Origin of the sequence: Streptomyces sp. Je 1-79 (assembly GCF_025195125.1) — a bacterium.
GTDB lineage: Bacteria > Actinomycetota > Actinomycetes > Streptomycetales > Streptomycetaceae > Streptomyces.
In genome coordinates this window covers 113,304-170,707 of the sequence record NZ_JAMGSL010000016.1, presented here as the reverse complement: position 1 = coordinate 170,707, position 57,404 = coordinate 113,304, and the positions used below count along the sequence as shown (strand labels likewise).

Annotated in this window: 46 protein-coding genes and 2 pseudogenes (2 of these 48 cut by a window edge); 17 read left to right on the top strand and 31 right to left on the bottom strand. The window is 72.6% G+C overall.

Annotated features, from left to right (window positions below; all coding sequences use genetic code 11):
- A protein-coding gene (locus tag M5362_RS28950) for an N-acetylmuramoyl-L-alanine amidase (protein WP_260230777.1) crosses the window boundary here: on the top strand, nt 1–449 show its end. The gene continues 1,477 nt to the left of window position 1, outside the view; 449 of the gene's 1,926 nt are visible here — the last part of the coding sequence; its start codon lies beyond the left edge, outside the window; the stop codon is at nt 447–449.
- Between the two features lie 161 nt (nt 450–610).
- Entirely contained in the window at nt 611–2,800 is a 2,190-nt protein-coding gene (locus M5362_RS28945; RefSeq protein ID WP_260230758.1) for a germacradienol/geosmin synthase, read from the top strand.
- A 33-nt stretch (nt 2,801–2,833) separates the two neighbouring features.
- Here the strand turns inward: M5362_RS28945 and M5362_RS28940 are convergent, their stop codons facing one another.
- The 9 genes from M5362_RS28940 to M5362_RS28900 all read right to left on the bottom strand — a co-directional run bounded on the left by M5362_RS28940 (nt 2,834) and on the right by M5362_RS28900 (nt 12,168).
- Complete coding sequence (locus tag M5362_RS28940) at nt 2,834–3,199, bottom strand: RNA-binding S4 domain-containing protein (RefSeq protein ID WP_260230757.1); 366 nt, start codon at nt 3,197–3,199, stop codon at nt 2,834–2,836.
- A gap of 16 nt (nt 3,200–3,215) precedes the next feature.
- Nucleotides 3,216–3,716: a hypothetical protein gene (locus M5362_RS28935; protein WP_260230756.1), complete on the bottom strand. Its 501-nt coding sequence runs from the start codon at nt 3,714–3,716 to the stop codon at nt 3,216–3,218.
- A 309-nt stretch (nt 3,717–4,025) separates the two neighbouring features.
- Complete coding sequence (locus M5362_RS28930) at nt 4,026–7,094, bottom strand: AAA family ATPase (RefSeq protein WP_374214542.1); 3,069 nt, start codon at nt 7,092–7,094, stop codon at nt 4,026–4,028.
- Nucleotides 7,095–7,201: 107 nt separating this feature from the next.
- The gene (locus M5362_RS28925; protein ID WP_260230755.1) at nt 7,202–7,612 is read right to left on the bottom strand and encodes an ACT domain-containing protein; all 411 of its coding nucleotides are present in this window, start codon (nt 7,610–7,612) and stop codon (nt 7,202–7,204) included.
- A 47-nt stretch (nt 7,613–7,659) separates the two neighbouring features.
- Complete coding sequence (locus M5362_RS28920) at nt 7,660–7,902, bottom strand: DUF397 domain-containing protein (RefSeq protein ID WP_260230754.1); 243 nt, start codon at nt 7,900–7,902, stop codon at nt 7,660–7,662.
- A 99-nt stretch (nt 7,903–8,001) separates the two neighbouring features.
- Nucleotides 8,002–9,168, bottom strand: coding sequence for a thiolase domain-containing protein (locus M5362_RS28915; protein ID WP_260230753.1), 1,167 nt, complete (start codon nt 9,166–9,168; stop codon nt 8,002–8,004).
- Nucleotides 9,161–10,219: a thiolase domain-containing protein gene (locus M5362_RS28910; protein ID WP_260230752.1), complete on the bottom strand. Its 1,059-nt coding sequence runs from the start codon at nt 10,217–10,219 to the stop codon at nt 9,161–9,163. The genes M5362_RS28915 and M5362_RS28910 overlap by 8 nt, the downstream gene beginning before the upstream one ends.
- Nucleotides 10,216–11,175, bottom strand: a complete 960-nt coding sequence (locus M5362_RS28905; RefSeq protein ID WP_260230751.1) for a Zn-ribbon domain-containing OB-fold protein — start codon at nt 11,173–11,175, stop codon at nt 10,216–10,218. Before M5362_RS28905 ends, M5362_RS28910 begins: the two co-directional genes overlap by 4 nt.
- A gap of 192 nt (nt 11,176–11,367) precedes the next feature.
- Entirely contained in the window at nt 11,368–12,168 is an 801-nt protein-coding gene (locus tag M5362_RS28900; protein WP_260230750.1) for a crotonase/enoyl-CoA hydratase family protein, read from the bottom strand.
- Between the two features lie 177 nt (nt 12,169–12,345).
- On the opposite strand from M5362_RS28900, the gene M5362_RS28895 reads away from it, so the two are divergent.
- From M5362_RS28895 to M5362_RS28880, 4 genes and pseudogenes are all read left to right on the top strand, one after another.
- A complete protein-coding gene (locus M5362_RS28895; RefSeq protein ID WP_260230749.1) occupies nt 12,346–13,968 on the top strand; it encodes an acyl-CoA synthetase in 1,623 nt (540 codons plus the stop codon).
- An 18-nt stretch (nt 13,969–13,986) separates the two neighbouring features.
- Nucleotides 13,987–14,151, top strand: a pseudogene (locus M5362_RS28890) (transcriptional regulator); the annotation flags it as partial.
- On the top strand, nt 14,144–14,776 hold the full coding sequence (locus tag M5362_RS28885; RefSeq protein ID WP_260230748.1) for an SRPBCC family protein: 633 nt from the start codon (nt 14,144–14,146) through the stop codon (nt 14,774–14,776). The pseudogene M5362_RS28890 and the gene M5362_RS28885, both read left to right, overlap by 8 nt.
- A 250-nt stretch (nt 14,777–15,026) precedes the next feature.
- Nucleotides 15,027–15,836, top strand: coding sequence for a pentapeptide repeat-containing protein (locus M5362_RS28880; RefSeq protein ID WP_260230747.1), 810 nt, complete (start codon nt 15,027–15,029; stop codon nt 15,834–15,836).
- Nucleotides 15,837–15,922: 86 nt separating this feature from the next.
- Here M5362_RS28880 and M5362_RS28875 read toward each other — a convergent pair whose 3' ends face one another.
- Nucleotides 15,923–16,699, bottom strand: a complete 777-nt coding sequence (locus tag M5362_RS28875; protein WP_260230746.1) for a GNAT family N-acetyltransferase — start codon at nt 16,697–16,699, stop codon at nt 15,923–15,925.
- Nucleotides 16,700–16,962: 263 nt separating this feature from the next.
- Here M5362_RS28875 and paaK point away from each other — a divergent pair, with 263 nt between their 5' ends.
- Nucleotides 16,963–18,252, top strand: a complete 1,290-nt coding sequence (gene paaK, locus M5362_RS28870) for a phenylacetate--CoA ligase PaaK (protein WP_260230745.1) — start codon at nt 16,963–16,965, stop codon at nt 18,250–18,252.
- Between the two features lie 48 nt (nt 18,253–18,300).
- Here the strand turns inward: paaK and M5362_RS28865 are convergent, their stop codons facing one another.
- From M5362_RS28865 to M5362_RS28850, 4 genes are all read right to left on the bottom strand, one after another.
- Nucleotides 18,301–19,800 (bottom strand): fatty acyl-CoA synthetase, encoded by a 1,500-nt coding sequence (locus M5362_RS28865; protein WP_260230744.1) that lies wholly within the window; start codon nt 19,798–19,800, stop codon nt 18,301–18,303.
- Nucleotides 19,801–19,907: 107 nt separating this feature from the next.
- Complete coding sequence (locus tag M5362_RS28860) at nt 19,908–21,005, bottom strand: calcium:proton antiporter (protein ID WP_260230743.1); 1,098 nt, start codon at nt 21,003–21,005, stop codon at nt 19,908–19,910.
- A gap of 182 nt (nt 21,006–21,187) precedes the next feature.
- A complete protein-coding gene (locus tag M5362_RS28855; protein ID WP_260230742.1) occupies nt 21,188–22,738 on the bottom strand; it encodes an acyl-CoA synthetase in 1,551 nt (516 codons plus the stop codon).
- Entirely contained in the window at nt 22,735–23,841 is a 1,107-nt protein-coding gene (locus M5362_RS28850) for a nitronate monooxygenase family protein (protein ID WP_260230741.1), read from the bottom strand. Before M5362_RS28850 ends, M5362_RS28855 begins: the two co-directional genes overlap by 4 nt.
- 170 nt (nt 23,842–24,011) lie before the next feature.
- Between M5362_RS28850 and M5362_RS28845 the strand changes: the two genes are divergently transcribed.
- On the top strand, nt 24,012–25,841 hold the full coding sequence (locus M5362_RS28845) for a serine hydrolase (protein WP_260230740.1): 1,830 nt from the start codon (nt 24,012–24,014) through the stop codon (nt 25,839–25,841).
- 91 nt (nt 25,842–25,932) lie between these two features.
- Here M5362_RS28845 and M5362_RS28840 read toward each other — a convergent pair whose 3' ends face one another.
- From M5362_RS28840 to M5362_RS28800, 9 genes are all read right to left on the bottom strand, one after another.
- Nucleotides 25,933–26,841, bottom strand: coding sequence for a LysR family transcriptional regulator (locus M5362_RS28840; protein WP_260230739.1), 909 nt, complete (start codon nt 26,839–26,841; stop codon nt 25,933–25,935).
- 4 nt (nt 26,842–26,845) lie between these two features.
- Entirely contained in the window at nt 26,846–28,045 is a 1,200-nt protein-coding gene (locus M5362_RS28835; protein WP_260230738.1) for a glycine C-acetyltransferase, read from the bottom strand.
- Between the two features lie 78 nt (nt 28,046–28,123).
- On the bottom strand, nt 28,124–29,152 hold the full coding sequence (gene tdh / locus M5362_RS28830; protein WP_260230775.1) for an L-threonine 3-dehydrogenase: 1,029 nt from the start codon (nt 29,150–29,152) through the stop codon (nt 28,124–28,126).
- Nucleotides 29,153–29,343: 191 nt separating this feature from the next.
- The gene (locus M5362_RS28825; protein WP_260230737.1) at nt 29,344–30,882 is read right to left on the bottom strand and encodes an NAD(P)/FAD-dependent oxidoreductase; all 1,539 of its coding nucleotides are present in this window, start codon (nt 30,880–30,882) and stop codon (nt 29,344–29,346) included.
- A 95-nt stretch (nt 30,883–30,977) separates the two neighbouring features.
- Nucleotides 30,978–33,299: a serine/threonine-protein kinase gene (locus tag M5362_RS28820; RefSeq protein WP_260230735.1), complete on the bottom strand. Its 2,322-nt coding sequence runs from the start codon at nt 33,297–33,299 to the stop codon at nt 30,978–30,980.
- A complete protein-coding gene (locus M5362_RS28815) occupies nt 33,281–34,177 on the bottom strand; it encodes an oxygenase MpaB family protein (RefSeq protein WP_260230734.1) in 897 nt (298 codons plus the stop codon). The genes M5362_RS28820 and M5362_RS28815 overlap by 19 nt, the downstream gene beginning before the upstream one ends.
- A gap of 69 nt (nt 34,178–34,246) precedes the next feature.
- Nucleotides 34,247–35,338, bottom strand: coding sequence for a GNAT family N-acetyltransferase (locus M5362_RS28810; protein WP_260230733.1), 1,092 nt, complete (start codon nt 35,336–35,338; stop codon nt 34,247–34,249).
- Nucleotides 35,339–35,518: 180 nt separating this feature from the next.
- Nucleotides 35,519–36,268, bottom strand: coding sequence for a response regulator transcription factor (locus M5362_RS28805; RefSeq protein ID WP_260230732.1), 750 nt, complete (start codon nt 36,266–36,268; stop codon nt 35,519–35,521).
- Complete coding sequence (locus M5362_RS28800) at nt 36,265–37,359, bottom strand: sensor histidine kinase (protein WP_260230774.1); 1,095 nt, start codon at nt 37,357–37,359, stop codon at nt 36,265–36,267. The genes M5362_RS28805 and M5362_RS28800 overlap by 4 nt, the downstream gene beginning before the upstream one ends.
- A gap of 184 nt (nt 37,360–37,543) precedes the next feature.
- On the opposite strand from M5362_RS28800, the gene M5362_RS28795 reads away from it, so the two are divergent.
- Both M5362_RS28795 and M5362_RS28790 read left to right on the top strand, forming a co-directional pair.
- On the top strand, nt 37,544–38,110 hold the full coding sequence (locus tag M5362_RS28795) for a hypothetical protein (protein ID WP_260230731.1): 567 nt from the start codon (nt 37,544–37,546) through the stop codon (nt 38,108–38,110).
- 14 nt (nt 38,111–38,124) lie between these two features.
- A pseudogene (locus M5362_RS28790) lies at nt 38,125–38,328 on the top strand (cytochrome P450); the annotation flags it as partial.
- A gap of 10 nt (nt 38,329–38,338) precedes the next feature.
- Here the strand turns inward: M5362_RS28790 and M5362_RS28785 are convergent.
- On the bottom strand, nt 38,339–39,226 hold the full coding sequence (locus tag M5362_RS28785; RefSeq protein ID WP_260230730.1) for an aminoglycoside phosphotransferase family protein: 888 nt from the start codon (nt 39,224–39,226) through the stop codon (nt 38,339–38,341).
- A gap of 284 nt (nt 39,227–39,510) precedes the next feature.
- On the opposite strand from M5362_RS28785, the gene M5362_RS28780 reads away from it, so the two are divergent.
- Entirely contained in the window at nt 39,511–40,401 is an 891-nt protein-coding gene (locus tag M5362_RS28780) for an MBL fold metallo-hydrolase (RefSeq protein WP_260230729.1), read from the top strand.
- Between the two features lie 108 nt (nt 40,402–40,509).
- Here M5362_RS28780 and M5362_RS28775 read toward each other — a convergent pair whose 3' ends face one another.
- The 4 genes from M5362_RS28775 to M5362_RS28760 form a co-directional block, all read right to left on the bottom strand.
- Nucleotides 40,510–41,109: a GNAT family N-acetyltransferase gene (locus tag M5362_RS28775; protein WP_261366573.1), complete on the bottom strand. Its 600-nt coding sequence runs from the start codon at nt 41,107–41,109 to the stop codon at nt 40,510–40,512.
- A 205-nt stretch (nt 41,110–41,314) separates the two neighbouring features.
- The gene (locus tag M5362_RS28770; RefSeq protein WP_260230727.1) at nt 41,315–42,493 is read right to left on the bottom strand and encodes an acyl-CoA dehydrogenase family protein; all 1,179 of its coding nucleotides are present in this window, start codon (nt 42,491–42,493) and stop codon (nt 41,315–41,317) included.
- A 208-nt stretch (nt 42,494–42,701) separates the two neighbouring features.
- Complete coding sequence (locus M5362_RS28765) at nt 42,702–42,902, bottom strand: hypothetical protein (RefSeq protein WP_260230726.1); 201 nt, start codon at nt 42,900–42,902, stop codon at nt 42,702–42,704.
- A 259-nt stretch (nt 42,903–43,161) separates the two neighbouring features.
- Entirely contained in the window at nt 43,162–46,482 is a 3,321-nt protein-coding gene (locus M5362_RS28760) for a BTAD domain-containing putative transcriptional regulator (RefSeq protein ID WP_260230725.1), read from the bottom strand.
- A 90-nt stretch (nt 46,483–46,572) separates the two neighbouring features.
- On the opposite strand from M5362_RS28760, the gene M5362_RS28755 reads away from it, so the two are divergent.
- Both M5362_RS28755 and M5362_RS28750 read left to right on the top strand, forming a co-directional pair.
- Nucleotides 46,573–48,660, top strand: coding sequence for a SpoIIE family protein phosphatase (locus M5362_RS28755; RefSeq protein WP_260230724.1), 2,088 nt, complete (start codon nt 46,573–46,575; stop codon nt 48,658–48,660).
- 13 nt (nt 48,661–48,673) lie between these two features.
- Entirely contained in the window at nt 48,674–49,693 is a 1,020-nt protein-coding gene (locus M5362_RS28750) for a PHP domain-containing protein (protein WP_260230723.1), read from the top strand.
- 54 nt (nt 49,694–49,747) lie between these two features.
- Here M5362_RS28750 and M5362_RS28745 read toward each other — a convergent pair whose 3' ends face one another.
- Nucleotides 49,748–51,139 carry an NADP-dependent succinic semialdehyde dehydrogenase gene (locus M5362_RS28745; RefSeq protein WP_260230722.1) on the bottom strand — a complete coding sequence of 464 codons (1,392 nt, stop codon included), beginning with the start codon at nt 51,137–51,139 and terminating at the stop codon, nt 49,748–49,750.
- A 93-nt stretch (nt 51,140–51,232) separates the two neighbouring features.
- Nucleotides 51,233–51,916 carry a ThuA domain-containing protein gene (locus tag M5362_RS28740; RefSeq protein WP_260230721.1) on the bottom strand — a complete coding sequence of 228 codons (684 nt, stop codon included), beginning with the start codon at nt 51,914–51,916 and terminating at the stop codon, nt 51,233–51,235.
- Between the two features lie 146 nt (nt 51,917–52,062).
- Between M5362_RS28740 and M5362_RS28735 the strand changes: the two genes are divergently transcribed.
- On the top strand, nt 52,063–52,869 hold the full coding sequence (locus tag M5362_RS28735; protein ID WP_260230720.1) for a class II aldolase/adducin family protein: 807 nt from the start codon (nt 52,063–52,065) through the stop codon (nt 52,867–52,869).
- Nucleotides 52,870–52,976: 107 nt separating this feature from the next.
- Here M5362_RS28735 and M5362_RS28730 read toward each other — a convergent pair whose 3' ends face one another.
- Entirely contained in the window at nt 52,977–53,597 is a 621-nt protein-coding gene (locus M5362_RS28730; protein ID WP_260230719.1) for a TetR/AcrR family transcriptional regulator, read from the bottom strand.
- An 88-nt stretch (nt 53,598–53,685) separates the two neighbouring features.
- On the opposite strand from M5362_RS28730, the gene M5362_RS28725 reads away from it, so the two are divergent.
- The 3 genes in view from M5362_RS28725 to M5362_RS28715 are tightly spaced (at most 32 nt apart) and all read left to right on the top strand, a layout consistent with a single transcriptional unit that may run on beyond the window.
- Nucleotides 53,686–56,547 (top strand): FHA domain-containing protein, encoded by a 2,862-nt coding sequence (locus M5362_RS28725; RefSeq protein WP_260230718.1) that lies wholly within the window; start codon nt 53,686–53,688, stop codon nt 56,545–56,547.
- A gap of 32 nt (nt 56,548–56,579) precedes the next feature.
- Nucleotides 56,580–57,251: a hypothetical protein gene (locus M5362_RS28720; protein ID WP_260230717.1), complete on the top strand. Its 672-nt coding sequence runs from the start codon at nt 56,580–56,582 to the stop codon at nt 57,249–57,251.
- A protein-coding gene (locus M5362_RS28715; RefSeq protein WP_260230716.1) for a serine/threonine-protein kinase crosses the window boundary here: on the top strand, nt 57,251–57,404 show its beginning. The gene runs 851 nt beyond the window's last position; the window shows 154 of its 1,005 coding nt (coding positions 1–154); the start codon lies at nt 57,251–57,253; its stop codon lies beyond the right edge, outside the window. The genes M5362_RS28720 and M5362_RS28715 overlap by 1 nt, the downstream gene beginning before the upstream one ends.

The following is a 57,404-nucleotide window of genomic DNA, read 5'->3' as shown; positions in this document are numbered from 1 at the left end:
GGGTCAACGACACCGGGGCGCGGGCCTCGACGGGCCAGCAGTACGCGGTGGCCGAGCGGCGGGGCGACTGGACGGCGATCTGGTACCTGGGCCAGAAGGCGTGGTTCCACAACCCGAAGGAGCGGCGCACGGCGGTGAACTCCCGGGGCCTGGTGCTGACTCCGAAGGAGGGCCTGTCCGAGGTGCCGGTGTACGGGCGCGCCTACCCGGAGGCATCGGCGTACCCGGCCGGTGTGCCGGTCCAGCCGGTGTCGCCGCTTCCGTACAAGCTCCTCGCGGGCCAGTCGTACGTCGTGGGCGATCGCATCCCCGGCGAGTACTACTTCGCGCCGGTGTTCGACACGGCGGGGCATCGGGTCGTCCGGGGTCAGGAGGAGTACTACCAGATCCAGTTCGGCCATCGGGTCGCCTTTGTGAAGGCGTCTGACGTGCGGATTTCCCGGGCCTGAGCGGTTTCCGGCCAGAACGTGGAGGGGTGTCGCCGGGGGAGGGGGCCGGCGACACCCCTTCGCCGTTCATATGACTACTTCCGGTGTCGCGTGGGCCACACGGGTGGAGGGTAAGGCTTGGCCGGTCGGCACACCCACGCTCACCGAAAGGCCCCGCACGCATGGCTCAGCCCTTCGTCCTGCCGGATTTCTATGTTCCGTATCCGGCGCGGCTCAACCCCCATGTGGAGACCGCCCGCACGCACACCCGGGAGTGGGCGCGGGCGATGGGGATGCTGGAGGGCTCCGGGATCTGGGACGAGCACGACCTCGAGTCCCACGACTACGCGCTGCTCTGCTCGTACACCCATCCCGACTGCGACGCCGAGGCGCTGTCGCTGGTCACCGACTGGTACACCTGGGTCTTCTTCTTCGACGACCACTTCCTCGAGGTCTTCAAGCGCACTCCTGACCGGCCGGGCAGCAAGGCGTATCTGGACCGGCTGCCGCTCTTCATGCCGATGGACCCCTCAGCGCCGGTGCCCGAGCCGACCAACCCGGTGGAGGCCGGTCTCGCCGACCTGTGGCGGCGCACGGTGCCGTCCATGTCCGCCGCATGGCGGGAACGGTTCGCCGTGGCGACCGAGGCGCTGCTGTACGAGTCCCTGTGGGAGCTCGACAACATCGACGAGGGGCGGATCGCCAACCCGGTCGAGTACATCGAGATGCGCCGCAAGGTGGGCGGAGCCCCCTGGTCGGCGGGGCTCGTCGAGTACGCGGCGGGCGCCGAGGTCCCGGAGCGGGTGGCGCACTCCAGGCCGCTGCTCGTCCTGCGCGACACGTTCTCCGACGCGGTGCACCTGCGCAACGACCTCTTCTCGTACCAGCGGGAGGTCGAGGACGAGGGCGAGAACAGCAACGGGGTCCTCGTCCTGGAGAAGTTCCTCGGCTGTACGACCCAGGAGGCGGCCGACGCCGTCAACGACCTGCTGACCTCGCGCCTCCAGCAGTTCGAGAACACGGCGCTGACCGAAGTCCCGGGCGTCTGCCTGGAGAAGGGGCTGAGCCCCGTGGAGTGCGCGGCCGTCGCGGCGTACGCGAAGGGGCTTCAGGACTGGCAGTCGGGCGGCCACGAGTGGCACATGCGCTCCAGCCGGTACATGAACGAGGGCCTGGACGTCGGCCCTTCGCGGTCCGACGGGGTGATCGGCACCTCGGCCCTGGACGTCACGCCCCTCTTCGGCCGCCCCGCGGCCTCGCGTCTGCGCGCCCTGACGCACGTCCCGCACCAGAAGGTGGGACCGTCGCTGCTGCCCGACTTCGACCTGCCCCACCCGCTCTCGCTCTCTCCGCACCACCAGGAGGCGAAGCGCCGCTCGGGCGACTGGGCGGAGCGGATGGGGCTCCTGGACGACATCTGGGACCGTCCGATGCTGGACGGCTTCGACTTCGCGCTCTGCTCGGCGGGGCTGGACCCCGACGCCACGCCGGAGGAGCTGGAGCTCAGCGCCGAGTGGCTGACCTGGGGCACCTACGGCGACGACTACTACCCGCTCGTCTTCGGGCGGCCGCGGAATCTGATCGGTGCGAAGGAGTGCACGGAGCGCCTCAAGTCCCTGATGTCGGTCGACGATCCGGACGCGGGACGGGCATCGGCCGTGAGTCCGATGGAGCGTGCGCTCGCGGATCTGTGGGGGCGGACCGCGGGACCGATGAGCGCCGACGCCAGGGCGAAGCTGCGCAGCGCCATGGACGGCATGCTCGACAGCTGGATGTGGGAGCTGCACAACCAGGCGCAGCACCGGGTTCCCGACCCCGTCGACTACATCGAGATGCGGCGCCTCACCTTCGGCTCCGATCTGACCATGCTGCTGTGCAAGCTGCGGCGCACGGACGAGCTGCCGCCGGAGATCTTCGACAGCGGCACGGTCCGGGCCCTGGAGAACTCGGCCGCGGACTACGGGGCACTCCTCAACGATCTCTTCTCGTACCAGAAGGAGATCGAGGTGGAGGGCGAGGTGCACAACGGAGTCCTCGTCCTGCAGAAGTTCTTCGACTGCGACTATCCGACGGCCGTGGCGATGATCGACGACCTGATGCGCGGGCGGCTGCGCCAGTTCGAGCATGTGAAGAGGCACGAACTGCCGCTGCTGTACGAGGACTTCGCCCTGGACGCGGCGGGCCGGGCCGCCTTCGAGGCGTATGTGCGCGAGCTCGAGGACTGGCTCGCCGGAATCCTCAACTGGCACCGGGGCGTGCGACGTTACCGTGCCGAGGACGTGCACTCCGGCAGTGGTACGGCGCTGGCCAGGATGGGCCCGACGGGCATCGGCACCTCGGCGGCGCGGCTGGCGTCGGTGTTCTCGGCCTAGCCGCGCAAGGGTTCCGCGGCCGCTCCCGGCGTCTCAGACGGAGCGGCCGCGCAGCTGGTCGAGCTCGCGGCGCTCGCGCTTGGTGGGGCGGCCGGCGCCGCGCTCGCGCACGGCCGCCAGGGCCACATGCTCGCGCGGGGGCGGCGGCGGGCTGTTGTCGACGTACGCCTCGGCGGCGACGGGCGGGCCGACCCGCTTGGTGAGGAGCTGCTTGACCTCGACGATCCGCTCCCTTCCGCCGTGGAAGAGGCGTACCTCGTCGCCGGGCTTCACCGGCTGGGCGGGCTTGGCGCGTTCGCCGTTCACCTTGACGTGGCCGGCCCGGCAGGCGGTCGCCGCCTGGGAACGGGTCTTGGTGAGTCGGACCGCCCAGATCCAGCTGTCGACGCGTGCGCTCATCGGCCCCCGCCCCTCCTCAGCCCTGCTGGAACAGTTCGGCGGGCAGCGGCTTGAGCAGCGCGTACAGATCGTCGGTGATGGGCCGGTCCCAACTGGCGATCGTCACCAGGACGTTGTCGCTGCGGTCGAACTGCACGCAGGCGATCCGGCTCTCGGAGAGCTTGAGCCGTCGGACGATCAACAGGTTGTCGCCCTGCATGACCGGCATGTCCTCGGTGTCGAGGACCTCGACCGGCTCGTCGTTGTCCAGCGCGGCGAGGAGCTGGGCCACCTCGAAGGGGATCTGGCCGTCGGCGAGCTCGCGGGCCGGGGAGCCCTCCGGCAGGTTGCCGATGATCATCGCGGGGCCGCGACCGCCGAACAGGTCGTAGCGCAGGAAGACGCCCTGGCAGCTTCCGTCGGGTGCGGGCAGCAGGCCGGCGCCGAGATTGCCGGGCCAGTCCCCCGGGTCCATGGCCAGGACGTCGAAGTCCGGGCCCGCGGGTGTGGCGGCGCTGCGGCGGCGGAGGAAGGACATACGGCCATGGTACGTGCCCCGGCCCCCACCGCGACGCGCCGGGGCGGGTCCGGCGGGGGGCTCCGCCGACACGCCGTGGCACCCCCGCCCGCCATGCCGTGACGGGACCGCCGGGGAGGCCGTGACGGGGCCGTCGGAGGGGCAGTGACGGCGCCGCCCACGGAGTCATGGCCGCACCGCCCAGCGGGCCGGGCGAGGCGCGGGGATCCCCGGTGAACAGGCGTGACCACGCCTCCCGGCGGGCCCGGCGGGAGGCGTGGTCAGGCGGGACGGCCGCTCTCGCGTGGCGGGCCCGGCGGGGGCGGCGCGTCAGGCGGGGCGGCCGCTCTCGCGGTGTTCCCGGCCGGTTTTCCGTAGGGCCTGGGCGAGGCCCGCGCGGTCGGTGCCGAGCTTGCGGTACACGGAGGACAGGAGCTGGGTCACGGCGGACTCGTCCGCGCCCAGGGCGGCCGCCGGGTCCTCGCCACGGACAGTGAACTCGGCCGCGGTGCGCTCACGCGCGGTGAGCGCGTCCGTGCCGGCCGGGTGGAGGGTGCGCGGCCTGAGCCCGGCGGCGGCGAGCTCGGCCCTCGCCTCCTCTCCGAGGCCGTCCGCTCCGCACGTCTGCGCGGCCTCCAGACCGCGGTAGAGGTACTCGGCGGCGTCCCCGGTCCGGCCGGTGCGGCGCAGCGCGGCGCCCAGGGCCACGAGGGAGCGGGCCAGCTCGTACGCGGCCGGCGACCGCTCCAGCCAGTCGACGGACTCCTCCAGGAGCTTGACGCGCTCGTCGCCGCCGACCACCTCTGCGGTCACGCGCAGCGCCTGGCCGATCGCGGAGGGCGCGCCGTACTGGCGGGCGCGGGCCACGGCCTCGTGTGCGGTGGCGGTGGCCCGGTCGGGGGTCTCCACGGACTCGGCGAGGGCGAGGTGGAGCTGCCAGGGGCACCAGGCCGGGTTGCGCATGCCGCGCGGGTCGAGGCGGCGGCCGACGGCGGCCAGCTCGGCCGCGGCCTCCTCGACGTGTCCCCGGGCCAGGAGCAGTTCGGCGTGGACGGTCTGGGAGTCGGGGAAGGTGACGGCGGCGGGGAACGGCTCGCCGAAGTCGTGGGTACGGGCGATCCGGTCGGCCTCCTCGACCCGCCCGCGGGCGAGCAGCACCTCGATCATGACACCGACGGCGTACCACTGGGCGGGGGTGCGGGGGCCGACGCGCTCGGCGAGCCGCAGTCCCGCGCGGACGAAGTCCTCAGCCTCGACCAGCCGCCCGCGCCGGTAGCGGATGTAGCCGAGCAGCGTGTACGCGAAGGAGAGGTGCGCGCCGCGCCAGCCCTGGCGCTCGAACTCGGCGGTGCCGTCGGCGAAGAGCTCCTCGGCGCGGCCGGGCCGGTCGGCGTAGAGGAAGGTGAGGGCGACCAGGACCGGGACCTCGAAGCCCCGGCTCTCGTCGGCCCAGCTCAGGCCTCCCTCCAGGGCGCGTTCGGCGTGTCCGACGGCGACGGCCGAGGGTTCGGCGCGCAGGGTGGCGTCCCAGGCGCGCAGGCCGATGACGTAGCGCTCGGTGAGGTCGCGGCCGGTGAGCCGGTCGGCGAGTCGGGCCAGTCGGCGGGAGCGGGCGGGCGAGTCGGGTTCGTCGGCGCGGAAGGCGTCCCACATGAACTTCTCGGACTGCATGCGCAGCCGGCTGCGGGCGTCGGTGGTGAGCCGGGACTCGCGGCCGAGGAGTTCGGAGGCCTCGACGAGCCGGTCGCTGTGGGCGAGGACCTGGGAGAGGCGGTAGACGATGCCGTGGCGCAGCGCCGGGTCGGAGGTGGGCTCCTCCAGGGCCGCGCGGAGGTGGTTGACGGTGGTGGCGGGCTCGGTGAGCAGCGACGCGCTGCCGAGTTCGAAGAGGACCGCGGCGCGTTCGTCGTCGGCGGGAGGTTCGCGCAGGGCGCGGGCGAGGAAGCGGCGGGCCGCGTCGGGGGCGCCGGCGCGCAGGGTCTCGCGGGCGGCCTCGCGCAGATGGCCGACCACCCAGGGGTCGCCCTCGGGGTGGGTCTCCAGGAGGTGGCGGGCTGCGGCGGTCGCGCCGAGTCCGGCGTCGATGACGCACCAGGCGGCCTGGCCGTGCAGGGCGACGCGGGTGGCGGCGGGGATCGCCTTGTAGACGGCGGTGGCGATCAGCGGGTGGACGAATTCGAGGGTCTCGGTCCCGGCGAGGACACGGGCGTCGCGCAGGCGCTCGGCGCAGTCGGCGACCGCCTCGCCGCCCAGTCCCGCGACGGCGCCGGCGAGCTGGGGCGAGATCTCGGTGCCGAGGACGGCGCAGGCCCAGGCGAGGCGGACGGTGGCGGTGCCGAGGCGTTCGAGGGTCGCCACGAGACCGCTGCCCTTGACGGCGGCGGCGAGGTTGCGGAGCTGGTGGGCGGCCTCGGCCCGGGGTTCGAGGCCGCGGTCGCGGACCTTGGCGGCGAGTTCGACGGCCTCGAAGGGGTTGCCGGAGGTGACGGCCCAGCACTCCTGGCAGAAGGTGTCGTCGGCGTGCGCGCCGACCCGGTCGCGGACGAGGTTCGCGATGGCGGTGGAGGTGAGGGGTTCGAGCCCGAGGGGTCGCCGTCCGGACCTTCGCCCGGTGAACTCCTCTCCGCTGTCGGGGAGTTCGTCGGGGCGGTAGGCGACGACGAGCAGCATGGGCAGCTCTTCGGCGCGGGGTGCGAAGGCGGAGAGCCAGCCGAGGGACTCGGGATCGGCCCAGTGCGCGTCGTCGAGGACGACGACGAGCGGGGCGCGCCGGACGGCCAGGTGGGTCAGGACCCAGTCGAGCCCGTCACGGAGGCCCTGCGGGTCGGGCGGCCCGCCGTCGCCGGCGGCGCAGAGGCCGAGGGCGGGGCCCACGATGTCGTACCAACTGCCGAGCCGGGCGCGGAGTTCGGTGTCGGATGCGGCGGCGAGCCGGGGCTGCAGGAGCTGTCGGGCGACGTGGAAGGCGACCCGCTGCTCCTGGTCGCCGCCGCGCGCCGCGAGCACGGTGCAGCCCTTGTCGGCGGCGCGGCGCCGGATCTCGGCGAGCAGGGTGGTCTTCCCGAGCCCGGCGGGCGCGGCATAGGCGAGGACGCCGCCGCGCGGCGTACGGGGCGCCCGGATCGGGCGCCCCGCCTCGGGGACCCGGGCCTCTTCCTGGGGTTCGGGCGGCTCGGCGGCGCCCCGCAGGAGACGCAGGGACGGGCCCGGTGGCGCGTCGGGTCCGGTCGCGTCGCGCGGGAGCGGGACCCGGTCGGCCGGGCCGTCGGGTTCCGGCCAGGGGTCGTCGTCACCGAGGCCGGTCAACTGGTTCAACGCCTCTTCCGCCGCCGCGAGTTCCGCCTCGCGCTCGAAGAGACCGGATCCCCGGCGGCCGGCCTTGCTGTCGTGCACTGTCACAGTCCACCCCCACGCTGGGGGCGCACACCCGGCGCGCGGTTCAGTGCGACCGGGCCCTTGGCCCCGCGAAGACCCCAGCGTACGCCCGTATGCGCCCCTGGTGAGGGTCAGATGGAGGACCTGTGCGGGTGTTCCGCGAGATGTTTGAGCACGGCCAACGCCTCGTCCGCGCGGGCGTGTTCCACGAAGAGGTGGTCGTGGTGGTAGCCGGCCACGACGTTGCAGCTCAGCCCGGCCCCGGCGAGCGCGCCCGCGACGGCCGCGGTGAGTCCGACGGCGTCGAGCGCGGAGTGGACCTGGAGTGTGATCCGGGCGGCCACGTAGTCGTACGCCAGACCGGCCTCGTCGGCTTTTTCCTGGCGTACGACCAGCGTGAGCCCCTCGCTCTCGGCGACGGTGACGACCGGGGCGAGACCCGCCGGAGCGGGGCCGTCCACGGTGGTGAAGACATAGCGGCCGGGGTCGAGTTCCGGCCGCATCCCGGCGACGAGCCGGGTCAGATCACGTTCTGCGCTCATGATCGCCACCCTAGGGGGGTGGGGTCACGAGCCCTGCCCGCCTCGCATCAGGTCAGGTCGAACTCGCCGTCGCGCGCGTTGACCACGAACGCCCGCCACTCGGCCGGGGTGAAGATCAGCGAGGGCGCCTCGGGCCGACCGCCGTTCCGCATCGCGATGAAGCCCTCGACGAAGGCGATCTGGACGTCCCCCGCACCCTGGCTGCTGGACCGCCAGTCGGCCCCGCTGAGGTCGAGTTCCGGCTTGTCCCAGCCCGCGAAGGCGTGCTGGGTGGTGGTGCTCTCCGCCACGTCCGTGCTCCTCCCGCATAGCGCAACGTCGTCGTCCGGGGCTCAGGGTAGCGAGCGGCACCCGGTGCCGACAGACCGCGGGCGGGCGGCTCGGGCGGCTCAGCCGGCGGGTGGCCGGTCGCCCACGAGCCACATGGAGAAGAACTGCGCGCCCCCTCCGTACGCGTGGCCGAGCGCCCTGCGCGCGCCGTCCACCTGGTGCGCGCCGGCCTGCCCCCGTACCTGGAGCGCGGCCTCGGCGAAGCGGATCATGCCGGACGCGCCGATGGGATTGGTGGAGAGCACACCCCCGGAGGGGTTGACCGGAAGGTCGCCGTCGAGTTCGGTGACCCCGGCCTCGGTGAGCTTCCAGCCCTCGCCCTCCTCTGCGAAGCCCAGGTTCTCCAGCCACATCGGCTCGTACCAGGAGAACGGGACGTACATCTCGACGGCGTCGATCTCGCGGCGCGGGTCGGTGATCCCGGCCTGCCGGTAGACGTCGGCGGCGCAGTCCTTGCCGGCCTGCGGCGAGACGAAGTCCTTCCCCGCGAAGAGGGTGGGCTCACTGCGCATGGCGCCGCCGTGCACCCAGGCGGGCGGCCGGGGCGAACGCTCCGCGCCCGCCCGGTCGGTGAGGACCATCGCGCAGGCTCCGTCGGAGGACGGGCAGGTCTCGGAGTAGCGGATCGGGTCCCAGAGCATCGGCGAGGCCTGGACCTTCTCCAGGGTGATGTCGTGCTCGTGGAGGTGGGCGTACGGGTTCTTCAGCGCGTTGCGCCGGTCCTTGTACGCGACGAGGGAGCCGACGCCGTCGGGGGCGCCGGTGCGACGCATGTAGGCCCGTACGTGCGGGGCGAAGAAGCCACCCGCTCCGGCGAGCAGCGGCTGCTGGAACGGGACGGGCAGGGAGAGGCCCCACATGGCGTTGGATTCGGACTGCTTCTCGAAGGCGAGGGTCAGGACGGTGCGGTGGACGCGGGCGGCGACCAGGTTCGCGGCGACGAGCGCGGTGGACCCGCCGACGGAACCGGCCGTGTGGACACGGAGCATCGGCTTGCCGACCGCGCCGAGGGCGTCGGCGAGGTACAGCTCGGGCATCATCACGCCCTCGAAGAAGTCGGGCGCCTTGCCGATGACGACGGCGTCGACGTCCGCCCACGTCAGCTCGGCGTCCTCCAGGGCGCGCAGGGCTGCCTCGCGTACGAGTCCGGCGATCGACACGTCGTGCCGGGCGGCGACGTGCTTGGTCTGGCCGATGCCGACGACGGCGACGGGCTCCTTAGGCACGGGCTTCCCCTTCCAGGACGGCGACCAGGTTCTGCTGGAGGCAGGGGCCGGAGGTGGCGTGGGCGAGGGCGCGGTCGGAGACGCCCCGGTGGATGCGGGCAGCGGCCTCCCCGAGGCGGATGAGGCCGGCGGCCATCATCGGGTTGGCGGCGAGCGCTCCGCCGGACGGGTTGACCCTCACCCTGTCGTCGAGGTCGAGGGCTCGGCGGAGCACGACCTCCTGGGAGGTGAAGGGCGCGTGGAGTTCGGCGGTGTCGACGGGCCGGTCGAAGGCTCCCGCCCTTTCGGCGGCGAGCCGGGTGGAGGGCGAGTCGGTGAGGTCGCGCACGCCGAGCGAGTGGGCCTCGATCCGGTGGTCGATGCCGCGGATCCAGGCAGGGCGGTCGCACAGTTCACGGGCACGGTCGCCGACGGCGAGGACCACGGCGGCCGCGCCGTCGCCGACGGGCGGGCAGTCTCCGGTGCGCAGCGGACCGACGACGTACGCGCCCTGGTCGCGGGCGCCGGGCAGCTGGGCGTGCGGGTTGGCGGTGGCGTCCTCGCGGCTGCGGGCGGCGATGGCGGCGAGTCGCGGCTCGTCGGCGTGGCCGGCGTCGACGAGCGCCTGCGCCTGGAGGGCGGCGAGGGCGACGGAGTCGGGCCAGAGCGGTGCCACGTAGTAGGGGTCGAGCTGCCGGGTGAGCACGTCGCGTACGGAGCCGGGCGAGGTCTTCCCGTAGGAGTAGACGAGCGCGGTGTCGGCCTCGCCGGTCAGCAGCTTCACCCAGGCCTCGTAGAGCGCCCAGGCGCCGTCCATCTCGACATGGGACTCGGAGATCGGCGGCCAGGCCCCGACACCGTCGAGGGCCATGGTGAAGGAGAAGGCGCGCCCGGCGAGGTAGTCGGAGGAGCCGGAGCAGGTGAAGCCGATGTCGGAGGTCTTGCACCCGGTCTGCCGCAGCACCTCGTGGAGCACGGGCATGACCATCTCGACCTCGGAGAGGTCGTCCGTGCGCCGCAGGTGGTCGGTCTGGGCGAAGGCGACGATCGCCACCTCTCGGTCCGGCGTCACAGCAGCTCCTTGTACGTGTCGTAGTCGGCGTCGGGCTCGCCGGTGGGCCGGTAGTGGTCGGGGTAGCGGCCGTCCTCGCTCCACACCGGTTCGACGCGCAGCCCCATCCGGACCTGGTCGTACGGGATGCCGCCGATCCGGCCGTGGAGCGCGAGCCCGGCGCCGTCGAGGGCGATGTGGGCGTAGACGTACGGGACCTCGATGTCGAGGTTCTTGGCCTTGATGTTGACGATGCAGTAGGTGGTCACCGTGCCGCGCGGGCCGACCTCGACCTGTTCGGTGGTGGCCACGCCGCAGGTGGGGCAGGCGCCGCGGGGCGGGACGTACACCTTGGTGCAGGAGGGGCAGCGTTCGCCGACGGTCCGGTTCTCGGAGAGGGCGTGGAGGTAGGCGGTCTGGGCGCGGCCGGGACTGTACGTGTAGTCGAGACGGGCGGGGGCGACGATGCCGGTGACGGGGTCGTCGAAGGTGCCGTCGTGGTGGCGGGCGCCGGTCACGGGTTCGCCGTCGTACGGTTCGAAGCAGGCGATGTCGGTGATGGCGCCGGCCCGTTCGGCGGCCCAGCGGATCCTGACCCTCATGCCGGTGCGGACGGCTTCGGGGCCGGGCGCGTCCAGGGCGTGGAGGAGGGCGGTGTCGGCGCCGTCGAGCCGGACGAGGACCCAGGCGAAGGGGGTGGCCAGGGGCTGGCCGGTGCGGGGCTCGGGGTTCCAGGCCCAGGTGGTGACGGTGCCGGTGGCGCCGACCTCGACGAGATCGCGGAGTTCGGCCGCGGTCCCGGGGTCGTACTCGACGGGCGGGACGAGCACCGTGCCGCTCTCGGTCCTGACTCCGAGGACGGTCCGCTCGCGCAGCCCGGTCAGGAACGCGGACTGCACGGGCCCGAGGGACCGGGTGAAGGGGAACTCGACGACGAGGGGCGCACGAAGCGTTTCCGGCGCGGGGGCGGAGGTCATGGGGCTCCTTGGTCGGGCGGCGAGTGCGGGCGGGGGTGGGGTCCGTCCCCGAGACCCGGCGCCTTCGAATCCGGCGGGGCTGAATGTCAGCCCGTCCGGCGATCGAGGACACGGCCGAAGGCCGTAGGGGGTCTGGGGGCTTGCCCCCGTTGGGGAATGGGGGTCCCCAGTAGGGGGCGGGTGGGGAAAGCGTCACTCCCGGCGGTAGACGGGCGGCCGTTTCTCCGCGAACGCGCGCGCGCCCTCCTTGGCGTCCGCCGTCTCGAAGATCGGCCAGCCGCGCTGCAGCTCCGCCGCCAGCCCCTCCCCTTCGGTCATCTCGGCCGTCTCGTACACCGACGCCTTGACCGCCTCGACCGCGAGCGGCCCGCACGCGTTGATCCGTTCGGCGACGGCGAGGGCGGCCTCCAGCGCCGTCCCCTCGGGGACGACCCGGCCGACGAGCCCGATCGACGCGGCCTCCTCGGCGCTGTACGGGCGCCCGGTGAGGAGCATCTCCAGGGCGTGCGTGCGGGCGATCTGGCGGGGCAGCCGGACGGTCGAGCCGCCGATCGGGAACAGACCCCGCACCACCTCGAACAGCCCGAAGGTGGCGGTGGCGCCCGCGATCCGGATGTCGGTGCCCTGGAGGATCTCGGTGCCGCCGGCGACGCAGTAGCCCTCGACGGCGGCGATGACGGGCTTGCGGGGGCGGTGGTGGCGCAGCATCGCCTTCCAGTGCAGATCGGGGTCGGCCTTCATCCGGTCCCTGTACCGCTCGCCCTCCATCCCCTTGCCCGCCAGCGCCTTGAGGTCCATCCCGGCGCAGAAGGAGCCGCCGGCACCGGTGAGGACGACGGAGCGGATCGTGTCGTCGGCGTCGGCCTCCAGCCAGCCGTCGTACAGCCCTACCAGCATGGGCAGTGAGAGCGCGTTCTTGGCCTCCGGCCGGTCGAGTGTGAGCACGAGTGTGGCGCCTTCGCGCCGCACGGTGAGGTGTTCGGTCCCACCCATGGACGTCCTCCCGTCTCCAGACCTAGAACAGGTTGCAGGAGGTGCGGTTCCAGTTCAATAGTTTTCTGACACTCAGTCAGATTCTTCTGCGCGACCCCTTCCCACCTCCGCTGCCCGGCGCTCTAATGACCGCCGAGTCAGTTCGGGCCTGGACGACCAGCGGGGTCAGGAGGAACGGTGGAGTACAACCTTGCCGACCTGTTCGAGTCGGTCGTCGACGTGGTCCCGGAGCGCGAGGCGCTCGTCTACGTGGACCATCCGGGCACGGGAGCGGAGCACCGGCTCACGTACGCGGAGCTCGACGCGGCCGCCAACCGTCTCGCCCACCATCTGATCGATTCCGGCCTCCGGCCGGGCGAGCACCTGGGCCTTCACCTCTACAACGGGATCGAGTACCTGCAGACCGTCCTGGCCTGCCTGAAGGCGAGGATCGTCCCGGTCAATGTGAACTACCGATACGTGGAAGAGGAGTTGGTCTACCTCTACCGGGATGCCGACCTGGCCGCGCTCGTCTTCGACGCCGAGTTCACCGGACGGGTCGCGGCCGCGCTGCCGCAGACGGAGAAGCTGCGGCACCTCGTGCGGGTGGGGACCCCGCCCGAGGACGCGCCGCCACTGGACTGTGTGGCGTTCACGGCGGCCGAGGCGGCGGGTTCACCGGAGCGCGGCTTCGGACCGCGTTCGGCGGACGACCTCTTCATCATCTACACCGGCGGGACGACGGGGATGCCGAAGGGCGTCATGTGGCGGCAGGAGGACCTGTTCTTCGCCGGGCTCTTCGGCGGCGACCCGGCGGGCGAGCCGGTCAAGCGGCCCGAGGAGCTGGCCGAGCGGGTCGTGGCAGGCGGCGCGGGGATCACGTTCTTCCCCGCTCCCCCGCTGATGCACGGCACCTCGACCCTGACCTCGTTCATCGCCTTCGACTACGGCCAGCGGGTGGTCATCCACCGCAAGTACGTACCGGAGGAGGTGCTCCGGACGATCGAGAAGGAGAAGGTCTCCAGCGTTTCACTGGTGGGCGACGCGATGCTCAGGCCGCTGATCGACGCGCTCCACGGCCCGCTCAGGGGCACGGACCTCTCCTCGCTCTTCAGCGTCTCCTCGTCCGGGGCGATCATGTCGGAGACGGTACGGGCACAGTTCCAGGCGCTCGTACCGAACGTCCTGCTGCTCAACAACTTCGGCTCCTCGGAGTCCGGTTCCAACGGCAAGGCGACGGACGACTCGGGGCCGGAGAAGGGCTTCCGGCTGGAGGTCAACGAGCGGACGCGGGTCGTGGACCCGGCGACGTACGAGGAGGTCGCGGTCGGCGAGGTGGGGCGCCTCGCACAGCGGGGCCATGTGCCGCTCGGCTACTACAACGACCCGGCGAAGACGGCCGAGACCTTCTTCCAGAAGGGCGACGAGCGGTGGGTGCTGCTCGGCGACATGGCCACCGTCGACGAGGACGGCATCGTCACGGTCCTCGGCCGCGGCTCGCAGTGCATCAACACCGGCGGCGAGAAGGTCTATCCGGAGGAGGTCGAGCAGGCCCTGAAGTCCCATCCCGACGTGTACGACGCGCTGGTGGCCGGCGTTCCCGACGCGAAGTGGGGCAACCACGTGGCGGCCGTCGTCCAGCTGCGCTCCGGGGCTCCCGCGCTCGACCTGGAGATGGTCCAGACCCACTGCCGCACCCGCCTCGCGGGCTACAAGGTCCCCCGCCAGCTCGTGATCACCGACCGCATCCAGCGCTCTCCGAGCGGCAAGGCGGACTACCGCTGGGCCCGCTCCGTCGCCGCCGCCGAGGACTCTGTATAAGGCCTTGCCTATATAAGCAGCCGGTGGCTCTACGCCGTCGAGACGGGGCCCCTGCGGGAGGTGGACGCCTGGCTGGAGCGGTTCCGGGGCTTCTGGGAGCAGCGGCTCGACGCGCTGGGCACGGAGCTCGCGCGAGGCAGGCGCGAGCGCAGAGCGACAGAGGAACGGAGCGGTCATGAGTGAGATCGTCGACGCGATCAACGAGGTGCACCGAGAGGTCGGCACGCGGCAGGTGAAGGCCGGCGACGCGGCGACGGTGCTGCTGCGGCGTACGTACGACGCCGAGGTCGCCGACGTGTGGGACGCGGTGACCTCGCCCGAGCGGATCAGCCGATGGTTCCTGCCGGTCAGCGGTGAGCTCAAGCTCGGCGGGACGTACCAGCTGGAGGGGAACGCCGGCGGCGAGATCCTGGAGTGCGTCCCGCCGGAGCGGCTGCGCGTGTCCTGGCTCTTCGGTCCGGACCCCGGCTTCAGCGAGGTCGAGGTGCGGCTCACGCCCGAGGCCGACGGGCGGACCGTCTTCGACCTGGAACACGTGGCCGTCGTGCCGGAGGAGTTCGCGGGGCAGTTCGGGCCCGGCGCCGTCGGTGTGGGCTGGGACCTGGCACTCCTCGGACTCGGCCGGTACCTCACGGGTGGCGAGATCAGCCGGGAGGAGATGCTCGCCTGGAGCGAGTCGGCCGAGGCCAGGGAGGGCATGAGGCTGTCGGGCGAGCTCTGGGGCTCCGCCTATGCGGCCTCGGGCGCGGCGCCGGACGTCGTGGCGGCCACGACGGCGGCGACGATCGCGTTCTACACGGGTGCGTAGGCCGGCCCTACGACGTCCTCCGACGACGTCCGCCCCGCCGTGTATCCCGAACTCCCGGAGGGCGAGCAGGAATTCGCCCGACCGGGACACCCCGAGGGACCCATCGGCGACTCGTCGCACTTCCCCGTAAGGATCACGTCGTCGTCGGCACGACACCGATCGCCGACCGATCCCGATGATCTTCGCGACCGATCGTGCCGACAGCGCGATACGGTAGGTGTCCACCCCCCTACGAAGGAACCGCACACCCATGCCCGAGACCCTCCGTGGCGACTGCGCGAACTGCTTCGGGCTCTGCTGCGTCGCGCTCCCCTTCGCGAAGTCCGCGGACTTCGCGGTGAACAAGTCCTCGGGCGAACCGTGCCGGAACCTCCAGGAGGACTTCCGCTGCGGCATCCACACCCGGCTGCGGCCGAGCGGGTTCTCGGGCTGCACCGTGTACGACTGCTTCGGCGCGGGCCAGAAGGTCTCGCTGGTCACCTTCCGCGGAGTCTCCTGGCGCGAGGCCCCGGAGACCTCGCGCCAGATGTACGAGGTGTTCCCGGTGATGCGCCAGCTCCACGAGCTGCTGCGCTACCTCACCGAAGCCCTCGCCCTGCCGGCCGCCCGCCCCGTCCACGCCGAGCTGCGCCAGGCCCTGGAACGGGTGGAGGTGCTGACGGAGGGGTCGGCGGACGCGCTGGAGAAGCTGGACGTCTCCGCCGTGCGCGGCGAGGTCAACCCGCTCCTCCTGAAGACCAGCACGCTGGTGCGGGCGACCGCGGGCGGCAAGGCCAGGAGCCGGCGCGGCGCCGATCTGATCGGGGCCCGGCTGCGCGGAGCCAAGCTGCGGGGCGCGGATCTGCGCGGGGCGCTCCTGATCGCCGCCGACCTGACGGGCGCGGATCTGACGCTGGCCGATCTGATCGGGGCCGACCTGCGGGACGCCGATCTCTCCGGCGCGAACCTCACCGGCGCCCTGTTCCTCACCCAGCCCCAGCTGAACGCGGCCCGAGGCGACGACGCGACCCGCCTCCCGGAGGGCTTCGACCGCCCCGCCCACTGGACGCCACGCCCGTAGAGCCCGGCGCCGGGCACGTCCAGGCCGGGGGGCACCTCCCGGGACCCTGGGCCCTTTCTCCGTGGGGCGGCGGCTGGTCGCGCCGCCTAGGGGGCGTACACGTACGGCGTGGTCGTCGTCAGCGTGGCGAAGCCGAGGCGGTGAAGGATCGGGCGGCTCGTGTCTGCCGCGTCGACCTGGACGAAGCGGTGACCCCGCTCGACGGCGATGCGGGTGCGGAAAGCGACGAGGGCGCGGTAGAGGCCCCTGCCCCGCCAGGACTCGACCGTGCCGCCGCCCCACAGACCGGCGAAGTCGGTGCCGGGGTACAGCTCCAGACGCGCGGCGCTGACGGGTTCGTCGCCGGCCATGGCCAGTACGGCGGCGACGGTGTCGGGCGTGGCGGCCAGCTGGTCGAGGAGCTGACGGCCGATGTGGGACGAGTCTCCGCCGAAGGCCCGGTCGTGGACCTCGGTCACCCGCTTCACCCCGGCCTCGTCGGTGACCGGGACCAGCTCGACGCCCTCGGGAAGGTCCACACCGGTGGGCAGCGCGGCCGCCTCGGCGACCATCAGGGTCTCCTGATCCTCGGCGATGAACCCGGCGGTGAGCAGCCGGTCGGTGAGGTCGGCCGGGCCGTCGTGGCCGTACACCTTCCACTCGAAGGGCAGGCCGAGGGCCGCGAAGTGGCGGATCTGTCCGGCGATGACCTCGTCGGCGTCACGCTCGTGGAGGCCGGACCACAGAATGCCGTTCCAGCTATGCGCCGGGCCCGTCTGCCGTACGACGGTGCCGTCGCGCTCCACCCGGGTGCCGGGCCCCTCGGGGCGGGCTCCGAGGCGCAGCTGACGGTCGAACAGGGCGCGTACCGCTTCGTGGTCCATGGCCGCACTCCAGCACCGGCCGGCGCCGCGCGGCAAGCGGATTTCGGCCGCTCCGAGGCCCGACCCGGCGCACCCCCGCACGAGCACCGCGCCCCGGATCACGGTCACCCGGCGTAGGGGAAGGCTCACGGGATCAGAAAGTCCGCGCCACCCCCTTGCCACGGGCGGGGTGCTGCTGGATTTACTGACCTCGAAAGGATCTACCGAATGATCGGTAGTCCGATTTCAGACGTTCAGGACGGTCGGACGGGAGTGGGCGGCACATGACGGATCTGCTGGACAGCGGCGAACGACTCGAGCGCGCGGAGCTGGAGGCGCTCCAGCTGGAGCGCCTGCGGGCCACGCTGCGTCACGCGTACGAGAACGTGGGCTTCTACCGGCAGTCCTTCGACAAGGCGGGCCTCCACCCCGACGACTGCCGCTCGCTCGCCGACCTCGCCCGGTTCCCGTTCACCGTCAAGACCGATCTCCGGGACCACTACCCGTTCGGGATGTTCGCGGTCGACCAGTCCGAGATCCGGCGCATCCACGCCTCCAGCGGGACCACCGGCCGGCCGACCGTGGTCGGCTACACCGGCCGCGACCTGGACACCTGGGCCGACGTCGTCGCCCGCTCGATCCGCGCGGCGGGCGGCAGGCCCGGTCACAAGGTCCATGTGGCTTACGGATACGGCCTGTTCACCGGCGGGCTCGGGGCGCACTACGGCGCGGAGCGGCTCGGCTGTACGGTCATCCCGGCCTCGGGCGGCATGACGGCCCGCCAGGTCCAGCTGATCCAGGACTTCCGGCCCGAGATCATCATGGTGACGCCCTCGTACATGCTCACTCTGCTCGACGAGTTCGAGCGGCAGGGGGTCGACCCGCGGACGACCTCGCTCAAGGTGGGCATCTTCGGCGCCGAGCCGTGGACGGAGGCGATGCGGCGGGAGATCGAGGAGCGCTTCGCCATCGACGCGGTGGACATCTACGGGCTCTCGGAGGTGATGGGGCCGGGCGTCGCGCAGGAGTGCGTGGAGACCAAGGACGGCCTCCACATCTGGGAGGACCACTTCTACCCGGAGATCGTGGACCCGTTCACGGGCGAGGTTCTGCCGGACGGCGAGGAGGGCGAGCTGGTGTTCACCTCCCTGACGAAGGAGGCCATGCCCGTCATCCGCTACCGCACCCGGGACCTGACCCGGCTGCTGCCGGGCACGGCGCGGGTGTTCCGGAGGATGGAGAAGGTCACGGGCCGCAGTGACGACATGGTGATCCTGCGCGGGGTGAACCTCTTCCCGACCCAGATCGAGGAGATCGTGCTGCGCACGCCGGCGGTGGCCCCGCACTTCCAGCTGAGGCTGACGCGCGAGGGCCGCCTCGACGCACTGACGGTACGGGCGGAGGCTCGACCGGATGCCACGCCGGACCAGCGCGCGGAGGCGGCCCGGGCCATCGCGCAGTCGGTCAAGGACGGGATCGGGGTCTCGGTCACGGTCGAGGTGGTCGACCCCGAGACGCTGGAGCGGTCCGTGGGCAAGATCAAGCGGATCGTGGACCTGCGCGGCGAGCGCTGAGAGCCGCGGGGCCCCGGTGCGGGCGCGGCACACACGCCCGCACCGGCGTCATGAGGCGGCGAAGCGGTCACGCAGCTCCCGCTTCAGGATCTTCCCGCTCGCGTTGCGCGGCAGCTCGTCCACGAACAGGATCTTCTTCGGCGCCTTGAAGTGGGCGAGCTTCTCGCGGGCGTGGGCGAGGAGTTCGTCCTCGGTGACCTCGGCCCCGGGGACGACGACGGCCGTGACCGCCTCGATCCAGCGCTCGTCGGGCAGGCCGACGACGGCCACCTCGGCCACGCCCGGATGGGTGTAGAGGGCGTCCTCGACCTGGCGGGAGGCGACCAGCACTCCCCCGGAGTTGATGACGTCCTTCACCCGGTCCACGACCGTGTAGTAGCCCTCCGCGTCACGGACCGCGAGATCGCCGGAGCGGAACCAGCCGCCGCGGAACGCCTCCTTGGTCTCCTCGTGCTTGTCCCAGTAGCCGTCGCACAACTGCGGTGAACGGTAGACGATTTCGCCGGGCGTGCCGTCCGGGACCTCCTCGCCGTCCTCGTCGACGACCTTGGCCTCGACGAAGCGGACCGGCTTCCCGCAGGAGTCCATCCGGCCCTCGTGCTCGTCGGGCCCGAGGACGGTGGCGAGCGGACCGATCTCACTCTGCCCGAAGCAGTTGTAGAAGCGCAGCCCGGGCAGTCGGCCGCGGAGCCGCTCCAGGACGGGCACCGGCATGATCGAGGCGCCGTAGTACGCCTTGCGCAGGGCGGAGAGGTCGCGGCTCGCGAACTCGGGGTGGTGGGAGAGGCCGATCCAGACGGTCGGCGGCGCGAAGAGGCTGTCGGCGCGGCCCGACTCGACCAGGTCGAAGAGCACCGTCGGATCGGGTCCGTCGACGATGGTGTTCTCGGCGCCGACGGCCAGGTACGGCAGCAGGAAGACGTGCATCTGCGCCGAGTGGTAGAGCGGCAGCGAGTGGACCGGCTTGTCGTCCTCGTGCAGGTCGAGCGCCTCGATGGCGCTGGCGTACTCGTGCACCAGGGCCCGGTGCGTCATCCGGGCGCCCTTCGGCAGCGCGGTCGTCCCGGAGGTGTAGAGCAGCTGGACGTACTCGCGGGCGTCACGGTCGGTGTCGTACGTGTCCGGCTCGGCGAGCGCGGCGAGGAAGGAGTCCTCGGTGTCCCGCAGAGCCCGCACCGTCAGATCGGCGGGGACGCGGCCGGCCAGCGCGGGGTCGGCGAGCACGAGCGAACTGCCGGACTGGCGCAGGATGTAGTCGAGGTCCTCGCCGGTGAGGTGGTGGTTGACCGGGACGTGGATCAGGTCCGCTCGGGAGCAGGCGAGGAAGGCGATCAGATAGGCGTCGGAGTTGTGGGCGTAGGTCGCGACCCGGGCCCGCGCCTCCAGCCCGTACCGCTCCCGCAGTACGCAGGCCGCGGTGGTGACGGCCGCGTCCAGCTCCGCGTAGGTCCAGGTGCGGTCCGCGTACCGTACGGCGATCCGCTCGGGGGTGCGCTGGGCGCTCTCGCGCAGGACGCCGTCGACGGTCCGGGTGAGGAGTCGTTCCATGACGGGATCCTCGGCGGCGGCGGACGGCGGGTCAAGTACCGGAGCGCGCCCCGCGCCTTGGACCGAACGACGTCAGGGCCCGGACGACGTCACGGGCTGAAACGACGTCACGGGCTGAAGGACAGGAAGACGAAGGCGGCGAAGATCGAGAGGTGGACGCCGCCCTGGAGCAGCGTGGCCCGTCCCGGCACCACGGTCAGGGCGCTCACGACGGCGGTGAGCACCAGCAGCACCATGTGGACGGCCCCCAGGCCCAGGACGAGAGGCCCGGACAGCCAGATCGTGGCGAGTGCGATGGCCGGGATCGTCAGACCGATGCTGGCGATCGCGGAGCCGTAGGCGAGGTTGAGGCTGGTCTGCATACGGTCCCGGCGCGCCGCGCGCACGGCCGCGAGCGTCTCGGGCAGCAGCACCATCAGGGCGATGATCACGCCGACGACGGCCTTGGGCAGACCGGCCGACTCGACGCCGTCCTCGATGGTCGGCGAGATGATCTTGGCAAGGCCCACGACGGCGACGAGCGCCAGGACGAGCAGGCCGAGGCTGGCCAGGGTCTCCCGCTCGGTCGGCGGGTCCGCGTGGTCCTCCTCGGACTCGTGGCCCGGGCGCGCGACGGGAAGGAAGTAGTCCCGGTGCCGGAAGGTCTGGACGGCGACGAACACCCCGTACAGACAGAGGGAGGCGACGGCGGCGAAGGCCAGCTGGGCTCCGGAGAACTCGGGGCCGGCATGACTGGTCGTGAAGGTCGGCAGGACCAGGGTCATCGTCGCGAGGGTGCAGACGGTGGCGAGGGCGCCGCCCGAGCCCTCGGCGTTGAAGACGGCGACGCGGTTGCGCAGGGTGCCCACGAGGAGCGAGAGACCGACGATGCCGTTGCAGGTGATCATGACGGCGGCGAAGACCGTGTCCCGGGCGTAGGTGGAGGTCTTCTCGCCGCCGCCTGCCATCAGGGTGACGATCAGTCCGACCTCGATGACCGTGACGGCGACCGCGAGGACGAGCGAGCCGAAGGGCTCACCGACGCGGTGGGCGACGACCTCGGCGTGATGGACGGCGGCCAGGACCGCGGCGATCAGGCAGACGGCGATGAGCCCGACGACGAAGCCTGGGAGGCCGCGTCCCCACGTGAGCCCGAGGGCGACGGCCGCCAGGACCGGTCCCCACGTCGTCCACTGCCGCGCCAGCCCCGCCTCGCTCGAACTCATGCCCTGCATCCTGCCATATGGGAGACATATGCCGACTTGCGGCGTCTGCCCGCCATGAACCGTCCGGCCGAGCGGACGCCGACAGTCGGGGCGGACGGCTCTTCGACCCTACGTGATGTTCCTCCGCGCCCCTCGGCAAGCCCGTACACCTACAGCGACGGGGGCCACCGACGCCGGAGCGGCTACAGCGGGCGCTCGTGGCCCTCCCAGTAGGGCTCGCGGAGCCGCCGCTTGTAGAGCTTCCCGTTGGGGTCGCGGGGCATCGTGGTGATGAAGTCCACCGACTTGGGACGCTTGTACCCCGCGAGACGCTCCTCGCAGTGCGCCAGGATGTCCGCGGCGAGCGTCTCGCCCGGCTCGTGGCCCTCGGCCGCCTCGACGACGGCCTTGACCTCCTCGCCCCAGTCGGCGTGCGGGATGCCGAACGCGGCGGCGTCGGCGACCGCGGGGTGGGTGAGGAGCGCCGACTCGATCTCGGCGGGGTAGATGTTGACCCCGCCGGAGATGATCATGTCGATCTTGCGGTCACGGAGGAAGAGATAGCCGTCCTCGTCGAGGACGCCCAGGTCGCCGACGGTGAAGAAGTCACCGATGCGGTTCTTCGCGGTCTTCGCCTCGTCCTTGTGGTACGAGAAGCCGCCGGTGCTCATCTTCATGTAGACCGTGCCCAGTTCACCGGGCGGGAGACGGTTGCCGTCGTCGTCGAAGACGGCCAGCTCGCTGATGGGCCAGGCCTTGCCGACGGTGCCCGGCTTCTTCAGCCAGTCCTCGGCGGTGGCGAAGGCGCCGCCGCCCTCGCTCGCCGCGTAGTACTCCTCCACACAGCTCCCCCACCAGTCGATCATCGCCCGCTTGACGTGGTCGGGGCAGGGCGCGGCGCCATGGATGGCGTGCCGCATCGAGGAGACGTCGTACCGGCTCCGTACGTCCTCCGGGAGGGCGAGCAGCCGGTGGAACTGGGTGGGGACCATGTGGGTGTGCGAGCAGTCGTGGGCGTCGATGAGGCGCAGCATCTCCTCGGGGGTCCACTTGTCCATGAGGACGAGCGGGTGGCCGATGTGCAGGGCCGCGCCGGCGAACTGCAGCACGGCCGTGTGGTACAGCGGCGAGCAGACGAGGTGGACGTTGCCGTCGAAGGGCCGGATCCCGAAGATGCCGAGGAATCCGCCGAGGTACGTCTCCTCGGGGAGCTTGCCCGGCAGTGGGCGGCGGATGCCGCGGGGGCGGCCGGTGGTGCCGGAGGTGTAGTTCATGACCCAGCCGAGGGTGCGGTCCTCGGGGACGGACTCCGGGAAGCCGTCGAGGAGTTCGGCGTACGGGCGGAAGCCGGGGACCGTTCCGACGGCATGCCGGTGGTCGGCGGGCAGCCCGGCCTCGTCGGCCGCGGCCGTCGCGGCGGCGGCGAACCGCTCGTGCGCGACGAGGACCTTGGCGCCGGAGTCGGCGACGATCCACGCGATCTCGGGGCCGACGAGGTGGTGGTTGACGGGGACGAGGTAGAAGCCCGCCTGGGAGGCGGCGAGGTACGCGGTGAGGAACTCGACCCCGTTGGGCAGGACGACCGCGAAGGCGTCGCCCCGCTCCAGGCCGGCCGCGCGCAGTCCGTGGACCAGCCGGTTCACGTCGGCGTGGAGCCGGCCGGCCGTCCACTCCTCGCCGTCGGGCGCGATCAGCACCGTACGGGAGGGGTCGGCGGTGGCCTGCGACCAGAAGCCGTTGGGGTCGCCCATCATGCGCTCCTTCCCGCGATGCGGTTGATGCGGTCCACGGCCTTCTCGAAGCCCCGGGTGAGTTCGTCGAAGACCTGCTGCACACTGCGTTCGGCGTTCATCCGGCCGACGATCTGCCCGACGGGCGTGCCGAGCAGCGGATCCACCTCGTACTTCTGGATACGGGAGACGGCCTCGGCGACCAGCAGCCCCTGGAGGGGCATGGGAAGGGCGCCGGGGCCGTCCGGGTCGTCCCAGGCGTCGGTCCACTCGGTGCGCAGCTGGCGGGCGGGCTTGCCGGTCAGGGCGCGGGAGCGGACGGTGTCGCCGGAGCCGGCGGCGAGGAGCTTGGCGGTCAGGGCGCGTGAGTGGAGCTCGGCCTCGGTGGTGGTGAGCCAGAGGGAGCCGAGCCAGACGCCCTGGGCGCCGAGCGCGAGCCCGGCGGCGATCTGTTCGCCGCTGCCGATGCCTCCGGCGGCGAGGACGGGGAGCGGGGAGACGGCGTCGACGACCTCGGGCGTGAGGACCATGGAGGCGATCTCGCCGGTGTGGCCACCGGCCTCGTAGCCCTGCGCGACGACGATGTCGATGCCGGCTTCGGCATGGTGGCGGGCGTGCCGGGCGCTGCCCGCGAGGGCCGCGACGAGGACGTCGTGGTCGTGGGCGCGCCGGACGACGTCGGCGGGCGGGGAGCCGAGGGCGTTGGCGAGAAGCTTGATGGGATAGTCGAAGGCGACGTCGAGCTGGTTGCGGGCGACCTGTTCCATCCAGCCGGTGATGCGCCAGCCGGAGGCCTCCCCCGCGGCGAGTTCGGGGACGCCGTGCTTGGCGAGGGTGGTGCGGACGAACTCCCGGTGCCCCTCGGGGATCATCGCCTCGACATCGGCCTCGCTCACCCCCTCGACCTTCTTCGCGGGCATGACGACGTCGAGGCCGTAGGGCAGCCCGTCGGTGTGCTCCTGCATCCAGTCGAGATCGCGGGCGAGGTCGTCGGGGGCGGTGTAGCGCACCGCGCCGAGGACGCCGAACCCGCCGGCTCTGGTGATGGCGGCGGCCACCGCGGGGAAGGGCGTGAAGCCGAAGATGGCGTGCTCGATCCCCAGTTTTTGGCTCAGCTCCGTCTTCATGGGCGGCAGGATGCCGCAGGGCAGCGGTCGAGGGAAGAGGTTTTCTGATGCAGTGTCAGATTCTTTGTGCTGTCGCCCGCTTCCTTGACCCGCCATCACCCCGGTAAGAAAGTTTCAGTCGTTGCGCGTGTGGCCGAAGGATTCTTTCAGTGGCGTGGGAGAGGGTAGGGATGACGGAGGAATCGGCAGGGGTTGCGTCGGGCCGGGGCATCGGTCGCCGGGCGTTCGGCGGTCGGCTGCTCGCCCTGGGAGGTGCGCTGATGGTCGGCTCGATCCCGGGGGTCGCCGCGGCCTCCGGGCCCCGGGGCGGGCGGACGACGCTGCGGCACGGGACCGCCGAACGGGCCGGGCTGCTTGCCGAGCACCTGGACCGGCTCGTCGCCGACGCCGAGGCGTTCCTGACGCCCTCTCCGGCCCACCCGTGGTACGCGGGAGCGGTGCTGCTCGCCGGGCGGGGCGGGACCGTCGCCCTGCACCGGCCGATCGGCACGGCCGTGCGGTACGCGGCGTACGACGAGACGACCGACACCGGCGTCGAGCTGCCGGCGGACGAGCAGATCCCGATGGCCGAGGACACGGTCTTCGACCTCGCCTCCGTCTCCAAACTCTTCACCTCGATCCTGGCGGTGCAGCAGATCGAGCGCGGAGCGCTGGAGCTGGAGGCGAAGGTCACGACCTATCTGCCGGAGTTCGGGGGCGGCGGGAAGCAGGACATTACGGTCCGTCAGCTGCTCACGCACACCTCCGGGTTCCGCGCCTGGATCCCGCTCTTCAAGGAGCCGACGCGGGAGGGGAAGCTGCGGCTGCTCTGGGCCGAGGCACCGGCGAACCCGCCCGGGACGCGTTATCTGTACTCCGATCTGAACCTGATCTCGCTCCAGCTGATCCTGGAGGAGATCACCGGTCGCACACTGGACGCACTGCTCCGAAGCGAGATCACCGCTCCACTCCGGATGCACCGCACTCGGTTCAATCCCCCGCCCTCGTGGAAGCCGAAGATCGCGGCGACCGAGGACTCCCGGCTGCCGTGGTCCGGCCTCGACCGGGGCATGGTGTGGGGCGAGGTCCACGACGAGAACGCGTTCGGCCTGGGCGGGGTCGCCGGCCACGCGGGGGTCTTCTCCTGCGCCTGGGACCTCGCCGTGCTGGCCCGCACCCTCCTCAACGGCGGGGCGTACGGCGACGCCCGGATCCTGGCCCCGGAGTCCGTGGAGCTGATGTTCACCGACTTCAACACCGACTTCCCGGGCGACGAGCACGGCCTCGGCTTCGAGCTCTACCAGCACTGGTACATGGGCGCGATGGCCACCCCGCGCACGGCGGGGCACACCGGCTTCACCGGGACGAGTCTGGTCCTGGACCCGACGACGGACGCGTTCCTCGTCGTCCTCGGCAACTCGGTCCACCCGGTCCGTTCCTGGCGTTCCGGCTCGGCGCCCCGCGTCGCCGCCGCGAACAACCTGGCACGCGCCGTCCCCGTACCCCCGGTTCGCGGCCGGACCTCTGCCGAGTTCGCGGGTGCCTTCGAGCACGGGCGACGACCCCCATGGTTCTCGGGCATGGCGAGCGCGACGACCGCCACGCTGACGCTGCCGCCGCTCCAGGGCGCGGGGCGTCTGGAGTGCGCCTTGTGGTGGGACACCGAGCCGGGCGTGGACGCCGCCGTCCTGGAGGCGTCCGAGGACGGCGGGGCGACGTGGAGCCCGGTGCCGTTCACCACCGTACGGAGGGGACAGGAGCCCCAGGAGCGTCCGACGGGCTCGGTCAGCGGCTGGTCGGGGCGCGTCTGGCACGCGGCGGCGGCCGATCTGACCGCGTGGGGATCCACCTCCGTACGCGTGCGGTGGCGGTACACGACGGACCGGCTCTACGTCGGGCGGGGGGTGTACGTCGACGGCCTGCGGGTCCTCGGCACCACGGGCCGCCCCCTCTTCGACGACGCACGCCCGGCGGACGCGCCCCGGATCGAGGCCGTGGGCTGGGCCAGGTCGGCGGACTGAACCGCAGGCCGTGGGCTGGGCCAGGTCGGCGGACTGACCCTCAGGGGGCCGGGCCAGGTCGGCGGACTGAACCGGCCGGCGGCCGGGGCCCTCAGCGGGCCGGTTCCGCGGCCTCTCGGAGGGCCGCCAGGACCGGGCTGATCAGCGGGTGGTCCTCGGCACCCCTGCGTACGGCCGCGAAAACGCGGCGTGTGGGCGCCACGCCGTCCACCGGCCGGATCACCACCTCGTCGAGCGCCGTCCCGCGCAACGCCGAGCGCGGGACGAGCGCGACACCCGCGCCCGCGGCGGCGAGGGCGACCACGGCCCGGAAGTCGTCGGACGAGTGCTCCAGACGGGGAGCGAAGCCGGCGTACTCGCAGGCCAGGACGGTCACGTCGTGGCAGGGGTTGCCGGCGGACTGACCGATCCAGGCGTCCTTGGCGAGATCGGCCAGGGCCACCTGCTCGCCGAGGGCGAGCGGGTGCCCGAGCGGCAGCACGGCGTCGAAGGGCTCCGCGTACAGCGGGACGCGGGTGAGCCGGGCGTCGTCCTCGCCGGGCGCGCCGCGGTACTCGACGGCCACGGCGACGTCGACCTGCCGGTCCAGGACCATGAGCAGGCTCTCGTCGCCCTCCGCGTCCCGTACCCGCACGCGGATACCGGGCGCGGTGCGGGCGAGGCCGCTGATGGCGGGGGCGACGACCAGGCCGATACCGGTGGCGAAGGCCGCGACCGTGACCGTGCCGGCCTCGCCCGAACCGTAGGCCGCGAGCTCCGACTCGGCACGCTCCAGCTGGGCGAGGACCGCGTTGGCGTGGCTCAGCAGGATCTCGCCCGCCGGGGTGAGCCGCGCCCCGCGGGCATTGCGCTCGACGAGCCGGTGGCCGGTCTCCTGCTCCAGGGCGGCGAGCTGCTGGGAGACGGCGGAGGGGGTGAGGTAGAGCGCGGCGGCAGCCGCCGTGACCGTACGGTGGTCGGCCACCGCCCGGAGGATGTGCAGCCGCCGCGCTTCGATCATGCCCCTAGTCTCGCAGGGCGGCGCGCGCGTCGACGAACGCGTCCACAGCCCGGTTCACATCATCGGACGAATGCGCCGCCGAGAGCTGGACGCGGATCCGCGCCTGGCCCTGCGGGACGACGGGGTACGAGAAGCCGATCACGTACACGCCGCGCTCCAGGAGCAGCTCCGCCATGCGGCCGGCCTCGGACGCGTCGCCGATCATGACGGGCGCGATGGCGTGGTCGCCGGGGAGGATGTCGAAGCCCTCCGCGGTCATCCGGGTGCGGAAGAGCTCGGTGTTGGCGCGCAGCCGTTCGCGCAGGTCACCGGCCGACTCCAGCAGGTCGATGACCTTGAGGGAGGCGGCGGCGATGACCGGGGCGAGGGTGTTCGAGAAGAGGTACGGGCGGGAGCGCTGGCGCAGCAGGGCGACGATCTCGGCGCGGGCGGCGACGTAGCCGCCGGAGGCGCCGCCGAGTGCCTTGCCGAGGGTGCCGGTGATGATGTCGACGCGGTCCATGACGCCGTGCAGCTCGGGGGTGCCGCGGCCGCCGGGGCCGACGAAGCCGACGGCGTGGGAGTCGTCGACCATCACCATGGCGTCGTAGCGCTCGGCCAGGTCGCAGATCTCGCCGAGCGGGGCGACGTAGCCGTCCATGGAGAAGACGCCGTCGGTGACGACCAGCTTGCGCCGCGCGCCGCCCTCCGTGGCCTCCTTGAGCTGCTGCTCCAGGTCGGCCATGTCGCGGTTGGCGTAGCGGAAGCGCCGGGCCTTGGAGAGGCGGATGCCGTCGATGATGGAGGCGTGGTTGAGGGCGTCGGAGATGACCGCGTCCTCCGGGCCGAGCAGCGTCTCGAAGACGCCGCCGTTGGCGTCGAAGCAGGAGGAGTAGAGGATCGTGTCCTCCTGGCCGAGGAAGGAGGACAGGCGGGCCTCCAGCTCCTTGTGCACCTCCTGCGTACCGCAGATGAAGCGGACGGACGCCATGCCGTAGCCCCAGCGGTCGAGCGCCTCGTGGGCGGCGGCGATCACTTCGGGGTGGTCGGCGAGCCCGAGGTAGTTGTTGGCGCAGAAGTTGAGCACCTCGCCGGGCTGACCGCCGGCGGTGACCGCGACCGTCGCGGACTGGGGCGTGCCGATCACGCGCTCGGGCTTGTGCAGCCCGGCGGCGCGGATCTCGTCGAGGGTGGTACGGAGGTCGTCACGTACGGAATCGAACATGCTTCGGTCCTTTGAGGGGATCGGGCGAGAGGGGATCGGAGGGAGGAAGATCCGCCGAGAGGGGTCGACGAGGGAGCGTCAGACGGTCCAGTCGAGGATGATCTTGCCGCCCTTGCCGGACGCGGCGTCGTCGAAGGCGGCCTCGAAGTCGGTGTACGCGTAGCGGCCGGTGATCACCGGGGCGAGGTCCAGGCCGCCCTCCAGGAGGACGGACATCGCGTACCAGGTCTCGAACATCTCGCGCCCGTAGATGCCCTTGATCGTGATCATGGAGGTGACGATCTTCGCCCAGTCGACGGCGAAGTCCTCCGCGGGCAGACCGAGCATGGCGATCTTGCCGCCGTTGGTCATGTTCGCGATCATGTCGCGCATCGCGCGCGGGTTGCCGGACATCTCCAGGCCGACGTCGAAGCCCTCCTTGAGGCCGAGCGTGCGCTGGCCGTCGGCGATCGTCTGCTCGGCGACGTTCAGCGCGAGCGAGACGCCCGCCTTGCGGGCCAGGGCGAGGCGCTCCTCGCTGACGTCGGTGATGACGACGTTGCGCGCGCCGGCGTGCTTCGCCACCGCGGCCGCCATGATGCCGATCGGACCCGCGCCGGTGACGAGGACGTCCTCGCCGACCAGCGGGAAGGAGAGCGCCGTGTGCACGGCGTTGCCGAAGGGGTCGAAGATCGCGGCGACGTCGAGGTCGACGGGGACGCGGTGCACCCAGACGTTCGACGCGGGCAGGGCGACGTACTCGGCGAAGGCACCGTCGCGGCCGACACCGAGGCCGACGGTGGCGCGGCAGAGGTGGCGCCGGCCGGCCAGACAGTTGCGGCACTTCCCGCAGACGAGGTGGCCCTCGCCACTGACCAGGTCGCCGACGGCGATGTCCACGACGTCACGGCCCGTCTCGACGACCTCGCCGACGAACTCGTGGCCGAGGGTCAGCGGCGTGGCGATGGTCTTCTGCGCCCAGCCGTCCCAGGAGCGGATGTGCAGGTCGGTCCCGCAGATACCGGTCCGCTTGACCTTGATCAGTACGTCTCCGGTGCCGATCTCCGGCTCGGGTACGTCCATGAGCCAGAGTCCCGGCTCCGCGTTCTGCTTGACCAGTGCCTTCAATGCCATGGCTCCCGACGTGCGTGTCCTGTGACCTTCGGGGTCCGGGCGCGGGTTCGCGCCCAAGATCCCCGAAGGAAATCTTCCGTACGTCAGGCTCCCGGTCCATCGAGGTTTTCTTAAGCACCGCCACAGGTGAGCTTCACGCCGTCGGCCGGCGCGGTCGGGACAGCGGCGGTCGCGACCGGGCGGCGTCAGCGTCCGAGGGCCGCCATCGCCGCGTTGTGGCCGGGGATTCCGCTCACTCCGCCGCCCCTGACGGCGCCCGCGCCGCAGAGCAGGACGTTGGCGTGGCCGGTCTCGACGCCCCAGCGGCCGGTGCCCTCGTCCCCGTGGGGGAAGGAGAGGTCGCGGTGGAAGATGTGACCGCCGGGCAGCCGCAGGTCGCGTTCGAGGTCGAGCGGGGTCTTCGCCTCGATGCAGGGCCTGCCCTCGGCGTCGAGGGCGAGACAGTCGGCGAGCGGCTCGTCGAGGACGGCGTCGAGTTCCGCGAGGGTCGCCTTGAGGAGGGCGGCGCGGGCGGTGTCGTTGTCGGCGGCGAACAGCCGGGCGGGGGTGTGCAGTCCGAAGAGCGTGAGGGTCTGGTACCCGCTTCCGGCGAGCTCGGGGCCGAGGATGCTGGGGTCGGTCAGCGAGTGGCAGTAGATCTCGGACGGCGGCGCACTCGGCAGCCGGCCCGCGGCGGCCTCGGCGTACGCGGTGGCCAACTGGCCGTATCCCTCCGCGATGTGGAAGGTGCCGGCGAAGGCCTCGCGCGGGTCGACGGAACGGTCCCGGAGCCTCGGAAGCCGGGTGAGGAGCATGTTGACCTTGAGCTGGGCCCCTTCGGCCGGCGCGGGGGGCGTCTCACCGAGAAGAGCGGCGAGGGCCTGGGGCGAGGCGTTCACGAGTGCGTGCTCCGCCGCGACCACGCCCTCCCCCTCCGCCGTGCGGTAGGTGATCTCGGCGCGGGTGCCGTCGGTCTCGATCCGCACGGCCTCGTGGCCGGTGCGGATCTCCGCGCCCGCGGCGCGGGCGGCGTCCGCGAGGGCGTCGGTGAGGGCGCCCATGCCGCCGACGGGGACGTCCCAGTCGCCGGTGCCGCCGCCGATGACGTGGTAGAGGAAGCAGCGGTTCTGGAGCAGTGAGGGGTCGTGGGCGTCGGCGAAGGTGCCGATCAGGGCGTCGGTCAGCACCACGCCCCGGACGAGGTCGTCGGCGAAGTTCTCCTCGACGGCGGCGCCGATCGGCTCCTCGAACAGCATCCGCCAGGCCGTCTCGTCGGCCACGCGGGCGCGCAGTTCCTCGCGGGACGGGAGCGGCTCCGTCAGGGTGGGAAAGACACGCCCGGCCACCTCTCCCGTACGGCCGTAGAAGGCCTGCCACGCCTCGTACTCGCGGTCGGAGCCGGTGAGCGCCGCGAAGGAGGCGCGGGTGCGGTCGGCGCCGCCGCCGACCAGGAGGCCGGTGTCGCCCTTCGGGGTGTACGAGGAGATGGACCGTTTCCGCACGGCGAACCGCAGCCCCAGCTCGCGCACGATCTTCGGCGGCAGGAGCGAGACGAGGTAGGAGTACCGGGAGAGCCGGGCGTCGACCCCGTCGAAGGGCCGGGTGGACACGGCGGCGCCACCGGTGGAGCCGAGCCGTTCCAGGACGAGGACGTTGCGTCCGGCGCGGGCCAGGTAGGCGGCGGCGACCAGTCCGTTGTGGCCACCACCGACGATGACGGCGTCGTACGAGCGCTGTGCGGTCATGTCTCTTGCTAACACGCGAAGATCGCCCACGGAACCCCGCGACGTCGGCGCTTTTCGGCGCGGGGCCCCGTCCGGCGCGTGCCCGGGTGCTCTGTCTAGGCTCCGTCGTCGCCGCGCAGGGCGGCGACTCGGCGGTACAGCTCGACGGCCTCCGTGTGCCGCCCGAGGCGTTCGAGGCAGTGGGCCTCGTCGTGGCGGCTGGAGAGAGTGTCGGGGTGGTCGTCTCCGAGGGCACGCGCGCGTGCCTCGGCGACCTGGTGGTAGACCACGAGCGCGTCGGACCAGCGGGCGAGCCAGCCGAGGCCGACGGCGATCTCGCGTCGGCTGACCAGGGTGTCCGGGTGATCGTCGCCGAGGACGCGCTCGCGGATCGAGCACACGTCACGGGCCTCCTCCACGGCCTCCTCCCAGCGGGAGAGGCGCCCGAGGTTCACGCCGAGGCCGTGGCGCGCGCGCAGGGTCTCGGGATCGTCGGGGCCGAGAACCCGGGTACGGGCGTCGACCAGCTCGCGGTAGAGCTCCAGCGCCTCGGTGCTCCGGTCGAGCCTGCCCAGACAGATGCCCACCTCGTAGCGGGCGGCGAGGGTGTCGGGATGGTCGGGTCCGAGGACGGTGCCGCGCGCCGTGGCGACCTCGCGATAGGTGGCGAGCGCCTCCGTCCAGCGGCCCAACTGGCCCAGGGTGTACGCCACTTCGTACCGCGTCACCAGAGTGTCGGGATGCTCGTCGCCGAGCAGCCGGGCGCGCGCCCCGGCGACCTCGGTGGCCATCCGGTACGACTCGTCCAGGCGTCCCAGCCGGCCCAGGTTGAAGGCCAGGTTGTGGCGGCAGCGCAGGGTGTCGGGATGTTCGGGGCCCATGATGCGCTCCCGCGAGTCGAGCACCGCCGCGTACACCTGGTGCGCCTCCGCGTGTCGCCCGAGCCGGCCGAGGACGTACGCCGTCTCCTGGCGCGCGGCCAGGGTGTCGGGATGGTCCGCCCCGAGGACCCGCTCGCGCGCGTCGGCCACGCGGCCGAACTCGCGCAGGGCGTCGGCGGGGCGGGAGAGCCTGCTGAGCGTGAACCCGAGTTCGTACCGGCTGGCGAGCGTGTCGGGGTGCTCCGGGCCGAGGGCGACGCCCCGGCCCGCGACGACGGACCGGTGCACGTCCTCCGCCTCGTCCCAACGGCCGAGCCGGCCGAGGCTGAGACCCGCCCTGTGCCGGCTGGCGAGCACGGCGAGGAGCTCCTGTGCCGGAGCGGGACCTTCCGGGCGGTCCGCGGACGGCTGCGGAACGACGCGCGACGGGGTCGTCCACTCCCCCGTGAGCTCGGCGGCCGGGTCGTACGCCACGGTGCGCAGCGCGATGGAATCGGCGGTGACGCGGTGCCCGGTGGTCATCCCCCGTGCCCAGGAGGGCAGCCGGCGCGGGGTCGCCGCATCGGGCCCGGGGGCGGGGAGGGCCGCGGGCGCGCGTCCGGTGTGTCCGATATGTCCGTGCACGGAGGGGCCGTGGTTGGTATGTCCGACGTGTCCGTGTGCGGAGGGCCCGTGTCCATGCGCGGCGGGTCCATGTCCGGGGGCCGTGCGGGCCGAGACGATCCTGCGGCGCAGGTCGCCCGCGTCGGTGGGCCGCCCGTCGGGCGTCTTGGCGAGCAGGTCGAGGACGATCCGCTCCAGGTAGTCGGGCAGCTCGGCACGGTGCGTCCGCAGGGGTTCGGGCGGGGTGTCGCGGTGGCCGACCAGGACGGCCCAGGCGTCGTCCAGGTCGAAGGGAGGGGCTCCGGTGGCGATCTCGTACAGCACGCACCCCAGCGAGTACAGGTCGCTGCGGTGGTCGATGTCGCCGCCGCTGATCTGCTCCGGCGACATGTAGTGCGGGGTGCCCATGGCGATGCCCGTGCCGGTGAGCTTGGAGGTGAAACCGATGTCGGCGCCCAGGCGCGCTATCCCGAAGTCGCAGATCTTCACGGCGCCGTCGCCGAGCCGCATGATGTTGGCGGGCTTGAGGTCGCGGTGGACGATGCCCTGGCGGTGGGTGTAGGCGAGCGCGTCGGCGACCTGTTCGGCGATGTCCACGACGTCCTGCACCGGCAGCGGGTGCTGCTTGTTCTCCTCCAGGAGCTGGCTGAGGTTGTGCCCCTCCAGCAGCTCCATGACGAGGAAGAGCACCCCGTCGTACTCCCCGAAGTCGTGGACGACGGTGACCCCGCGGTGCTGGAGCGAGGCGGCGACCCGGGCCTCGCGCCGGAACCGTTCCCGCAGCACCGTCAGGGAGTGCGGGTCCCGCTGCTGCGGTCCCAGCGGCTTGAGGCACTTGACCGCCACCCTGCGGCCGAGCGACTCGTCAGTGGCGCGCCACACCTCGCCCATACCGCCGCGCCCGATCACGTCGTGCAGCCGGTACCGGCCCTGGATCAGCCTGGTCTCCGCCATCGCGTGCTGTCGCCCCCGTCGATTCGCTGCGCCCTCCCCGGCCCGTCCAGTATGGCCGCCTTGCTGCGGAGTTTGTACGGTGCGGGGCGTGCGTCGGGGCCCAGCCGGGCCATCGCGTTCAAGATGTGACCTGGCGGCAGCCGCCAACGGAGCCTGGCGGGGACGGAGCGCAGCAGGTTGGCGGCCGCGGTCAGCCGAAACGTGACGGTGTCGGGCGGCGGCGCGGGCCGGCCGTAGAGCTCGTGGGCGTAGAGGGGCAGGGAGTCGTACGCGAGTGATGCCACGCGCCGCCAGACGATCTCGCGCGCCGGGACGAGGGCGCGACTGACGGGCGGGCGGCGCAGGAAGGTGTCGACGGTGCGGGCGTCCTCGCCGGCGGCGAGGACGGGGCGTACGGCTTCGAAGTAGGAGGCGAGTTCGTCGGCGGTGGCGGGCACGGTGCGCGGGTCGAGTCCGACGAGCCGGGCGGAGACGCGGTGTTCGTCGATGTAGCGGTCGGCCTGGGCGTCGGTGAGGGGGATGCCGGAGCGGCGCGCGACCGAGAGGTACGAGTCGACCTCGGCGCAGTGCACCCAGAGGAGGAGCTCGGGGTCGTCGACGCCGAGCAGCCGGTGGATCTTCCGCACGCGGGCGCCGGCCGCCTCCGCGGCGTCGGTGGTGCCGTAGCTGATCGTGCCGACGAAGTTCGCGGTCCGCAGGAGCCGGCCCCAGGCGTCGTTCCTGAAGTCACTGTTGATCATCACCCCGCGTACCGCGACGGGGTGCAGGGCCTGTAGATACAGGGCGCGGACCCCGGCGATCCACATCACCGGGTCGCCGTGCAGCTGCCAGGTGACGGAGTCGGGGCCGAAGAGTCCGGGGTCGGCGTCCTGCCTCATACCGTTCAGGTTACGGGTGTTGGCGCCAGATCGTCTGCGGAGAGTCGAATCCGGACCGGCGCGCGTGGCTCAGCCGCGGACTTCGGGGTCGTCGGCCCAGGTGATGGAGTCGATGAGCCAGTCGCCGGTGGCCGTCCTCGTCAGCCGGGTGTGTTTGCGTCCCCAGGCCCGGAAGGGGGTGCCCTCGCGGATGCCGTGCTTGTAATAGAGCGAGCTCCGCAGGGCGCGGTCGGCGCCGACGACGGCCGAGAACTGGACCTCGAACTCCTCGAAGTCGGTCAACTCGGTTCCGTTCAGGTATTCCTGACGAGGGACCAGGAACTCGTCGACGTCCATCCGCGTGACCTGGCCGTCCGTCGCCACGTACTCGATCACGGCGTCGGGCGAGAGGACCGCCCGGGCCGCGTCCAGGGTGACCGCCCCTCCGGACCGGCGGGTGAACGCGGAGAGGAAGGCGCCGACCGCCGTGTCGACGGCCCGTTCGTCCGCGGAGCGCGGCGGAGTCCTGCGCCACTCGTGGGCGAGCACGGCGAACACCGAATCGCTGCACCAGGCGTTCTTGAGGAACGTGCCGTCGCGGAGGACGGACTCGTGGCGCATGCCGATACGGCGCATGAGCGCGGCGGACGCCAGGTTGCGGATGTCGCAGATCCCTGTCACGCGGCGCCAGCCGAAGGCCTCGAAGGCGATGTCGAGCGCGCCGGAGACGGCCTCGGTGGCGATGCCCGTGCCGTGCACGTCCGGGTGGAAGGCGAACCCCACCTGTCCGGTGGCCGGCTCGTCGGGCTCGCGGCGGAGCAGCACCTCGCCGACGACCCGGCCGGACTCGTCCTCCACGGCCAGGTCGAGCCAGTCACCGGGGTGGGCGAGCGCCTCCTGGTCGAGGGCGCGCTCGATGGTCCTGGCGGTCGCCTCCCGGGTGTGCGGCTCGTGCGGCAGATAGAGCGCGACCTCGGGCAACGAGCGGTGGGCGTGGATGGCTTCGAGATCGTCCCGGCGTACGGGACGCAGGCTCAGCCGCTTCGTTCGCACCGGGTACGACGGGTGTACGGGCGCACCCTCGGCGGCCGCGTCGGCCGCGTCCGTCCGGTCGGCGGGGTGGGCCGCGTCCGCCGGACCGCCGAGGTGGGCCGGCCGGGAGGGGTCGGGTACGTCCGTCATGGGGTCTCCATTCATACGGTGAACTGCACAGTGTGCCGTGAACGGTGAGAGCCGGCCGACGGCAGGGCGGGTGCGGTGGCGGGCGCGCGGGCGACGGCAGGGCGGGCGCGCGGGCAAGGGCAGGGCGGGTGCGATGGCGGGCGGCCGAAAGCGTCGGATCGACGGTCGCGGCCTCCGTCTTCAGCGGCCCGCCGTGCGGGCGCGGTCCCAGGCCCAGGCCGCTATGCCGACGCGGTTGCGGGCTCCGACCTTGCGCTGGATCGTGGCGAGGTGGTTCTTCACCGTCCCGGGCGTGATGAACAGGGCCGCGCCGATCTCGGCGTTGGTGGCGCCGTCGCCCACGAGTCCGGCGATCTCGCTCTCGCGGGCGGTCAGCGCCTCCAGCCCGCCAGGCGCGCGGGTTCCCGCCGGCGCAGGCCGATGCGGGACCGGGAGCTGCGACTGGGCAGGTGGCTCGGGTTGAGCCTGGGGCTGTGGCTGGGGCTGTGGCTGGGGCTGCGGCTGGGGCTGTGGCTGTGGCTGGGAGAGCTGTCGTAGCAGCCGTACGGTGATCTGCGGGCTGATCAGTGCGTCCCCGGCGACCGCAGCCCGTACCGCCTCCGCCAGCAGGGCCGGACCGGACCGTTTCAGCAGGAAGCCCGCGGCCCCGGCCCGCAGCGCCGTGTGCACGTACTCGTCCAGGTCGAACGTGGTCACCACGACCACCCGGAACTCCTCGCCCAGCCGCCTGGTCAGCTCAAGGCCGTCCAGCCGCGGCATCCGGATGTCCGCGAGGACGACGTCCGGCCGCAGGCGCGCGGCCAGTTCGAGTGCCTCCATGCCGTCGGCCGCGGCGCCGACGACCTCGATGTCCGGCTGGGCGCCCAGGATGATCGCGTACGCGCTGCGGATCGCCTCGTCGTCGTCGGCCAGCAGAACCTTGATGCTCATCGGCCCTCCAGGGGCATCGTGGCGGCGACCCGCCAGCCGCCGTCGGTCCGGGCGGCGGTGAGAGTGCCGCTCAGCGCCTCCACCCTGGCCGCGAGGCCGGCCAGCCCGCTGCCGCCGCCCCGGCGTGATCCGGTCGCCCGGTCGCCCGGCCCGTCGTCGTCCACCGTGACGTACAGCCGGCCGTCGGCGCTGCACACCCGTACCGTCACGGCGCGCGCGGCGGGCGCGTGGCGGCGCACGTTGGTCAGCGCCTCCACGACGATCCGGTACGCCGTCGCCGCCACCTCGCGCGGCACCTGCGCCCCCTCCGGAAGGGGCTCCAGACGCACGTCGGCCTCGCCCGACTCATCGAACCGCCGTATCAGGGTGGCGAGTTCGCCGAGGCCCGGCTGTGGCACCCGCTCCACGCCCTGGTTCTCCTCGGGAGTCCGGAGCAGATGGACGGTGCGGTCGAGCGAGCCGAGCGCCTGTTGCCCGGCCTGCTCGATCCGTTCGAAGAGCGCGGCCGCCCGCGACGGGTCGGAGGTCGCCAGGACGGTGCCCGCCTGCGCCAGCGCGACCATGCCGCTGACGTCGTGTGCCACGAAGTCGTGGAGGTCGTGGGCGAGTTCGAGCCGCTGGGCGCGACGGGCGGCAGCCACCGAGCGGCGCCGGGAGGTGTCGAGGCCGCGCAGGTACAGTCCGGCCAGCGCCGCCGGTACGACGAGGACCGCGCCGAACCCGGCGAAGGTCAGCAGGTCTCCCGGCTCGTCGAGCGCCTCGAAGCGGGCCGGCCAGAGCGCCACGCCGAGTCCGGCGGTGCCGGCCGCGACCGGCCCGGTCCACCCGCGGCCGCCGCGCAGCGCGACCGCCACCAGCGCCAGCAGCACGCCCAGTTCGACCAGCCCCAGCAGTGCGGGCCATCGGTCCGTCTCCGCCAGCCGGCCGAAGACCCAGGTACCGGCGGTGACCGTCAGCGACACCACCCCGGCCGCGCCCGCCGCGGTTGCCGTCCCGGCCGCCCCCGTCGTCCCGCGCCGTCGCCGCACCACCAGGCCGAGCACCGCGGCGCCCGGCACGACCGCGGCCACGACCATCCGCCCGATCACCATGTCCCCCACATGCGCCCCACCCTATGGTTCGCCGTGGGCGGCCGCCTGTGCCGATCGGCACATGGCGAACCCGGTCCGAGCGGCCCGAACAGCCCGATCGGCATCTGCCGTCGTCCCCTGTCCCAGCAGCAGAGTTGAGGCATCGCAGCGGCCGACCGAGCAGCTGGACAAGGGAGTCAGACCGATGATCGACACCAAGACGTCCGCCCGGACCTTCGTACCCTCCTCCGGCACGGCCGTCGTTCCGGCTCCCCGCTGGGCCGAACTCGCCGCCAAGGCCGCCCTCTGGAGCACCGTGCCCTCGGGGCTGTGGCGGATCCCCTTCGCCTTCGGGGCAACCATGGGCTTCACCGGCGAGGCACTCGCCTTCCTCCACCGGGACGTCCCCGGCTGGGGCAGCGTCTACATGGTCACGCTGAGCGTCCTCGCCGAGGTGCTGGCCTTCCTCACCCTCGGCCTGGTCCGCCCCTGGGGCCGGGTGGTTCCCCGATGGGTCCCCGTGATCGGCGGACGGACCGTCAGACCGCTCGCCGTGATCATCCCCGCGACCCTGGGCGCCCTGGTACTGACCGTAGGCGGCATCCTCGGCGTCCTCGGTTGGAACAGCCCCGACAACATGGGCTCCCCGGAGTCCCCGCAGGGCCTCGCAGGCGTGGTGATGACCCTCTGCTACCTCCCCCTGGTGGCCTGGGGCCCCCTGCTCATGATCGTCACCGCCGACTACGCCCGCCGCACCCTGCGCCGCCGCTGACCGCGTGCGGCGGCATCCAGCACCTCGGTCTGGGCAGCGGCATCCACTCCTCTTTCGGCGCACCGCTGGCCCGCCTGGAGGCACAGCTCGCGCTGTCCGCGCTGGCCCGCCGCCTCGACACGCCGCGGCTGCTGGAGGACCCGCCGCCGTACCGCCACAACGCGGTGCTGCGCGGCCCGCGCCATCTGCGCATCGGCATCGCCGGCGTGCGCCCCTGACGGGGGCCGGTCACCCGGCGGCGTGCACCATACGGGTGAGGATCGTCCGGCCGCGATCGACGAGGACCGGTTCCTGCTTGGCGATCCCCGCGTTGAGGTGGGCGACGCCCAGACGCGCGGCGAACAGCGGCAGCGCCCGCCGCTCGGTGTCGGACAGCTCACGTCCGTATCCGGCGAGGAAGGCCGGCTCGAGCTCCGGGCGCGTGGGCCAGGCGGCGCAGCACAGCCACACGAGGTCCTCGACGGCGATGCCGTGGCCGGACTTCTCGAAGTCGATCAGGCTGTGGGTGCCGTGGCCGGCGTCCCAGAGCCAGTTGCGGGTCGAGTAGTCGCCGTGCCGGAACACCAGCGGGAGGTCCTCGGCCAGCGCGGGCAGCTCTCGGCACACCTGCCGGACCAGGGCGCGCTGGGCGTCGTCCAGGTGCTCGCCGGTGCGCTCCAGACAGACCGCCGCCTCGTCCACCTGCGCGGCCACCGACGCCGTGACGCCGTCGCGTGCGCCGTCCGGGCACGGGACGGGGTGATCGTGCCACCGCCTGAGCAGCCGCCCGGCGAGTTCGTGCACGCGGGCTTCGGCGGCGGCCGTGAGAGGCAGACCCCTCACGATGTGGCCGGGCAGCGGCGTGGTCATGAGGGCCCGCAGTGCGGGATCGGCGGCCAGCAGGCGAGGGGCCTCGCCCTCGGCCAGGGAGCGGGCGGCGTGCTCGTAGCCGTGCAGTTCGCGCGCGAAGTCCTCCGGGGTCGGGCTCAGCTTCACGTACGCCGCCCCCGTACCGGAGGACACACGCCAGACCCTGGAGTCGCCCCGGGACCAGGAGACGTCCAGGACGCGCTCGAGTCCGGGCAGACGGTACGTGACCCATTGGCGCAGGTCGGCGGGCAGGGGAGAGTCGAGCACGTGAGGGCCCTTCTCGGTGGGGTGGTCCGCAAGCTCGGCCGTACTTCCGGCCTACCCGCACGACCACCCGCCCTACGCGACAATCCCCCACGTTCATCCGAAAAGGACCACCGACATGGAGCATCAGGCCTCACCGCGACTCACGGCGGCGGCCCACTCCCGCAGGGTGCTCGGCGGGGTGGGGGTGGCGTGGGCGACCACGGGCACAATCAGGACGGCGGCGAGGGCGGGCGACGCGTAGGCGAGGAACGCCTCAGCGGCTCACGGACGAAGGAGTGGCGACCATGCTCACCCCGGGATACACAGAAGTGGAGTACGGCGGAGTCACCGTGCTCGTCGGTGCCGGGCGAGGCGCCTACCCGCACGCCAACTCCGTGCTGGTACGCGGCCGTGCCGAAACGCTGGTCATCGACCCGTCGCTGTCGCTCGTCGGATCGGCTCCGCCCGCGGACACGGCGCTCGTGAGCCACGCGCACGAGGATCACATCGCAGGGCTCGGATGCTACGAGGTGCCCGTCCACACCCACCAGAAGGATCTCGCCGCTCTTCGATCTCGCGCGGTCATGGCCGCCGGCTACGGCCTCCCGCCGGACGCCACCGAGCACACGGAGGCGATGCTGCGCGACCGGTTCCACGTACGGGACCGCCCGGACGCGACAGCGTTCACCGACGGCACGGTCTTCGACCTGGGCGGCCGCACCGTGACCGTCGTACACCTCCCCGGCCACACCGCGGGCCACAGCGGCTTCCTGGTCGAACCGGACGGCTTCCTGTACGTGGCGGACATCGACCTGACATCGTTCGGTCCGTTCTACGGAGACGTCGGCAGCAGCCTCCCGGACTTCGAGGCGTCCATGCGCCGATGCCGGGAGATCGGTGCGCGCTGGTACGGCACGGCCCATCAGAAGGGCGTGATCGAGGGCGCCGAGGAGTTCTCCAGGCGGCTCGACGACTTCGCCGGGGTGGTGGAGAAGCGGGACGCGATCCTCCTGGAGTTCCTCGACGAGCCGCGCACGGTCGAGGAGATCGCCGGGCGCAGGCTGGTCTACCGGCCGCACGTCGAAGGCGCCCACGTGGAGCCGGTCGAGCGACGTACCGCGGCGCGGCACCTGGACCGCTTGATCGGCGCGGGGCTGGTCGCCGAGGCCGAGAAGGGCCGGTTTCGCGCCGTCTAGCCCCGCGCAGCACTCGGCCCGGCAGGCAGCGGCTCCCTCTCGTCACGGTCGCCGCAGGCAGGACGATCACCTCTGGACGAGCGATCAGCCGTCGATCTGGTCAGCCCCTCAGCCCTCGGGGTCGCGCAGGCCGACGCAGTCGAAGGCCCAGAAGACCTCCGAGTAGACGAAGGTGCCCGTCATCCACGGCTCGTGAGCGGACAGCCGGGCGACCTGAAACGCGGCTTCAGGGATACGCAGCGACGGCGAACGGAAGCCGACCGCGCCGGCACCCTCGAAGCCGCGCTTGCCGTAGTAGTACGGCGAACCCTCCAGGAACACCAACGGCACGCCCTGGCTGTCGGCCGCCTCAAGCGCGTGGGCGATGAGCCGCGTACCGATGCCCTGACCCTGGAACTCCGGGAGCACGCCCAGCGGTGACAGCGACAGGACGTCCACGATCCGGCGCGGAGCATCCAACCGCGTCGCGCTCAGCAGGACATGCCCGACGACCCGGTCATCAACGACGGCGACGAACGACATCGGCGCCAACGCGGCCTCCGCAACGCGAAGTGCCTCCACGAGCCCGGGAACCCGATCGCTGTCACCGAAGGCGCGCGTATGAACCTCGCGCACGTCCCGGTGGTCGTCAGCGGTCTCCTGCCGGATCACCAGGCCGGCACCACCAAGAGCGATCCGGGAGCCTGCAGGCGCTTCGTGTGACGTCATGGCAGCGAGGGTAGATCGCGGGACGGCTCACTCGCGAGGCAATTGCCCACCGGTCGGTCCTGGTGGCGGCCATGACGCCGGCGCACCTTCGTCCACCAGCGGACCGAGCCTACCGGCAGGTGCTCGAACAGGGCAGGAGAGCGGCGATTTCACGCTCGCCGGCGCCGCCCGTGCAATCGGCCGCTCCTTCGTGGCGGTCCGGCGGTCAGCGGCGGACGCGGGGCATGCCCAGGCCGATCCAGGAGATGATCTCGCGCTGGATCTCGTTGTTGCCGCCGCCGAAGGTGAAGATGACCGCCGAGCGGTAGCCGCGTTCGAGTTCGCCGTGGAGGACCGTTCCCGCCGAGCCCTCCTTGAGGGCGCCGGCCGAGCCGACGACCTCCATCAGCCAGGCATAGGCGTCGCGGCGGGCCTCGGAGCCGTAGACCTTGACGGCCGAGGCGTCCTGCGGGGTGAGGGTGGACTGCTGGACGGCGTTCACCATCTGCCAGTTGAGGAGTTTCATCGCGTCGAGCCTGGTGTGCGTGCGGGCGAGGCTCCGGCGTACCCAGCCGAGGTCGATGACGCGGCGGCCGTCGGCGAGCTTGGTGTCGGCGGCCCAGCGCTGGACATCGTGGAGGGCGCGGATCGCCATGGTGCCGTGCGCGGCGAGCGTCACGCGCTCGTGGTTCAGCTGGTTGGTGATGAGCCGCCAGCCCTTGTTCTCCTCGCCGACGCGGCGGGAGAGGGGGACACGGATGTTCTCGTAGTAGCTCGCGGTGGTGTCGTGCGAGGCGAGGGTGTTGATGAGGGTGCAGGAGTAGCCCGGGTCGTTCGTCGGTACGAGCAGCATGGTGATGCCCTTGTGGGCAGGGGCGTCGGGGTCCGTGCGCACGGCCAGCCAGACCCAGTCGGCGGTGTCGCCGTTCGTCGTCCAGATCTTCTGCCCGTTCACGACGTACTCGTCGCCGTCCCTGACGGCACGGGTCTTCAGGGCGGCGAGGTCGGTGCCGGCGTCCGGCTCGCTGTAGCCGATGGCGAAGTCGATCTCGCCGGAGAGGATCTTCGGCAGGAAGAACGCCTTCTGCTCGTCCGTGCCGAGCTGCATGATCGTCGGGCCGACGGTGTTCAGGGCCATCAGCGGCAGCGGGACGCCGGCCTGGGCGGCCTCGTCGAAGAAGATGAACTGCTCCATGGGGCTCAGCCCCCGGCCCCCGTACTCGACGGGCCATCCGACGCCGAGCCAGCCGTCGGTACCGAGCCTGCGGACCGTCTCGCGGTAGAACCGCTTCTGCGCGGCGGGGTCGGCGTAGCGCGCGTGGACGTCGTCCGGCACGAGCTCGGCGAAGTACGTACGCAGCTCCTCGCGCAGACGGTGCTGGGCGGGCGTGTACTCGAGGTGCATGGGGCCTCCCGTGGCGGCGTCCTGGGTACCGTGCGCGCGACGGCGGCCACGGTAGAACGTGTTCCACAAATGGGGAAGCCCCGCGACGGTCCCGAGCGGTCGCGGGCGAGCCAGTACCGTCCCGGCCCGGCGGGTGAGAACGCGAACCGTCCCGGCCCGGCGGGTCAGCGGCCGGGCCGGGACGGTATGGGGATCTTCCGGGCGTGGGTCAGGGCAGGAGCTCGTCCAGGGAGGCGCGTCCCTTCTCCGCCATCCGGCGCTCCGCCCACGCGATGCTCTTCGGATTCACGTCACGACCTGAGGCGAGGACCAGGTCCTCCGCCGTGTATTCGCCCTCCGACCCAGCGTGCAAGAGGCGGTCGGGCGTCGGGCTGTCCCCCCGGGATGTCTTGTCGGACTCAGCGTTCATGCCGCCTCCTAGGAGTTCTTCCGGTACCGGCCATTCTCGTGTCCGGGTCCCCGTACCGCATCCGGGCCGGGTCGCCGCGCCGCCCGGGCCGGGTCCCGGCACCGCGTCGCTGTGCCGGGACGGTGCCGGAGCGGTGCCGGGACGTGCCGGAACGGCGCGGCGGGGAACTCGGCGGACGCTTGCGGTCACCCCGCGGATGCTCCGCGTCACCTTCGGTCGCGCGTCGCTCGCCTGGATGTCCAGCCGAGGATTCAGAGGATCAGACAAGGGCGGCGGCCTCCTTCACGGAGAGGCCGCCACCCTCCGCGTACAGCAGCGCGTACGTCTCCGGGTCCAGTACCGCGCGCAGGGCGCGCTCCGCCCGCTGCCGCACCGACGACTCGGTCTGCTCGGTCAGGGGACGGAAGCCCCCGCCGCCCAGGCCGGCGCCGTGGGCGTCGTACGCGCCCAGCAGGCGGGCGCCGTCCTCGGCGGCGGTCGACACGCCGAGTCCGGCCTTGGCCCAGGCCGCCGTCGCGAACTGGCCGACCACGAGGTACGGGGCCACCAGGTACGCGAGGCTCTCCACCTCCCGTACGGAGCGGGTCAGCCGCGCCGCGGCCTCGGCGAACGCGCCGTCGAGACAGTCCAGCCAGCCGCGCAGTCCCCCGGTCAGGCCGATGAAGAGGTCGGGCGTTTCTCCGCTGAACTCCTCTTCGATCCGGTCCAGTTGTTCCCTCGCGAGGGAGGTTCGTCCGGTGTTTCCGTAGTGCTGGGCGAGGAGCAGCCGGGCCGTGCTGACGGGCTCCCCGCTCGACTCCGTGGAAGCCTCCTCCGCGGCTTCGACGAGAAGCCGCTCCGCCTCCGAACGTTCCGTGGCGTCGGCGGGGATCCTCAGCCGTACGGCGGCGAGCCGGGCCTTGGAGAGGGGGACCTGGGCACGGGCGCCCAGGCCGGCGGTCGCGTGCGCGGCCCGTTCGAAGTCGGCGGCGGCCTCGGCGAGTCTGCCCGACCGCTCGTACGCCTCGCCGCGCGCGGCGAGGGATTCGGCGATGCCCCAGGCGTCCTGGATCCGCCCGAAGCGGGCGAGGGCCGCTTCGGCGTCGTCGGGCCGGCCGCCGAGGAGTCTCGCCCGCAGGAGGTGGGCGAAGGCGAGTTCCCAGTCGAAGCCCTCGGTGCGGCACGCGGCGAGGAGCGCATCGAGGGTCTCGTCGAGGCTGTGGAACTCCCCGGTCATGAGACGGGCGAAGAACCACATGCTGCCGGGCTGACGGCAGTTCTGCGGCAGGCCGGGGCGGTAGGCGGCGACGATGGCGTCGAGGCGCGCGCGGATCCCGGGGCGCTGGAGGGCGGTGGCGCCCTCGCCGCCCTCGGACGCGAGGACGAGCAGCCGGCACCCTCGGCGCGCCTCCCACAGCTGCTCCTGCGACCAGGGCGGCGGCGTGTCGGTGCACCGGTCGGCGAGGGGTACGGCGCGGGGTACGTCGTGTCGTACGGGCGCGGCGAACGGGTCGGGGCCGAGGGCGGCCGCGGCGGCGGACCAGGAGCGGGCGTCGGCCTGCCGGGCACGGAGCTGCCAGAACCAGCTCATGGAGAGGACGAGGCAGAGCGCCTCCTGTTCCTCGCCGTGGTCGACGGCGGTCCGCAGGGCGGCCGTCACGTTGTCGTGCTCGCGTTCGAGCCGGCGCAGCCAGACGTCCTGTCCCGGGCCCCGGAGCGCGGGGTCTGCGGTGCGGGCGAGCTCCCGGTAGTGGACGAGGTGGCGCCGCTCGACCTCAGCCCGCTCCCCCGCCTCGTCGAGCCGCTCGCCGGCGTACTCGGCGACGGTCTCCAGGAGCCGGTAGCGCATGGTCCCGTCGTCGGTGGGCGCGGCGACGACCAGCGACTTGTCGACGAGCGAACCGAGCACATCCAGGGCGTCACCGGGCGACGCCGCCGCCCTTACGGAGGCAGCGCGCGCCCCCTGTTCCGCGCGTGCGGATCCCGCCGGGGCGTCGGCGGAGGGCGTGCAGACCGCTTCCGCCGCCCCGAGGCCGCAGCCGCCCGAGAAGACCGACAGACGGCGCAGGACGGCGCGTTCGGGATCGGTCAGGAGGTCCCAGGACCAGTCGACGACCGCCCGGAGCGTCTGCCGGCGGGGCGGGGCGGTCCGGGCGCCCGAGGTCAGCAGCCGGAAACGGTCGTCCAGGCGGTCGGCGATCTGGCGCGGCGCCAGCAGGCGAAGACGCGCCGCCGCGAGCTCGATCGCCAGCGGGAGGCCGTCCAGTCGCCGGCAGATCTCCGCACACGCCTCGGGGTCGTCGGCCGGGTCGAAGGACGGACGGGCGGCGGCGCCCCGGTCCGCCAGCAGCCGCAACGCCTTGTCCTGAGGCAGCGGCTCCACGGGACGTACGAACTCCCCTGGTACGCCCAACGGTTCGCGACTCGTCGCCAGTACCGTCACCCCGGGGCAGCGCGCGAGCAGCTGCTCCGCGAGCTCCGCCGCCGCGCCCACCACGTGCTCGCCGTTGTCCAGGAGGAGCAGCAGCCGACGCGGCGCGCAGTACTCCACGAGCCGGGTGAGTTCGTCACGGGCGTCGCCGCCCCACAACTGCGTCTCGCGCCCGCCCAGAGCGGTCAGAACAGCGGCAGGAACGTCGGACTGCGCGCGAACGGAGGCCAGTTCGGCGATCCGTACGCCGTCCGGCCACCGCCCCGCACCGCGTTCGGCGGCCTCCAGGGCCAGCCGGGTCTTGCCCACCCCGCCGGGTCCGAGCAGGGTGACCAGACGCCGCTCTTCCAGTTCGGCCACCAGGGAGTGGAGTTCGCTGTCGCGCCCCACGAAGGAGGTCAGCCGGGCAGGGACGCGGTGGGGCTCCGCCCTCGGCTCCTGGCCCGCGAGCAACTCCGCGTGCAGTGATCGGAGTTCGGCCCCCGGGTCCGCCCCCAGCCGGTCGGCGAGGACGCTCCGTACCTCGTCGTAGACCGACAGCGCCTCGGCGGCGCGGCCCGCCGCGCCGAGGGCGCGGATGCGGAGCGCCTGGAGGGGTTCGTCCAGGGGGTGCTCGGCCGCCAGGGCCTCCAGCGGGGCGATCGCCGTCTCGGCCCGGCCGAGGGCCACGGCGGCGGCGAGCCGGTCCCTGCGCACGCGCGCGTGGCGCTGTTCCACCCGTACGACCAGAGGGTCGCCGCCGCGGCCCGGCAGATCGGCGAGCGCGGGGCCGCGCCAGAGCCCGAGCGCCTCGTCGAGCAGCCGTGCCGCCCGGTCGGCCTCCCCGGCCGCAAGCGCCCCGGCCCCCTCTCCGGCCAGCCGCTCGAACACGTACAGGTCCACGTCCTCAGGCCCCGCCGCGAGCCCGTACCCGCCGGCGAGCGAGACCACCGCTTCCCTCCCGAGCGCCCGGCGCAGCCGTCCGACCAGGGCCTGGAGCGCCTCGGTGCCGTCCCCGGGCGGATCGTCCTGCCAGATCGCCTCGATCAGCTCACCCGTACGGACGCCACGCCCGCCGGCGGCGGCCAGCGCCGCGAGCAGGGCCCTGAGCCGGGCTCCGCCGAGCGCGGCCTCCCGGCCGTCGGCCAGAACGGCCTGGCAGGGGCCGAGAACGCGGTACGCGATGATCACCGGCCCATTCTCCCCCGACAGGTCACGACTCCGACACGCGGTGTGTCGCCGCCATGGCGTCCGAGGGGCGCGGGTTCGACAATGGTGAGGATGACCGATGACGACCGGGGCACGCACAGTGGCGAGATCGGGCCCACCGAGCGGCTCGCCATGAATCGGACCGGCAGCTTCGACTGGGACCTCGACACGGGCACCATCGACGTCGACGAGGCGGGGCTGCTGGTCTTCGGGCTGGACTCGGGCGCGTTCGACGGGCGCCCCGCCACCCTCGTCCAGCGCCTGGACACCGATGAGCGGGCCCGGCTCGACGCGGTGATCCACCGTGCCATCACCAGCGGCGAGACCTCGTACTCCGCGCACTTCGAGACCGCGGACGAGGACGGTACACCCCAGTGGACGCATGTGCAGGCACGGATTCTGCGCACGGCCGACGGGATGGCCCACCGGATCGTGGGGATCGTCCGGGACACGACGGCCGAGGTCACGCACTCCGAATTCGTCCTGGACCTCGAGAAGCGCCGCGAGGTCCAGACGAGCATCGTCGAGCGGACCACGCACGCGCTGTCGCGGGCGGTGACGGTCGACGACGTGACGGCGGCCATGACCGGCCCCAGTGGTCTCGCCCGGCTCGGCGCGGACGGGCTCGCGCTCGGTCTCGTGGAGAACGGCTCGCTCAACGTCATCGCGCTCAGCGGGGAGTCCCTGGACGCCCTGAACGACTTCCGCTCGCGCCGCCTCGACCGGGGCCTGCCCCTGGCCGAAGCGGTACTGAGCGGGCGGCCCCGGTTCGTGCCCACGTTCTCCACCCTCGGCCGGGACTTCCCGGAACTCGCCCCGTACGTCGAGCGGCTGAGGTTCCGGTCCGCCTGCTACCTGCCCCTGATCGCCCAGGCGCGCTCGCTCGGCGGGATGGCGCTGTTCTACCGGCGCCGCTCGACGTTCAACGCCGACGAGCGCAACCTGCTGCTCGGGCTCGCCGCGATCGTCGCGCAGTCCCTCCAGCGCGCCATCCTCTTCGACGAGGAGCGCGAGCTGGCGACCGGGCTGCAGGAGACGATGCTGCCGCGGCGCATCCCGGCGATCTCCGGCGGCGAGATCGCGGTCCGGTACCACGCGGCGTGGAGCGGGCGGCAGGTCGGCGGCGACTGGTACGACGTGATCTCGCTGCCCCGGGGCCGGGTCGGGGTCGTCGTCGGGGACGTCCAGGGGCACGACACGCACGCGGCCGCGATCATGGGCCAGCTGCGGATCGCGCTCCGGGCGTACGCGGGTGAGGGCCACGCGCCGTCGACCGTACTGGCCCGGGCCTCCCGCTTCCTCGCCGAACTCGACACCAACCGCTTCGCGACCTGCACCTACGCCCAGGTCGACCTGGGCACGGGGACCGTGCGCGCGGTGCGCGCCGGCCATCTGGGGCCGCTGATCCGGCACACGGACGGCAGGGTGGGGCAGCCAAAGCTCCGGGGCGGGCTGCCGCTCGGCCTGGCGACCGTGTTCGGGGACGAGGAGTTCCCGGAGACCCGGCTCGACCTCGTACCCGGCGAGACGCTGGTGCTCTGCACGGACGGCCTGGTCGAACAGCCCGGCTCGGACATCGAGTCCGGTCTCGACGCGCTGTCCGCGGCGATGAGCAGCGGCCCCCCGCAGGCGGAGGCGCTCGCGGACCATCTGTCGGAGCAGCTGTGGGAGCGGTGGGGCGCGGGCGACGACGTGGCGCTGCTCGTCCTGCGCCGCAGCCCGGACCCCGGTACGCCTCGGGCCCCGCGCATCCACCAGTACATCCACCAGGCGGATCCGCAGGGTCTCTCGGACGCGCGGGCTGCGGTGGGCCAGGCGCTCCGGGACTGGAGCATGGCCGAACTGGCCGACGACGCCGAGCTTTTGACGGGCGAGCTGCTCGTCAACGTGCTGCTGCACACCGAGGGCGGAGCGGTGCTCACGCTGGAGGTGCTGCCGGAGCCGGTGCGCCGGGTACGGCTCTCGGTGCAGGACCGGTCGAGCGCCTGGCCCCGCAGGCGTACGCCGGGCGAGGCGGCGACCTCGGGGCGAGGGCTGCTGCTGCTCGACGCGCTGGCGTCCCGGTGGGGTGTGGAGCCACGCGGCGAGGGCAAGGCGGTGTGGTGCGAGATCGGCCCGGTGCACGCGACGGTCGCGTCCGCGTCGACGGGCCCAGGCTGAGTGAGGAGCGGGCATGGACCCCGTGGCGGCGCTGGACCGGATCGCCTACCTGCTGGAGCGCTCGCAGGCGCCGACGTACCGCGTGCGGGCGTTCCGTACCGCCTCCGCGGCCGTCGCGGCCCTGGCGGACGGCGAGGCGCGGCAGCGTGTGGCGGCGGGGACCCTCGAGTCGGTCAAGGGCATCGGACCGAAGACGGCGGCGGTGATCGAGGAAGCTCTCGAAGGGCGGGTCCCGGCGTATCTGGAACGCCTGGAGGCCGAGATCACCGTGCCGGAGGTCAGCGGTGGGCAGACCCTCAGGGCAGCGCTGCGGGGCGACTGCCATCTGCACTCCGAGTGGTCGGACGGGGGCAGCACCATCGAGGACATGGGCCGGACGGCGGCGCGGATCGGACACGAGTGGGCCGTCCTGACCGATCACTCGCCCAGCCTGAAGGTGGCCCGCGGCCTGTCCCCCGACCGGCTGCGCGAGCAACTGGACGTCGTGGCACGGCTGAACGAGGAGTGGGCCCCCTTCCGGCTGCTGACCGGGATCGAGTGCGACATCCTGGAGGACGGCTCGCTGGACCAGGAGCCTGAACTGCTCGAGCGGCTGGACCTGGTGGTCGGCTCGGTCCACTCCAAGCTGCGGATGGACGCGCCCTCGATGACGCGACGCATGGAGAAGGCGGTACGCAATCCGCTGATGGACGTCCTCGGTCACTGCACGGGGCGGCTGGTGAGCGGGGGGCGGCTGCGGCCCGAGTCGACCTTCGACGCGGAGCGGGTCTTCGCGGCGTGCGCCGAGTCGGGGACGGCCGTGGAGATCAACAGCCGTCCGGAGCGGCTCGATCCGCCGCGCCGGCTCCTGCGGCAGGCGGTGGCGGCGGGCGTCTGGTTCGCGGTCGACACGGACGCGCACGCACCCGGACAGCTGGAGTGGCAGATCTTCGGGTGCGCGCGGGCGGAGGAATGCGGGGTGCCGGCCGAGCGGGTGATCAACACCTGGCCGGCGGAGCAGCTGCTGGCGTGGGCGGGGGACGGAGAGCGGTAGGCGAGCGGCGGTCGCGTGCCACGCGGCGATCGCGTGGCAGAACTCACCGCCGAGTCAGTTGCGTTGCCACACGGTGGTCGGGTTGCAGAACTCCCGGATGCCGTGGCCGGCCAGCTCGCGGCCGTAGCCGGAGCGCTTCACCCCGCCGAACGGGAGCGCCGGGTGGGAGGCCGTCATGCCGTTGACGAAGACACCCCCGGCCTCCAGGTCCCGTACGAAGAAGGCGATGTCCTCGTCGTTTCGGGTCCAGACGTTCGAACTGAGCCCGAAGGGCGAGTCGTTGGCGACGGTCACGGCCTCTTCGATGTCGCTCACCGGGTAGAGCGTGGCGACCGGACCGAAGGTCTCCTCCTGATGGATCCGCATCTCGGGCGTGATGCCGGTCAGCACGGTCGGCCGGTAGAACCAGCCGCGCGGGAACTCCTCCGGGCGGGACCCGCCGCAGAGGACCGTGGCGCCCTTCTCCACGGCGTCGTCGACGAGTTCCTCCAGGTCGGCGCGGCCTTGCTCGGTGGCGAGGGGGCCGACGTCGGTGGACTCGTCGAGGGGGTCGCCGACGGTCAGCGCGTTCATGGCGGCGGTGAAACGTTCGGCGAAGTCGTCGTAGACGTCGCCGTGGACGATGAAGCGCTTGGCCGCGATGCAGGACTGGCCGTTGTTCTGTACGCGGGCGGTGACGGCGGTCTTGACGGCGCGGGGCACGTCGGCCGAGGGCATCACGATGTACGGGTCGCTGCCGCCCAGCTCCAGGACCGTCTTCTTGACCTCGTCGCCCGCGATGGCCGCGACCGAACGCCCGGCGGGCTCACTGCCGGTGAGGGTGGCGGCGACGACCCGGCGGTCGCGCAGGACGGACTCGACGGCGCCGGAACCGACGAGAAGGGTCTGGAAGCAGCCTTCGGGGAAGCCGGCGCGGCGGAAGAGGTCGCCGAGGTAGAGAGCGGTCCTGGGCACGTTGGAGGCGTGCTTGAGGAGGCCGGTGTTGCCGGCCATGAGCGCGGGCGCGGCGAACCGGATGACCTGCCAGAGCGGGAAGTTCCAGGGCATGACGGCGAGGATCGCGCCCAGAGGGCGGTAGTGGACGCGGGCGGCGTCCGCGCCGGAGTCCTGGACGTCGGCCGGGGCGGGGTGCTCGTCGGCGAGCAGCGCCTCGGCGTGGTCGGCGTACCAGCGCATGGCCTTGGCGCACTTGGCGGCCTCGGCGCGGGCGGCCGCGATCGGCTTGCCCATCTCCGTGGTCATCGTGCGCGCGACGTCCTCGGCGTCCTCGTCCAGGAGGTCGGCGGCGCGGCGCATCAGGCGGGCGCGCTCACCGAAGGAGGTGGTGCGGTACTGCCGGTACGTCTCGTACGCGGCGGAGATCCGCCGTTCGATCTCGTCGTGTCCGTGTGCGTCGTAGGTGCGCAGCGTCTCGCCCGTGGCCGGATTCACGGTGGCGATCCCCATTGGTCTCCTCCTGCCGTCCGCCCCACAGGAACCCTCCCGCGCCCGGAGCCCCACCGCAATCGGGGAGGGGGCACGGGGGTGACGCCATACCCGTCACTGCCCGGCGGAGAAGCCGCCCCCGTCCGCCGCCCAGCGCAGCGCCCCCGCCAGGTGCGCCCGGAACGTCTCGTCCTCGTACGCCTCCTCCGCGTGCCCCAGCGCCGTGAAGAAGACCCGGCCGGCTCCGGTCCCGCGGCACCACACCAGCGGGTGGTCCGCGCCCAGTGTCCCGCCCCGGTAGGTGGACTCGTCCGCGCGGGCCAGGACCCGTACGCCCTGGTCCCGGGGGTTCGACGTGAAGTTGTACCACTCGTCCGTCCAGGACCAGCGGGCCGGCAGCGCGGCCGTCCCCGGGTGGTCGGGCGCGTCCACGCACACCACCCCCGGCTGGATCTCCGGGTGGCCGTCGAAGCGTGTGCCGAGCAGTTCGCCGTAGAAGGGCCAGTCCGACTCCGCGTTGGCGGCCGCGTGGATCGCGAGGAAGCCCCCGCCTCCCGTGACGTACGCCTCGAAGGCCGCCCGGCCCGAGGCGCTCAGGACCGACCCCGTGGTCGAGAGGAAGACCACCGCCGCGCACCGCCGGAGCCGCTCCGGAGTGAAGGCGGCCGGGTCTTCGGTCACCTCGGCCCCGTACCCCGCCTCACCTGCCAGCTCCGCGAGGGCCTTCGCGCCCGCCGGGATCGAGTCGTGACGGTAGCCCGCGGTGCGGGTGTAGATCAGGACGTCCGCGATCGGCACGAGAGGAGCTCCCCAGGAGGAAAGTAAGCGCTTACCAGGCCGACCGACCGTAGCCAACCATGTCCCCGCACCGCAACCATTGGCGAATCGGATACATCTCTGTATCTTTTGGCGGGCATCGCGTCACGCCGTCGTGAGGAGCCCCCGTGAGCACTCTCCCGTCCGCCCTGGCCGCCGCCGTGGGGCCACTGCCCGAAGGGGTCACCCTCCCCCTGCCGCCGACGTTCGAGTCCGTCGAGGAGGAGCGCCGGTACCGCAAGGAGCAACTCGCCGCCGGGTTCCGGCTCTTCGGGAGGTTCGGCTTCTCCGAGGGCGTCGCCGGGCACATCACCGTCCGTGATCCGGAGAACCCCGAGGCCTTCTGGGTCAATCCGTTCGGGATGAGCTTCAGTCAGATCAAGGCCTCCGATCTCATCCTCGTCGACCACGAGGGGACCGTGCTCTCCGGCAGTCGCCCGGTGAACCGTGCCGCGTTCGTCATCCACTCCCAGGTGCACGCGGCCCGCCCGGACGCGGTCGCCGCCGCTCACTCGCACTCCTTGCACGGCAAGGCGTTCTCCAGCCTCGGCATCCCGCTCGACCCGATCACGCAGGACGCCTGCGCCTTCTTCGAGGACCACGGGATCTACGACGACTACCGTGGCGTGGTCAACGAGCTGGACGAGGGCAAGCGGGTCGCCAAGGCGCTCGGCGGACACAAGGCGGTCATCCTCAAGAACCACGGGCTGCTGACGGTCGGGCACTCGGTCGCCGAGGCCGTCTGGTGGTTCATCACCATGGAACGCTCGTGCCAGGCCCAGCTGTTGGCGATGGCCGCCGGTACGCCGCAGCTGATCGACCGCGAGACGGCCCTCATCACCCGGGGCCAGGTCGGCACCCACCTGGCCGGCTGGTTCCAGGCCCGTCCGCTGTGGGACCAGATCACGGCATCGGACCCGGACCTCTTCGACTGAGCCGCCCGGACGGACCCGCCGGAACGGACCGCCGGACGGACCCGTCGGACGGAGCCGCCGGTTCCTCGGCCGGGCTCCTCGGCCGGCCCCTCGCGCGGACGCCCGGGCTAGCGGTCGGCTTCGACCTTCCGCGTCGACGCCTCCAACAGCGGGGCCAGGAAGTCCCGTTCCAGAGTGCCGGGGGGAAGCTCGTCCGGTTCGACGTAGCTCTGCGCGAGTCCGCCCTCGCGCAGGGCGATCAGCATCCGGGCGAACCGGTCGGCGTCCACGGTCAGTTCTCGTCCCGCCCGGCGCAGTACGGTCGTCAGGCCCCGGGCGATCTCCGCCCGGAGCCGGGCGTCGTGCCGGGCCAGCACCCACGCCGCCTGCCGGTCCCGGATGGCGTGCAGGGTGAACTCCGTGGTGACGAGGTACCAGTCACGCTCGTCCGGCTCGATGCGGGAGGCGAGTTCGGCGAGCCGCTCCAGCGTGTAGTCCTCGGCCGCGAGGCTGTCGACGGCCTCCGCGAGGCGCTGTACGGTCCGCTCGCTGTGCTCGTCGAAGAGGGCGAGGAAGAGCTCTTCCTTGCTGGCGAAGTTCGAGTAGTACGCGCCCCGGGTGTAGCCGGCGCGCTCGCAGACCTGCTCGATCGACGTGGCGTGGAATCCGTGCTCGGCGAAGGTCTCCAGAGCGGCCTTGAGCAGGGCAGCCCGGGTCCGGGGCCGGCGCTTGGTGACACCTTTCGGCACGGGTGGGTCCTCCTCGGTGGCTGGAGGCGCCCACGATACCGGCGGGCTCTCGCAGGCACGGATGAGCCCAGGAAGATAAAATTCATGCATGGGAGAGCGGCCCGTCGCGCCTGCCGCGCCCGAGCTCGTCCTCGAGATCAACGGGGACGCGACTGTGATGAGTCCGAGCCGGGTCTACCGCATCGGGCGCGACCCCACCAGCGACATCGTCCTCGACGACGACCGGACGTCCTGGCACCACGCGGTTCTGCGAACCGTCGGCGACCACTGGACGCTCGCGGACGAGGGCAGTACGAACGGCACCTTCGCGGACAGCCACCGCATCGCCGTGCGCGAGGTCGGACCGGGCACGGTCATACGGTTCGGCCACCCCGGAGACGGCCCTCGCGCCGTGCTGTCCGGGGGCGCCACGGCCGCGGCTCCACCTGTGCCACCGGCGGTGGAGGAGCGCTCTGCCAGGACGGGCCTCAAGTCCGAGGCTCCTGCCGAGGAAGGCCGCGACGCGGCCGTTCCCGCGGCGGAGGCGCCGGCCGAGGCTCCCGCTGCGGTGACGCCGGCGGAGACCCCCGCTGCGGCGGCACCCGCGGCTGAAGCGCCCGCAGGGCAGGCCGCCCCTGGTGTGGAGGTTCCTACGCCGGAAGTCCCCGCCGAGGAAGCGGCTGCCCCCGAAGCCCCCGCCGGACAAGCCCCTCCGCCTGAGGCGGCCCCCGCGCTCCAGATCCCCGCCGAGGAAGCCCCCGCCCCCCAGGCACCCGCCGACGAAGCCCCCGCGCCCGGCGTTGCCGCCGTGGAGCCCCCCGCACCCGTGGAGACCCCCGCCACGCCGGAGCCCGGGCCCGCGGCGCCGGTTCCTCCGCCCGCACCCGGCCCGGAGCCTGCCCCCGCGCCCCGTCCCGTACCGGCCCCGGAACCGCCGGCCCCCGCGCCGCCGCGGACGCCGCCCCGGCCGTCCTCCGTCTCCCATCCGGCCGCGACCGGAACGTTCCGGCAGCCCACGTCCGTACGGCCACTGCCGACACGGACCGTCCAGATCGGCCGAGCGCCCGAGAACGACCTCGTCGTCGACGATCTGGTCGTCTCCCGGCGCCACGCCGAACTGACCGTCCGCCCCGACGGTACGTACTGGATCCAGGACCTCGGCAGCCACAACGGCACCTACCTCAACGGCCGTCCCGTCGCCGAAGCCCGCGTCACCCCGGACGACATCGTGGGCATCGGGCACTCCGCGTTCTGTCTCATCGGCGGACAGCTCGTCGAGTTCACCGACACCGGCGAGGTCTCCCTCGACGTGCAGGACCTCGCCGTCATGGTCGACCACGGCCAGAAGACGCTCCTGGAGGACGTGTCCTTCCCTGTCGGGCAGAAGTGCCTGCTCGCGGTGGTCGGGCCGTCCGGCGCCGGCAAGTCGACGCTGCTCGGGGCGCTCACCGGTCAGCGGCCCGCCGACCGCGGCACGGTCCTCTACGACGGCCGGGACCTCTACCGCGACTACGCGGAGCTGCGCCAGCGCATCGGGCTCGTCCCGCAGGACGACATCCTCCACCTCCAGCTCACCGTGCACCGGGCGCTCACCTACGCCTCCGAGCTGCGCTTCCCCGAGGACACGGCGGCCGAGGAACGCCGGGCCCGGGTGGACGAGGTGATCGGCGAGCTCGGACTCGTCGAGCGGGTCGACCAGCCCATCCACAGCCTCTCCGGCGGCCAGCGCAAGAGGGTCAGCGTGGCCCTTGAGCTGCTCACCAAGCCGTCGTTGCTCTTCCTGGACGAGCCGACCTCCGGTCTCGACCCGGGCATGGACCGCTCGGTGATGCACATGCTGCGCGGCCTGGCCGACGACGGCCGTACGGTCATCGTCGTCACCCACAGTGTGTTGAGCCTGGACGTCTGCGACCGGCTGCTCGTGCTCGCGCCCGGCGGCCGCGTCGCGTACTACGGGCCGCCGGACAAGTCGCTCGGCTTCTTCGGCTTCGATCAGTGGCCCGAGGCGTTCGAGGCCTTCGAGACGGACCGGGGACGCGACTGGGCGGGGCAGTACCGTTCCTCGCGCCTGCACCGCCAGTACATCGACGACGCCATGCAGCGCCCGGGAGCGCCCTCCTCCGGGGAGGTGCCGGAGCCCGGTCCGCCGCCCAAGGCGCAGAGCTGGGGTTCCCAGCTCCGTACCCTCGTACGGCGGTACGCGGCGGCACTGTCCGCGGACCGGACCTTCCTCGCCATCATGATCGCCCTGCCGTTCGTGATGGGCGCGATGGCCCGCGCGCTGTCGGAGGGCAGTCTCAACCCCGAGTCGACGCTGAACGTGCTGCTGATCCTCTGTGTCGGCGGCGTGCTGACGGGAGCGGCGAACGCGGTGCGGGAGCTGGTGAAGGAACGCACGATCTACCGGCGGGAGAGAGCCGTCGGCCTGTCCCGTTCCGCGTATCTGATGTCGAAGGTCGTGGTGCTGGGCACGATCACGGTCGTCCAGGCGGTGGTCCTCACGCTCGTCGCGCTGATCGGGGTGCCGCTGAACGTCCCGGACGGCAAGGGTGTGTTCCTGCCACCGCTCGTGGAACTCACGCTCGCGGTCGCGCTGCTCTCCTTCACGGCGATGATGCTCGGGCTGTTCGTCTCCGCCCTGGTGCGCAAGGAGGAGGTGACCATGCCACTGTTGGTCCTCCTCGCCATCGTGCAGGTGGTGTTCTGCGGCGCGCTGCTCACCGTCACCGGCACGCCGGTCCTCGAACAGCTGGCATGGCTGGTGCCCTCGCGGTGGGCGTTCGCGGCGATGGGAGCGACCATCGACATCGGGCAGATCGCGCCGAGCGACAAGACGACGGATCCGCTCATGGACCACACCCTGGGCGCCTGGCTCTTCGACATGGGCATGCTGGTCGTACTCAGTGTCCTGCTCGGCTTCCTCGTGGCGAGGCTGTTGCGGCGCCACGAGCCGGTGATCATGCGGAAGTAGCCGATATCCGGAACAGTGAAGGAAGGCGGCCCATGGGCATCCCGGTCACTCCTCCGGTACCGGACGGCGTTCCGGACTTCCGGCCGTCCCATGTCGTGCCGCGCGACGGGCTGCCCGCCTGGGAGGCTCCCGACCCGGGGCTGCCGACCGTGCCGCTCGACGCCTTCCTGCCCGTGCAACTCACGGACCGCGTGGGTGACTGGGGGCAGGTCCTCTGCTCCAACGGCTGGACCGCGTGGGTCGACGCCCGGCTGCTCGTCTCCGTACCCGTGGATCCGCCGGAGGCCCGTAAGACGCTCGCCAGGACCGCCGACCCGCGGCCGCTGATCACCCGGGCGGAGGAGTCACTCGGCCGGTACCGGCGGGCCGCGGAGGAGCTTGCGGCCGAACGGGCCGACCTGGACACGTTCCGGAGGCGGACGCACGGACTGCGGGTGGGGATGGTGGTCGACGGCGAATCGCTCTGGCTGTACGACGCGGAGCACGAGCGCTGGGTGTACTGCGACGGGACGGCCCTGAACACGTACGCCGCCTCGGCCGGTCCCTCGGCGGCCGCCGTCGTACCCGAGGGTGCGGTGGCGGTGGCCGGGCACGAGCCCACGCGGGTCGTGCCGCGCCTCGACGAGGACGGGCCGCCGGACAGCCCCGCCGCCCCGCCGCCCACCCGGGTCGTCGACCGCGCCCAACTGCCGGGTGAGGGCTGATGGGCGGCGCGGCCCGGGACACGGATCTGCCCGCGGGCCGGGACTCGGGGCTCATCGGCAAGCAGATCGCGGGCTATGTGGTCGAGGCCGAGATCGGCCGCGGGGGGATGGCGGTCGTGTACAGGGCCCTCGACCTGCGGCTGGAACGGATCG

Excerpts from the sequence above, each read along its gene's own strand:
- M5362_RS28805 (WP_260230732.1), bottom strand. The coding sequence starts at position 36,268 with ATGAGCATCAAGGTTCTGCTGGCCGACGACGACGAGGCGATCCGCAGC.
- M5362_RS28935 (WP_260230756.1), bottom strand. The coding sequence starts at position 3,716 with ATGTCCTTCCTCCGCCGCCGCAGCGCCGCCACACCCGCGGGCCCGGAC.
- paaK (WP_260230745.1), top strand. The coding sequence starts at position 16,963 with ATGACGGATCTGCTGGACAGCGGCGAACGACTCGAGCGCGCGGAGCTG.
- M5362_RS28905 (WP_260230751.1), bottom strand. The coding sequence starts at position 11,175 with ATGACCTCCGCCCCCGCGCCGGAAACGCTTCGTGCGCCCCTCGTCGTC.
- M5362_RS28750 (WP_260230723.1), top strand. The coding sequence starts at position 48,674 with ATGGACCCCGTGGCGGCGCTGGACCGGATCGCCTACCTGCTGGAGCGC.
- M5362_RS28945 (WP_260230758.1), top strand. The coding sequence starts at position 611 with ATGGCTCAGCCCTTCGTCCTGCCGGATTTCTATGTTCCGTATCCGGCG.
- M5362_RS28810 (WP_260230733.1), bottom strand. The coding sequence starts at position 35,338 with ATGACGGACGTACCCGACCCCTCCCGGCCGGCCCACCTCGGCGGTCCG.
- M5362_RS28940 (WP_260230757.1), bottom strand. The coding sequence starts at position 3,199 with ATGAGCGCACGCGTCGACAGCTGGATCTGGGCGGTCCGACTCACCAAG.
- M5362_RS28795 (WP_260230731.1), top strand. The coding sequence starts at position 37,544 with ATGATCGACACCAAGACGTCCGCCCGGACCTTCGTACCCTCCTCCGGC.
- M5362_RS28900 (WP_260230750.1), bottom strand. The coding sequence starts at position 12,168 with ATGGGTGGGACCGAACACCTCACCGTGCGGCGCGAAGGCGCCACACTC.
- M5362_RS28765 (WP_260230726.1), bottom strand. The coding sequence starts at position 42,902 with ATGAACGCTGAGTCCGACAAGACATCCCGGGGGGACAGCCCGACGCCC.
- M5362_RS28800 (WP_260230774.1), bottom strand. The coding sequence starts at position 37,359 with ATGGTGATCGGGCGGATGGTCGTGGCCGCGGTCGTGCCGGGCGCCGCG.
- M5362_RS28880 (WP_260230747.1), top strand. The coding sequence starts at position 15,027 with ATGCCCGAGACCCTCCGTGGCGACTGCGCGAACTGCTTCGGGCTCTGC.
- M5362_RS28770 (WP_260230727.1), bottom strand. The coding sequence starts at position 42,493 with ATGCACCTCGAGTACACGCCCGCCCAGCACCGTCTGCGCGAGGAGCTG.
- M5362_RS28925 (WP_260230755.1), bottom strand. The coding sequence starts at position 7,612 with ATGAGCGCAGAACGTGATCTGACCCGGCTCGTCGCCGGGATGCGGCCG.
- M5362_RS28835 (WP_260230738.1), bottom strand. The coding sequence starts at position 28,045 with ATGTTCGATTCCGTACGTGACGACCTCCGTACCACCCTCGACGAGATC.
- M5362_RS28815 (WP_260230734.1), bottom strand. The coding sequence starts at position 34,177 with ATGAGGCAGGACGCCGACCCCGGACTCTTCGGCCCCGACTCCGTCACC.
- M5362_RS28820 (WP_260230735.1), bottom strand. The coding sequence starts at position 33,299 with ATGGCGGAGACCAGGCTGATCCAGGGCCGGTACCGGCTGCACGACGTG.
- M5362_RS28745 (WP_260230722.1), bottom strand. The coding sequence starts at position 51,139 with ATGGGGATCGCCACCGTGAATCCGGCCACGGGCGAGACGCTGCGCACC.
- M5362_RS28840 (WP_260230739.1), bottom strand. The coding sequence starts at position 26,841 with ATGATCGAAGCGCGGCGGCTGCACATCCTCCGGGCGGTGGCCGACCAC.
- M5362_RS28825 (WP_260230737.1), bottom strand. The coding sequence starts at position 30,882 with ATGACCGCACAGCGCTCGTACGACGCCGTCATCGTCGGTGGTGGCCAC.
- M5362_RS28775 (WP_261366573.1), bottom strand. The coding sequence starts at position 41,109 with ATGACGTCACACGAAGCGCCTGCAGGCTCCCGGATCGCTCTTGGTGGT.
- M5362_RS28845 (WP_260230740.1), top strand. The coding sequence starts at position 24,012 with ATGACGGAGGAATCGGCAGGGGTTGCGTCGGGCCGGGGCATCGGTCGC.
- M5362_RS28860 (WP_260230743.1), bottom strand. The coding sequence starts at position 21,005 with ATGAGTTCGAGCGAGGCGGGGCTGGCGCGGCAGTGGACGACGTGGGGA.
- M5362_RS28855 (WP_260230742.1), bottom strand. The coding sequence starts at position 22,738 with ATGATGGGCGACCCCAACGGCTTCTGGTCGCAGGCCACCGCCGACCCC.
- M5362_RS28850 (WP_260230741.1), bottom strand. The coding sequence starts at position 23,841 with ATGAAGACGGAGCTGAGCCAAAAACTGGGGATCGAGCACGCCATCTTC.
- M5362_RS28780 (WP_260230729.1), top strand. The coding sequence starts at position 39,511 with ATGCTCACCCCGGGATACACAGAAGTGGAGTACGGCGGAGTCACCGTG.
- M5362_RS28755 (WP_260230724.1), top strand. The coding sequence starts at position 46,573 with ATGACCGATGACGACCGGGGCACGCACAGTGGCGAGATCGGGCCCACC.
- M5362_RS28725 (WP_260230718.1), top strand. The coding sequence starts at position 53,686 with ATGGGAGAGCGGCCCGTCGCGCCTGCCGCGCCCGAGCTCGTCCTCGAG.
- M5362_RS28865 (WP_260230744.1), bottom strand. The coding sequence starts at position 19,800 with ATGGAACGACTCCTCACCCGGACCGTCGACGGCGTCCTGCGCGAGAGC.
- M5362_RS28720 (WP_260230717.1), top strand. The coding sequence starts at position 56,580 with ATGGGCATCCCGGTCACTCCTCCGGTACCGGACGGCGTTCCGGACTTC.
- M5362_RS28885 (WP_260230748.1), top strand. The coding sequence starts at position 14,144 with ATGAGTGAGATCGTCGACGCGATCAACGAGGTGCACCGAGAGGTCGGC.
- M5362_RS28875 (WP_260230746.1), bottom strand. The coding sequence starts at position 16,699 with ATGGACCACGAAGCGGTACGCGCCCTGTTCGACCGTCAGCTGCGCCTC.